We start from the raw sequence: 53,488 nt of genomic DNA, 5'->3' as shown, positions 1-53,488 counted from the left end.
GGCGTCGCACGCCAGGGTGGTAGCCGCCCCAGCCCCTTGACGGCGACGATCCGCCCCGTCGGGCCAGCAGGGCCCGTGCCGTCGCCAGGGCGTCGGCGTCGCGGGCCGGGCGGACATCGCTGCCGGGGGCGGGGCACCAGGCGCAGCCGCGGACCGCATGCGGGGCAGGCCACGGGCTGGGCGTGGAAGCGACGGTCGGCGGGGTCGCCGTACTCCCGGGCACAGTCGGGGCACATCGGGAAGCCGGCCATGGTGGTGACCGCCCGGTCGTACGGCATGCCCGTGGCGATGGTGAAGCGCGGCCCGCAGTGGGTGCAGGTGACGAAGGGGTGCCGGTGGCGGCGGTCGGCCGGATCGGCCAGCTCCCGCAGGCAGTCGGCGCAGGTCGCCGTGTCGGGTGGGAGGAGGGTGCGGCCGGGGGAGTGGTCGGTGGAGCGGATGGTGAAGTCGCGGTCGGCGCCGGTGACGGGCAGGTCCTCCAGTGCGACCTCGCTCACGGTGGCCAGCGGCGGCGGCCGCGTCTCCAGCCGGTCGCAGAAGGCGGCGACCCCGTCCGGCGGGCCCTCCACCTCGATGAGGACACCGCTCGCCGTGTTGCTCACGAATCCCACGAGCGCGAGATCGGTGGCCAGGCGGTGCACGTGCGGGCGGAACCCCACGCCCTGCACGGTGCCGCGCACGGTGACGCGGCGGCGCACCACCTGCGTGACGGGTGCCGTCACGAGACGAGGCCGGCTTCCGCGCCCTCATGGCTGTGGGTGTGCGGGCGGGGCTCCAGGGGCGGCCGGTGGACGGGGGCTCCGTCCCGTACGGCGAGCACCCGCTCCAGCAGGGTGTCGACGCCTTCGCCGGTGCGGGCGCAGGACGGCACCACCTCCACCCCGGGGTTGACCCGCCGCACATGTGCCTCGAACACGGCCCGGTCGAAACCGGCGGGCCCGGCCAGGTCGGTCTTGGTGAGCACCACCAGATGGGCCGACCCGAAGGCCGTGGGGTACTTGATCGGCTTGTCCTCGCCCTCCGTCACCGCCATGAGCACGATGCGCAGGCTCTCACCGAGGTCGTAGGAGGCCGGGCAGACGAGATTGCCGACGTTCTCCACGAACAGCAGCGAGGTGTCCTCGGGCAGCCAGCCCTCCACGTGGCCGCGCAGCTGCCGCGCCTCCAGATGGCACAGCCCGTCCGTGAGGAGCTGCTTCACCGGAGCTCCCGAGCGGGCCAGCCGGTGGGCGTCGTTCTCGGTCGCCAGGTCGGCGGTGAGCGCGGCCACCGGCAGGCCCTGCTCCACCGCCCGGGTCAGCACCCGCCCGAGCAGCTCGGTCTTGCCGCTGCCCGGACTGGACAGCAGGTTGACCACGCTCACCCCGCGCCGGGTGAGGTCGTCGCGCAGGTCCGCGGCCAGACTGTCGTTCTTCGCCAGGACGGCCTGAGTGACCTCTTCCATCGACTCGCACATGGGCGCAGCTCCTCGCGGTCGGTAGGGAAATCGTTCCGCTACCGATCCTCCGCGCCGCCGCTCACCGTCCCCGGCAGCCCGGCCGACGACAGGGCGTCGGATTCGTCCGGGCGGCTCAACGGGGGCGTCGCCGCCGGGTCGGCGAGCAGCACCGGGACGATGGTGTGCAGCGCCTCGACGGCCCGCCCGACCGCCTCGCGCACCGTCGCGCTGACGCCCGGGGCGATGTCCTCGTCGGCGGGTGCCCGCAGCTCCGGCTCACAGGCGAGGACGAGGACGCGGGGGAGCGGCTCCTCGCCCAGGTGGGCGGCCAGGGCCAGCACCTTCGCCGGGTCCATGCCGTGCGCCTCGGGCGGTGCGCCTCCCGAGGCGCGGTCGGGGAGCTCGGGCTCGATCAGCGACAGGGTGCCCGGCTCGTGTCCCCGTACGGCCGCGTCGACCAGCACGACGGCGTCGTGGCCGTCGAGCAGGGCGTACGCGAGGTCCATCCCGCGGATGCCGAAGTCCCGTACCCGCACCTCGGGTGGCAGCGGGCGCCGCTCCAGGGCACGGACCACCTCCGGGCCGAAGGCGTCGTCCGCGAGGAAGATGTTGCCGACGCCCGCGACGAGCAGCCGCGCGCTCATCGCGCGTCTCCGGCGGCCAGGGGCCTCGCGGAGCCGCTCGGGAGTTTGCGGACGAAGGCGGACCGCAGCGCGTGGTAGGGGGCATGCGGGTCGAAGAAGATGGCGCGCATGCGGGCGAGTTCGGTCCGCCGGTACTCGGCGAGGGGCCGCTGGAGCTCGTCCGCGTGACGTGCCGTGGCCTTGGCGGTGATCCGTTGTGTGAGGAGTTCCGGGTCGTCGGCGAGCCCGGCGGCCAGGCGCTCGACCTCGCCCGGGAACTCCTGGGCCGGGACCGGCAGCAGACGGTCCACCAGTCCGATCCGCTCGGCGGCCGCGGCACTCACCGGCAACGCCTCGGTCGTCAGCCGCTCGGCCGTCTCGGCGCCCACCCGGCGGGGCAGCGAGTACGTCCAGTACTCCGACCCGTACAGGCCCATGTTCCGGTAGTGCGGGTTGAGGACGCTGCCCGTGCGGCACCAGACCTCGTCGGCGGCGAGGGCCAGCATGACGCCGCCGGCCGCCGCGTTGCCGCCGAGGGCCGCGACCACCAGCCGGTCGGTGGTGCGCAGCACCGCCTCGACCAGGTCGTTCATGGCGTTGAGGTTGGACCAGGACTCGCCGGCCGGGTCGCTCGACGCCTCGATGACGTTGAGATGGATGCCGTTGGAGAAGAAGTCGCGGGCCCCACCGAGCACCAGCACCGACGTGGGGCGGCTGAGCGCGTACCGGTAGGCGGCGAGCAGCCTGCGGCAGTGGGTGGTGCTCATCGCCCCGCCGGGGAACGAGAAGGTCAGGAACCCGATGTCACCCCGTTGCCGGTAGCGGATGTCGGTCCAGGTGGTGCGGTCCGGGGGCAGTTCGAGCGGGGCGGCGATCTCGGGCAGCCAGTACGGACGGTCGCTGGAGCCCGGCATGCCGTGGAATCCGGGCGGGGCCGGGAAGCCGGCGAGCACCGAGGCCGCCGGGCGGCGGAACGGCGCCGGGTCGCCCGAGCTCTTGCGCGGGCGCAGCTCGGGGATCCACACCGCTCCGTCCCGGGTGGCCCGGCAGACCGCGCCGGACCGGGTCGCGAGCAGCTCCCCGGGCTCTCCCCGCAGCCGGTCCTCGGGATGCCCGCCGTGCAGGAACACCTCCCGGCCGCAGAGCTCGTCGCGCACCCCGGGCTGCGAGTCGGCCCCGCGGAGCTTGCACAGCACCGTCTCCGTGCCGTCCTTCTCCCAGTCGATCCGCCGCCGCTCCTGGCGGAAGAAGTCGCGCCACACCACCCGGATCCCCGGATCGCTCTGCGGACGCGGCTTGTACGACCCGTCGGCGTACCGTCGCACGGCCTGGAGGACGGCGGCCGTCGCGGCGTCCGCCACCTCGTTGCGGTACACGTCGCTCTTGCCCACCGGCGGCATGGGGAAGGACCCGTCCGCCCAGACGTCGCCCGCGTCCATCGCGGCCTCGGCCTGGAGCACCGTCACACCCCACCGGGGCGCCCCCTCGGCGATCGCCCAGTCCAGCGACGACGGGCCCCGGTCGCCGGGCGGTCCCGGGTGCACGATCAGGCAGGTGTGCTCCTGCCACACGTCCTCCGGCACGGCCGACTTCAGCATCGGGGCGACGACCAGGTCCGGACGCGTCTCCCGTACGGCGGCCCGGACGGCCTCGGGCCCGTGCGAGGCGAGCACGACGTCCACTCGGTGACCCTGATCCGACAGTTCGGCGTACACACGCTGGGACAGGCTGTTGAACGCGCTGGCGACGAGCAAGATGTCCATGACATCGCATGGTCGCCGTTCGGGAGAGGGCCGAGAAGAACCATCGCGGCGTTTCGCGGCCCTCTTCCGCTTCCGGGCTACTCGCCCGAGGGCGCCGTCAGCGGTACGTCCAGGCCCACCGGGGTGCCGGGGTTCGGGGTGCAGGGCGCCCCAGCCGTACTCGATCAGCTTGTTGTCGTCGCAGGTACTTCAGGTCGTCGATGTGCATCGGCTGGGTGGGCGCGATGGCGTTGTTGCAGCCGAGGGCGCGCGCGGGTCGGGCTGCCGGGGCCGGGCGCGCGGCCGACACGGTGACGGTGACGTCCGCCCCCGGGAGCCGCCGCCCTCGCCGCCCCTGCGCGCGCCCCCAGGCCGTCGGTCCTGGAGCCTCCCGGCCGGTCGGCCTCCGCGTCGGCTCCGGGCACCGTCACGCGGGTGATCGAGGGGAGAGTTCCCGTTCGATGAACCGGTTGAGGTGGTGCCGGGCCTCCCGCGTGGTCAGGGGAGGTGCCTGGCGCAGGCGTTGCAGGGCGAGGCCGTCGGCGAGGGCGGCGAAGCGGGCCGTGAAGCCGTCGAGGTCGTCGCAGCTGAACTCGCCGTCACCGACACCTCGTTCGGGCGAGGGTTCGGATCTGCCCGGTGCCAGGCCGCGTACCGGTCCGCCTGTCCCCGGGCGAAGGCCTCGTCCGTGCCCTGCTCGCCCGCGTGCCAGTACTCGAACCACATCCGCCAGTGCCGGTCGGTGTCCTCGGTGAACAGGGCGTCGACGAGCAGCCTGAGAGCCTCGGCCGCGCTGGTGGCGTGCTCGGCGGCCTCGCTGAGCGCCGTGTAGTACCGCTCGATGTGCAGCACCATGGCCTCGGAGAGGACTTCCTGCACACTGTCGAAGTGGTAGGTGACCGTGCCGACGGACACCCCGGCCGCGGCGGCCACGTCGCGCACGCCGACCGACGCGTAACCGCGTTCCGCGATCAGCGGGACGGCCGCGTCGACGATGAGGCGCCGCCGCACCTCGGTGGGCTGCCGGGTCCGTTCGGCCGCGGCGACGGCACGGCGCGGGCTCCTTGCGCCCTGCGGCGGCTGATCGGCGGCCGTCATCCCGACGTCCTCGGGGTGGTGCGGTGCCACGCGCGCTCGGCCACTGTCTCTCCGTTCCCCCGTGCTTCGACACGGCTGTCCATGATGAACTCCGCGGCCGTGGCGCGCAGCTCCGTCCGCGTCATGATCTCAGCGTCCCAGTCGTCCCCGCGCCGCAGCCGGATGTGCCACTCGGAGACGGCCCGCGCCGACAGCGGGTCGTCCGAGCGGATGGTGTACGTCTCGCGGGCGCTCTCCTCGTAGCGCAGCCCGTCCGGATAGGTCCGGGACCCTCCGTAACCGGGGTCGACCTCCAGGGTCCACTCGCCGGTGGCCACGTCGTGCGTGACCAGGCGCTCGGGGCGGGGATGCGCGGGTGTGTCGTAGGTGACCGGCATCGGTTCCGCCTGCTCCGGTTCCTCGAACCCCACGGGCACCTCGTCGGCGGCCTCGCGCACGGGCAGCAGGACCGCGCTGTCGGCCGGGACGACGTGCAGCGCGCCCCGTTCGCCGTGCGGCCACACCCAGGGCCAGTACGCGTCGGAGAGGGCGACACGGACGCGATGGCCGGGCGGGAAGGCGTAGCCGGTGCCGTTGAGCTCGAACTCGACGTCCTCGTACGTCCCCGGAGTCCATTCGACGGCGTGTTCGCGGCCCTTTCTGCTGAGCAGGTTGAGCACGCCCCGGGTGACGAGCGTGGACGAGCCGTCGGGAGCGACGTCGCACACGCGGGCGATGACATGGGCCCGGGGGGTGGCGCTGTCGAGGCGGAGCCGGACGCGCGGGCGGCCGAGGATCTCCACGCGCCGGTCGAGGGGCGCGGAGTCGAAGCAGACGGACCGCCCGTCCTCCTCGCGCTGGTCGGGCGGCAGGTCGGCGGCGTTGCCGAACGGGAAGAAACGGCCGGCGTCGAGACCGGTGTGCTGCGGCGAGCGCACGAGGACCGGGTCACGGCTCTCGCCGAGCGGGCGGGTGTCCCACGTGACGTCCGGGCTGGGCCACTCGGCGTCGCTCACCCAGCGACCGGGCAGCTCCTCGTGCGACGGGGCGGGCGGTACGGGGTCGCTCAGCCAGGCGCGCAGCAGCGGCTCCGCCATGATCCCGGTGTCGACGTCCTTGAGGTGCTGGTCCCACCAGCGCAGGGTCTCCTGGAGGAACCCGATGGCCGGGCCGGGCGGCAGCCCGCGGTCGGGGTACTGGTGCGACCAGGGCCCGATGATGCCCCGCACCCGCTCGCCGGGGAGGTGCTCCACGAGCCGCAGCACGGTGTCCCGGTACGGGTCGTTCCAGCCGCCGACCGCGAGGACGGCCGCGTCGATCGCCGGGTAGTCCTCGCAGACGCTGCCGTGCCGCCAGTAGTCGTCCCGCTGCTGGTGCTCCAGCCAGGTGTGCAGGAAGGGTTCGAGTGCGTCGAGGCGCTCGCGCCACATCGGCAGCCAGCGGTCCGTGCCGACGTTCGCGGGGTCCGGCGGGCGTGCGGTGAAGGCGAGCATGGTGCCGGCCCAGGCGAGCATGTCGATGCCGAGGACGGCACCGCCGGTGTAGTGGACGTCGTTGTCGTAGCGGTCGTCGGTGGAACAGACCGTGACGACCGCCTTGAGCGGTTCGGGGGCGAGGGCGGCGATCTGGAGGGAGTTGAAGCCGCCCCAGGAGATGCCGAACATGCCGACCTTGCCGGTGCACCAGGGTTGTGCGGCAAGCCAGTTGACGACGTCCACGCCGTCCGCGAGTTCCTGGGCGTCGTACTCGTCGCCCGGTGTGCCCTCGCTGTCGCCGTGGCCGCGGATGTCGACCCGGACGGAGGCGTAGCCGTGACCGGCGTACCAGGGGTGGCGCTGTGCGTCGCGCGGGGCGGTCCAGTCGCTCTTGCGGTACGGCAGGTACTCGAGCAGCGCGGGCACGGGGTCCGTCTCGGCGTCGGCCGGGCGCCAGACGCGGGCGTGCAGGCGGGTCCTGCCGTCCCGGGTGGGGATCCACACGTCCTCGCGGACGACCTGGCGCGCGAACCGGTCGCGGTACTTCACGAAACTCCTTCGGCGATCGAAGTGGGCGGGGTGTCCGGGGCATCCGGGGTGGCGGACGTGTCGGCGGGCCGCCAGCGGCGCGCCCGGTGCCCGTCGCCGTGGTCGGTCCACACGTCGCCCTCCTGGGCCGCGTCGGCCCAGTCGGGCGTCACCTCCACCGGCGGCCGTGCGTCGGGGTCGGGTTCGAGCGCGGCCGCCATCAGCCGCCGCGTGTAGGGGTGCCGGGGGGCCGCGAAGACGGCCTCCGTCGGGCCCTCCTCGACCACCACACCGCCACGCAGGACGACGACGCGGTCCGCGATGCCCCGGACGACGGCCAGGTCATGGCTGATGAACAGGCAGGCCAGATCACGTTCCCGGCGCAGGTCGTCGACCAGGCGCAGCACCTCGGCCTGGACGGAGACGTCCAGCGCCGTGGTGATCTCGTCGGCGACGAGGACGTCCGGCTCACCCGCCAGCGCCCGCGCGATGCCGATGCGCTGCCGCTGGCCGCCGGAGAGCTGGGCCGGCAGCCGGTCGGCGAGAGCCGGGTCCAGGCGTACGTCGGCGATGAGCCGCCGGGCGCGCTCGGCCGATTCGGCCCGGCCGCCGGCGGTGCGGAAGAACCGCAGCGGCCGGCGGACGGCGTCCCCGACCGAGCGCCGGGGGTTGAGCGAGGTGTCCGCGTTCTGGAAGACGAGCTGCACCCGTCGCCGCAGGGACATCGGCCGCCGCTGCGCGGGCCGGGCCAGGTCACCCGACTCGTGGGTCATGGTGCCGCCCGACGGTGTGCGCAGCCCCGCCAGGGCCCAGGCCAGCGTGGACTTGCCGCTGCCCGACTCGCCCACGAGGGCCAGCACCTCACCGCGCCGGACCTCGAAGGAGACACCGTGTACGACACGGGAGCGGCCGTAGTCGACGGTGACGTCCCGGGCCGAGACGGCGACCGGCGCGTCCCCGGGCACGACGGCCCGGGGGCGGATGTCGCGCTCGCCCGACTCCCGTACGAGGGCGAGACCGGCGTCGTCCAGCCGCGGCACACTCGCCAGCAGCCGCTTCGTGTACGGCTCCGCGGGCCGCGCGAACAACTGCCGGGTCGGCGCCGACTCCACCACGCGGCCCGACTTCAGCACGCACACCTCGTCGGCCAGGTGCGCGACGACACCCAGGTCGTGACTCACCAGCACGGCCGCCAGACCCAGTTCGTCGCGCAGGGCGGCGATCAGGTCCAGCACGCCCCGCTGGGTGACGACGTCGAGGCCGGTGGTCGGCTCGTCGAGGACCAGCACCTTGGGGCGGGCGGCGATGGCCATGGCGAGGGCGACGCGCTGCTGCTGGCCGCCGGACAGCTCGTGCGGATAGCGGCGGGCCAGCTCGGCGGGGCGCGGCAGCCGCACCTGGTCGAGCAGGTCGATGACGGGGATGTCGCCGCCCGCCTCCGCGATCTGCCGTCCGACGCGCATGGAGGGAGTCAGCGCCTGGCCCGCGTTCTGGGCGACCATGGCGACGGTCCGGCCGCGCAGCCGCCGCAGCTCGGGTGCGGGCAGGGCGAAGACGTCCCGGCCGTCCACCTCCACCGAGCCGCCGGTGACCCGGGAGCCGTGCCGCAGATGCCCGAGCAGGGCCGCCGCGAGGGTCGACTTGCCGCTGCCGGACTCGCCGACCAGCGCGAGGGTCCGCCCCGCGGCGGCTTCGAGCGACACCTCGCGCACCACGGGTACGTCGCGGCCGCCGGAACGGTAGGCCACGGACAGGGAGTTCACGGAGACGAGCGGGGTCATCAGGAGCCCTCCCTGATCCGGTCGACGCCCCAGGCCTTGGACAGGCCGTCGGCCGCGAGGTTGAGTCCGATCACGAGCGTCGCCAGGGCGATGATCGGCGCGACGCTCGCCATCGGCACGACGGTGATGGCGGTGCGGTTCTCGGCCACCATCAGGCCCCAGTCGGGAGTCGGCGGGTCGGCGCCGAACCCGAGGAAGGACAGCGAGGAGATCAGCAGCACGACCCAGGAGGCGCGCATCGCGAACTCGACGCACACCACGTCGACGATGTTCGGCAGGACCTCCCGCCGCAGGATCGACCAGGTGCCCTCCCCACGGGCCCGTGCGGCGGTCACGTAGTCGGCGGGCACGACCGCCAGGGCGGCCCCGCGCACCACCCGCACCACCTGGGGGACGAACACGACGGCGACGGCGAGCACGATGACGGCCGGTCCGGTGCCGAGCGCGGTCACGACCACGAGCAGCGCCAGGACCGCCGGCACGGCCAGCACCGCGTCCAGCACCCGCCCCAGCAGGTCGTCGAACCAGCCGCCGCGCAGGGCGGCCGCGCAGCCGGCGACCGTGCCGAGCGCGACGCTCACGACGGTGGCGGCGACGGAGACACCGAGCGCGTACCGGCCGCCGTACAGGACCCGCGCGAGGACGTCCCGGCCGTACTGGTCGGTGCCCGCCCAGTGCGCCCCGCCCGGGCCGAGCAGGGCCTGCGAGGCATCGCCCGCGATCGGATCGTAGGAGGCGAGCAGTGGGGCCAGCAGCGCGATCACGACGTGGACGGCGACGATCGCGAGGCCGATGACGGCCGTGCGCGAGGAGCACAGGGTGCGCCACGCGCGGGCGGTGCGTGCGGCCGGGGCGACGGCGGGGGCGGTGTCGACCGTGGTCATCAGGTCCTCCCTCGGGTGCGGAGCCTGGGGTTGAGGGCCATGGCGCCGAGGTCGGCGGCGAGGTTGCACGCGACGTAGACGACGGCGCTGATCAGGGCGATGGCCTGGATGACGGGCAGGTCCCGGTTCTGCACCGAGGAGAGCATCAGCTTGCCGACGCCCGGGTAGTTGAACACGTTCTCGACGACGGCGACCCCGCCCAGCAGCCAGGCCACGTTGAGCGCGATCACGTGCAGGACGGGCAGCAGGGCGCTGGGCAGCGCGTGCCGGGTGACGACCCGCCAGGTGGACAGGCCCTTGAGGCGGGCGGTGGTGACGTACTCGCTCGCCATCACGTCGATCACCGAAGTGCGGGCCATGCGGACGATGTAGGCGGCCATCACCACCGCGAGGGCGAGGGCCGGGAGCCAGACGGCGGGCAGGAGCTGGCCTACGGTGGCGTCGGGGCCGTAGAGGACGACCGCGGGGAACCACGGCAGCGCGACCGAGAAGCACAGGACGAGCACGGTGGCCACGACGAACTCGGGGACGCTCATGCCGACGAGGCTGACCGTCGAGATGAGGTGGTCGGGCCAGCGGTCGCGGTAGAGCCCGGCGACGATGCCCAGCAGCAGCGAACCGGTCACCGCGAACAGGATGGTGATGACGGCGACGAGCGCGGAGTTGCCGAGGTACTGGGCGACGTCACCGCCGACCGCCTTCCCGGAGACGAGGGACGTGCCGAAGTCGCCGTGCAGGGCGCCCCGCATCCAGTCGGCGTACCGCTCCCAGGCGGGCCGGTCGAGTCCGAGACTGCCGCGCAGCTGGGCCACCGCCTGCGGGGTCGCGTCCTTGCCGAGGACCTGGGTGGCGACGTCGCCGGGCAGGGCCTGGACGGCGAGGAAGACCAGCAGGGAGGAGAGCAGGAGCGTGCCGAGCGCGGCCGCGGTACGGCGGGCGACGAAGGAGAGCATGGTCAGGCCCCCTTCAGGCCGATGCCGAGGTAGTCGAACTCGAAGCCGTGCTCGGAGTATCCGCGCACCTTGCGGGAGAGGCCCACGAGCCGGTCGGCGAACATCGGGGTCATCGCGCCGCCCTTGTCGATCACCCACCTCTGCGCCTCGCCGTAGAGGTCACGGCGCCTCGCGTCGTCGGTCTCGGCACGCGCCCGGTCGAGCAGCGCGTCGAAGCCCTTGTCGGACCAGGCGGTCTCGTTGTACGAGGAGCCGCTGCGGAAGACCTGGTTGAAGAGCTGGTCGACGGGCCGGCCGGTGTACCAGTAGGTGGCCATCAGCGGCTGCTTCATCCAGATCTGTGTGTAGTAGGAGTCCGCCGACGCCGTCTTGAGGCGGATCCGGATGCCGGCCCGCTTCGCCGACTCCTGGTAGGCGAGCGCCATGGGCGTGAAGAGAGGGTCGTACGCCGAGGTGTACAGGTCGACGGCCAGGTTCTCGTGGCCCGCCTTCTTCAGCAGGAACCGTGCCTGCTCGGGGTCGTGCCGGGGGTGCGTCAGGACGTGCACCGGGTCGTCCGGGGGCACCGGGTTGTCCCAGCCGGCCCTGCCCGCACCCTGGAGGGCCGCCTTCACGACGTGCTCGGGGTCGTAGGCGAGCTTCATGGCCCGGCGGACGTCGACGTCGGTGAAGGGCTTGTCGGTGGTGAGCATCGGCAGCACGTACCACTGGCCGTTCTTCACGCGGGCGATGGTGGCGTGATCGGAGGCGGCCACGACACGTGCGGTGGCGAAGTCCAGGTTGGTCTGGGACAGCAGGTCGACCTGCCCGGCGAGCAGGGCGCCCGAGCGCGCGGACATGTCCGCGACCGAGTAGAAGGCGATCGCGTCGAGCACGGGGCGGCCCGCCCAGTGGTCCTTGTACGCGGTGACCCGGCCGGGGCCGGCCGGTGCGAAGGACTCCAGCTTAAAGGGGCCGGTGCCGATGCCGGTGCGCCCGATGGACTTCCCGCTGCCCTCGGGGACGACGTAGCAGTTGTAGTGCGTCAGCAGGCTCGGGAACTCGGCGTTCGGGGTCTTCAGCGGCACGACGAGGGTGTGGGCGTCGGGCGTGCGCAGCCGCCCGGGGTCGACGAGCGGGGTGAGGACGCCGGCCTGCGGGGACGCCGTCGCCTTGTCGAGGATGTGGCGCAGCGTGTAGGCGGCGTCGGCGGAGGTGAAGGCCCGGCCGTCGTGGAAGGTGACGCCTTTGCGGAGCCGGAAGGTCCAGGTGCGTGCCGTGCTGTCCGGCTCCCAGGACTCGGCGAGGTCGGGCGCCACGTCGCCGTCCGCGCCGATGCGGACCAGCCGGTTGTAGAGGGCGCCCAGGTATTCGTAGGCGGACAGGGAGCTCGCCGGGTCGAGGGTCTCGGCGTCGGAGGCGGGCGGGCGGGCGATCCGCAGGGTGCCGCCGCGGTCGGGCGTGCCGGGCCGGGCGGCGGCAGGCAGGACGGGTGCGGCGGTGGCGCCCGAACAGCCGGACAGCAGCCAGGACGCGCCGAGCGAGGCCGCACCGGCGGCGCTCGCGGCGAGCACCGAACGGCGCCCCGGGTGGTGGATGTCGGACATGAACCGACCTTCCCTGTCGCTATTCGTTCAGCCGAACGATTGAGTGAAGTCCGTGAACGATAGCGAGCAGGCGGTTTCAAGCCAACCCTTCGGACTGTGAAGAAGTCGTACAGGGAGCGTGTGACGCCGACGCCGACACCGCGTCCGGCCGCCTTGCCTCCGCGGAACGGCTGACGCAGGCTGGTCCTATGGGCGAGCAGGACGGCCCCACGCTCATCGCCTCCGTACAGCGGGCCATGCGGCTGCTGGAGGCCGTGAGCGCGCACCAGAACGGCGCGCCGGCGAAACAGCTGGCGCGTGAGACGGGCCTGCCCCTGGCCACCGCGTACCACCTGCTGAGGACACTCGTCCACGACGGGTACGTGCGGAAGCTGGACGACGGCGGGTTCGTCCTCGGTGACAAGCTGCAGGCGCTGCGGACCACCGGGCGCGCCCAGGCGCTGCTGAGCCGCGTCCGGCCCACGCTCGCCACACTCCGGGACGAGCTCGCGTCCGCCGCCTACCTCACCTTCTACGAGGACGGCGAGATCACGGTCGCGGAGATCGTCGACGGCCCGGGCACGCCCCGCGTCGACCTGTGGGTGGGCTTCGAGGACGCGGGACACGCGACCGCGCTCGGCAAGTCCGTACTGCGCGAAATGGACGTCGAGTCGCGCAAGGACTACCTCGCCCGCCACCACCTCGCCGACCTCACGCCCCGGACGATCACCAGCCGGCCGGAACTGCTCCAGCGCCTGGAGGCCCCACCCCTGGCCCCGGCCGTCACCGACCTGGAGGAGTACGCCCTCGGCACGGTCTGTGTCGCCGTCCCGGTCTACAGCGGGGAAACCATCGGTTCCCTCGGCGTCTCGCTCCCGGCGAACCGGCTCTCCCGGCTGCCAGAGATCCGTGCGAGGCTGCTCCCGACCGCGAGCCGGGTGACCCGGAGCCTCTCGCTCACTATCTGAAATTCCACTCCTTGTCGGTGTCCCAGCTCATCCCTTTATCTGGATAAGTCAGACATTTCAGGGGTGCGCTCCCAGCCTCGCGCCCCGCGCACAGGTCAAGGACACGGATAAGAACATGAGCCATGCGCGCGACCCTGGTGCCGACCACCGGCGAGTACGGCCGTCCAGCAGTCGAGTGGCCGGTGCCCGGGGTTCTGCCCGTAGACGCGCCCTCGCGCAGCTGGCCGCCGGTACGCCCGTCCTGCCCGTACTGGTCGTCGCCGCCGTCCTGCTCGCCGATCTCGCCGACGGCGCCGGGATGATCTGGCTGCCTCTGCTCGCCGCCGGGCCCGCCCTGGCGGCCACGACCAACGGGCCGCGGGGCGTCGTCTGCGTCGGTCTCCTCGCCGCGGCGCTCGGCACGCTGCTCGGGATCCGGGACGGCGTGCCGGGCCGTGAACTGGCCGCCGTGCTGTCGGCCCTGGTGGCCGTCACCCTGGCGAGCGGCCTGGCCGGCGTCCTGCGTGTACGCCGCGAACGGGTGCTCGCCGCCGTCCGCTCGGTCGCGGAGACCGCCCAGCACGCGCTGCTCAGGCCCGTACCGGCGAACGTCGGTCCCTTCCAGGTGGCAGTCCGCTACAGCGCCGCGGCCGCCGAGGCCCGTATCGGCGGCGACCTCTACGCCCTGATACCCACCCCGCACGGGGTGCGGCTGATCGTCGGCGACGTGCGCGGCAAGGGGCTCCCCGCGGTGGGGACCGCCGCACTGGTCCTGGGAGTGTTCCGCGAGGCCGCCCACGACGAGCCCGACCTGCTCGCCGTGGTCGACAGGATCGAGCGCAGCCTGGCGCGCAACCTCGGCCACGACGACTTCGTCACCGCCGTGGTCGCCGGGTATCCGGAGGGTGGGCACCTCGAGGTGGTGAACTGCGGGCACACGCCTCCGCTGCTGGTGCGCGCCTGCGGGAGTGTCGTGCCGGTCGAACCCGACCTGCCGTCCCCGCCCCTCGGGCTGCGCTCCCTCGCCGGTCACGCGCCCGGCCTGCAGGCGCTCCGGTTCGCCGAGGGCGACCAGCTGCTGCTCTACACCGACGGCGTCACCGAGGCCCGCGACCACGGCCGCTCCTTCTATCCGCTCGCCCAGGGCCTGGAGCGTCACGCGTCCCACGAGCCGTCCCGCACCCTCGGTGCCCTGCACGACGAGCTGCTGGCCCACGTGGGCGGGCGGCTGCACGACGACGCGGCGCTCCTGCTGATCCGGAAGCCGACCGCGTCGGAAGGGGGCGTGGTGCCCGAGGTGACCGCTCCCGCCCCGGTCTCCGAGGCGCGGTGCTGCTCGTGACCGCCGTTCCTACTCCTTGCGCAGGTCCTTGACCCGCTTGAGCTTGCCGACGGACCGTTCCAGGGTCTCCGGTTCGACGATCGTCACGTCCACCGTGACACCGACGCCGTCCTTGACGTCCTTGGCGATCTCTCGGGCCGCGGATGCGCGCCGGTCGGCGGGCGTGCCGGGGCGGCTTTCGACGAGGACCGTCAGGTGGTCCAGGCGGCCGCGCCGGGTCAGCTGGATCTGGAAGTGCGGGGCGACGCCGGGGGTGCGCAGCACGATCTCCTCGATCTGGCTGGGGAAGACGTTCACCCCGCGCAGAATGATCATGTCGTCGCAACGGCCGGTGATCTTCTGGATGCGGCGGAAGGCCGGCCGGGCCGTGCCGGGCAGCAGCCGGGTCAGGTCACGGGTGCGGTAGCGGACGATCGGCAGGGCCTCCTTGGTCAGGGAGGTGAAGACCAGCTCGCCCTCCTCGCCCTCGGGCAGGACCTCGCCCGTGATCGGGTCGACCACCTCGGGATAGAAGTGGTCCTCCCACACGTGCAGCCCGTCCTTGCTCTCCACGCACTCCTGGGCGACACCCGGGCCGATCACCTCGGACAGGCCGTATATGTCCACGGCGTGGATGTCCAGCCGCTCCTCGATCTCACGGCGCATCTCCTCCGTCCACGGCTCGGCGCCGAAAATGCCCACCCGCAGGGAGGTGGAGCGCGGATCGACGCCTTGCCGCTCGAACTCGTCGAGCAGGGTGAGCATGTAGGACGGGGTGACCATGATGATCTCGGGCCGGAAGTCCTGGATGATCTGTACCTGGCGTGCGGTCATGCCGCCCGAGGCCGGGATCACCACGCAGCCGGCCCGCTCCGCGCCGTAGTGCGCGCCGAGGCCGCCGGTGAACAGGCCGTAGCCGTAGGAGATGTGCACCTTGTCGCCGGGGCGTCCGCCGGCGGCGCGGATCGAGCGGGCCACGAGGTCCGCCCACATCGACAGGTCGTTCTCCGTATAACCGACGACCGTGGGGCGCCCGGTGGTGCCGCTCGAGGCATGCACGCGACGGATCTGGTCCATGGGGACCGCCAGCATGCCGAACGGGTAGGTGTCGCGCAGGTCCGCCTTCGTGGTGAAGGGGAACCGGGACAGATCCTCCAGTGAGCGGCAGTCGTCGGGCGTGATCCCGGCCTCGTCGAACTTCTTCCGGTACTGCTCGACGTGGTCGTAGGCGTGCCGCAGGCTCCGCCGCAGCCGGCCGAGCTGGAGTTCGCGCAGTTCCTCGCGCGTCAGACGCTCACCGTCGTCCAGCAGACCGTGGGGGAGGGGCTCGCCCCGCCGTTGCCCGGTCATCGCGACTCCTTCGGCGTCGTGCTCGCGCTCCTGAGGCTGCGGCTGCGGCCCCGGAACTCCGCGATCACCTCGTCACCCCGCAGAACGGTCACGTCGTAGAGGCCGCTGCGGCCGAACCGGGCGCGTTCCTCGGCCCGCGCCAGGAGCACGTCGCCTTCGTACGCCGGTGCCACGAAGGTGATGTCGGCCCCGGCCGCGACGGTCACCGGGCCGTGGCTGTTGCAGGCGCAGGCGAAGGCGCTGTCAGCGAGCAGGAAGACATAGCCCCCGTGGGCCGTCCCGTGCCCGTTCACCATCCCCGGGGTCACGGTCATCCTGAGCACGGCGGTCCCTTCGCCCTGCTCGACCAGCTCGGCACCGAGCCCCCTGGAGGCCTCGTCCGCGGCGAACATCGCCGCCGCGGCCGGTGTCGCGTCAGCGGTATGGGTCACTTCTCGCACCACCTTGTCTACCGACCGAACATTCGGTTAGCTTCGGCGTCGCCAAGTAATCCAGCCGCCTCGGTGCCTGTCAAGGGTCGGGGTCTTACCAAGGCGCGCCGGCTGTCATACCATGTACCGAACGAATGGTCGGTTGGGAAGTGGGACGGATGGACACGACACACTCCAGCCCCCCGGGGGCGGACGGCGCCGAGCCGGTTCTCCAGCAGCAATTCGACGCGACGATCGCGCGGGACCAGCGGATCGAGCCGCGTGACTGGATGCCGGAGGGCTACCGCAGGACGCTGATCCGGCAGATCGCGCAGCACGCGCACTCGGAGATCATCGGCATGCAGCCGGAAGGCGAGTGGATCACCCGCGCGCCGTCGCTGCGCCGCAAGGCCATTCTCTTCGCGAAGGTGCAGGACGAGGCTGGGCACGGGCTGTACCTGTACTCGGCGGCGGAGACGCTGGGCGCCGACCGCGCCGACCTGACCGAGCGGCTGATCGAGGGACGTCAGAAGTACTCGTCGATCTTCAACTACCCGACGATGAGCTTCGCCGACGTCGGAGTGATCGGCTGGTTCGTGGACGGGGCGGCGATCTGCAACCAGGTGCCGCTGTGCCGCAGCTCCTACGGGCCGTACGCGCGCGCCATGGTGCGCATCTGCAAGGAGGAGTCGTTCCACCAGCGGCAGGGCTACGAACTGCTGATGACGATGATGCGCGGCACCGCGGAGCAGCGGGAGATGGTGCAGGACGCCGTCAACCGCTGGTGGTGGCCGTCGCTGATGATGTTCGGCCCGCCCGACGACGCCTCGCCCAACTCCGCGCAGTCCATGGCGTGGAAGATCAAGCGGCACAGCAACGACGAACTGCGCCGGCGCTTCGTCGACATGACCGTTCCACAGGCCGAGAAGCTCGGCGTGACACTGCCCGACCCGGAGCTGCGCTGGAACGAGGATCGCGGGCACCACGACTTCGGCACCCCCGACTGGGACGAGCTCATGCGGGTCATCAAGGGCGACGGGCCGTGCAACGCCGAGCGGATGGAGCGGCGCCGCACGGCCCACGAGGACGGCGCCTGGGTGCGCGAGGCGGCCACCGCCCACGCCGCCAAGCAGGCCGCCCGAGCGGAGAAGGGAGCGGTGGCATGACCGCCGAGAAGCAGAACTGGCCCCTGTACGAGGTGTTCGTGCGCGGAAAGCGCGGGCTGAACCACGTCCACGTCGGTTCACTGCACGCCGCCGACGACCGCATGGCGCTCACCCACGCCCGTGACCTGTACACCCGGCGCAACGAGGGCGTCAGCATCTGGGTCGTGCGCTCCGAGCACATCGCCGCCTCCACCCGCGACGAGAAGGACCCGTTCTTCGCCCCGAGCGCCGACAAGGTCTACCGCCACCCGACCTTCTACGACATCCCCGACGACGTCCCGCACATCTGAAGGAGAGGGCATGAGCGACGACCACGTGTACATGACCCTCGCCGAGGGACACGAGGACGACACCCGCTGGGCCTACGGCACCGGCTTCGAGGACCCCCTGCACGGCGTGGACACGGCCGTGCCCGACGGCGTCGACGCCGGTGAACTGGCCGCGCTCTGCGTCACCCTGGCCGACGACGCCCTCGTCTCGGCCCAGCGGCTCGCCGAGTGGACCACCCGGGCCCCCGAGCTGGAGGAGGAGGTGGCCCTGGCCAACATCGGACTCGACCTGCTCGGCCAGGCCCGACTGCTCTACTCCCGGGCGGGCCAGACCGACGGCACCGGGCGCGACGAGGACGCCTACGCCTACTTCCGCGACGCCGGGGACTTCCGCAACGTACGCCTGGCCGAACTCCCGGGCGGCGACTTCGCGTTCTCGATCGTGCGGCTGCTGGTGTTCTCCAGCTGGCGCCTCGCGCACTTCGAGCGGCTCACCGCCCACCGCGACCCGGTGCTCGCGGCGATCGCCGCCAAGGGAGTGAAGGAACTGGCCTACCACCGGCAGTACGCGGCCGAGTGGGCGGTGCGCCTGGGCGACGGCACCGAGGAGTCGCACCGCCGGATGCGCCGGGCGCAGGAGCAGGTGGCGCCCTACCTGGGCGAGCTGTTCACGGCGTACGACGTACGGGACGAGGTCGTCGCCGTCCTGCGCCAGGTCTCCGAGGCGGCCGGACTGCCCATGCCGGTCTACCGTCCGCTGCCCGGCTCGGGCCGCGCCGGGGAGCACACCGAGCATCTCGCCCCGCTGCTGGCCGAGTTGCAGGGCATCGCCCGTGCCCACCCGGAGGCGACATGGTGACGACGGCCCTGGACACGCGACGGGCCCGGCGCATCGCCGAGCAGGTGCCCGACCCCGAACTGCCCATGCTCACCCTGGCCGACCTCGGCGTGCTGCGCGAGGTGTCCCTGGCCTCCGACGGGACGGTGGTGGCGAGCCTCACCCCGACCTACTCGGGCTGCCCGGCCATGGCGGAGATGCGGGCCGGCGTGGCCGCCCGGCTGCGCGAGGCGGGGTACGCGCGCGTGGAGATCCGCACCGTCCTCGACCCGCCGTGGAGCAGCGACTGGATCACTGCGGACGGCCGCCGCAAGCTCGCCGAGCACGGCATCGCCCCGCCCGGTACCGCGCCCGCGCGCGCCACCGGCCCGGTCCCGCTCGTGCTGTCGCCGCCCCGCCGCTCGGTGCCCTGCCCCCGCTGCGGTCACCCCGACACCGAGGAGACCTCCCGCTTCGGCGCCACGTCCTGCAAGTCTCTGTGGCGCTGTCTCGGCTGCCGCGAGCCGTTCGAGTACGTCAAGGAGATCTGATGGACGACCTGATGGAGCCGGCCCCCGCCCCGGCGGCACACGCCCGTGCCCGCCGACGTCCGGTCTTCCACCCCCTGCGGGTCGCCGCCGTGCGGCCGCTGTGCGACGACGCGGCAGCCGTCAGCTTCGACATCCCGGCCGAGCTGGCCGAGGAGTTCGCCTTCGCGCCCGGCCAGTCGCTCACCCTGCGGCGCGAGATCGACGGCCGGGACGAGCGCCGCTCCTACTCCATCTGCTCACCCGCCGGCACCGCACCGCGCATCGGCGTCCGGGTCGTACCCGGCGGCCTGTTCTCCGCCTGGCTGGTGCGGGACGTGCGCCCCGGCGACATCGTCGAGGTCATGGCACCCACCGGCGTCTTCACCCCCGACCTCACCACCCCCGGCCACCACGTTCTGATCGCGGCGGGCTCCGGCATCACGCCCATGGTCTCCATCGCCGAGTCCGTCCTGGCCGCCGACTCCCGCTCGACGGTCACCCTCCTCTACGGCAACCGCCGCACCGGCACCGTGATGTTCGCCGACGACCTGGCCGACCTGAAGGACCTCTACCCGACGCGGTTCCAGCTCGCCCACGTCCTCTCCCGGGAGCCCCGCGAGGCCGAGGTGCTCTCCGGCCGCCTCGACGCCGAACGGCTCTCCGCCCTCGTCGACGCGCTGGTCGACGTGGAGTCCGCCGACCACTGGTGGCTGTGCGGCCCGCACGGCATGGTCCGCGCCGCCCAGCAGGTCCTGGCCGGCCTCGACGTGCCCGGCGACCGCGTCCACCAGGAGCTGTTCTACGCCGACGACGAGCCCGTACGCGAGGTCCGGCACGCCGAGACCGGCCCCACCGGACCCGTCAGTCAGGTCACCGTCACCCTCGACGGCCGCTCCACCACCTCCGCCCTGCCCCGGGAGCGGAGCATCCTCGAAGGCGCCCAGCAGACCCGCCCGGACCTCCCCTTCGCCTGCAAGGGCGGCGTCTGCGGCACCTGCCGTGCCCTGGTCACCGACGGCAAGGCCGACATGCGGCGCAACTTCGCCCTGGAACCGGCCGAGGTCGACGCGGGCTATGTCCTCACCTGCCAGTCGTTCCCGGTGTCCGACGCGCTGACGGTGGACTTCGACACCTGACGCCGAGCCACCACCGTCTGTGTGGGGGACGGCCCCGGCCTGTCTCACCGGGAGCGCAGGACACGCAGCGCCGTGAGCGCCACATGGAGTTCGGTGCGTCCTTCACCGGACTCCAGGTCGGTGCCGAGGACGCGTTCGACGGTGCGCAGCCGCTGGTACATGGTCTCCCTCGACAGGCCGCCACGGCGGGCCGCGGTGGTCTTGTTGCCGGCGGCGTCGAGGTAGTGGCCGAGGGTCGTCAGCAGGTCGGTGCCGTGCCGGGTGTCGTGGTCGATGAGCCGGCCGAGCCGGCGCTCGGTGTAGTCCTGGACGCGGGTGTCCTCCCGCAGGGCGTAGAGCAGGCGGCGCAGGTCGACGTCCACAAGCTCGTGGAAGGAGCGGTCCGGGGGGAGCGGCTGACCGGGCGGGGTGGCCTCCAGGACCCGCGCCGCCTCCCGGAAGGAGCGCGCGGTGTCGGCGAGGTCCGTCACCTCCGAGCCCGCACTCACGATCGCTCCCGGGGCCAGACCCAGCGCGGTGCGGCCGAGGCGTTCGGCCACGGGACGCCAGGGCTGGGCGGGCCGCAGGGCCGGCAGGATGCCGAGGCGGCCGGGGGAGAGCTCGCCGACCAGCGCAGGGATCCCCGACGATCTGAGGTCCTGGTGCAGCCGGGCCTCCAACTCGCTGCCCTCGGCACCGGGGCCCAGGTCGACCAGGATCGCCAGGAAGCGGCTGTCCTCGGTGGGCAGGCCCAGGGCGGCGCAGCGGGCCCGGGCGTCCTCGGGGGAGTGGTGGCGCTGCTCCGCCAGCTCCCGCAGGGCGCTGCGGTGCGCCGTCTGCTCCCAGGGCGTGGAATGGATGAGGCGGGCGACGGTCAGGGCCATCGCCGTCCGCTCCAGGACCGTGATGTGTTCCGGCCCGAAGCCCCCTCCCTCCCCGGGGGGCCGGAGCATGGCCAGACGGCCCCAGCGTTCGCCCTGGTAGGAGACCGGCGCGGTGAGCCAGCCCTCCGGGCCGCCCACCTCGGTGTGGTCGCCGGGCTCGGCCGCCCGGGAGCGCTGTTCCCAGCCGGTGAGCGCCTCCTCCACCGTGCTCCCCGACGGCTCGCACAGCAGCGCCTGGTGCGCCAGGTTCTCCAGGACCACCGTCCGGCCGCTCATCTCCGCCGCCGCGCGCACCACGTCCTGCGGTCCCGCGCCACGCAGCGTCAGGGCGGTGAACGCCTCGTGGATCCGCTGGCTCCGGCGCATCGCGTCGGCCTGGCTGCCGAGGATGAGGGCGTGGACGACCTGGGTGACCTCCAGGAAGTTGACGTCCCGGGCGAGGGTGACCAGGGGCAGCCCGCGGGCCCGGCAGGCCTGCACGAGGGCGTCGGGTGGGCGGTGGTAGCGCCGCACCAGCTCGATGACCAGGGCGGCGGCTCCCACTTCGGTGAGTTCGTCGACGTACCGGCGGACACCCGCGGCGTCCTCGGGCAGGGGCATGCCGGTGGTCAGGACCAGCTCGCCGCCCTTGAGGAAGGAGGCGGGGTCGGTCAGCTCGGTGATGTGCACCCAGCGCACCGGCCGGTCCAGCTGGGCCAGCCCGGCGACCACCTGGGGCTGCCCGGCGGCCAGGACCGGCAGGGCCAGGACGTCGGCGACGGTCGGCGGGCGGCCGGACGGAGCGGAGTCACGGTCGTCCGGGGCGGGCGGAGGAGCCTTCGGCGGGTTGTCGTTCACGGGTGCCTCCCGGGGGTGCCCGGTCACTCTGACAAGCGGCGCTGACCTGCGCAAGAGCTACCCACGCCGAGGCGATCGGGCACCTGACCGGCCCGCGGGTTGACACAACGTCCGAACAACGCGTTCCCGCCGGACACATCACGCGTTGTCGCCGTCCGCAGCGGCATGGATGCTCGCAGTGTCGGACCAGCACGGCAGATCACCGCAAGCAGACCTCGACGCAGGCCGGGAGACGAACATGACCGCACTGTCGCCGCAGCTTCGCCAGGCCACGCCCGTGGTGGCGGCCAGGGGCGAGGGCGTCCACCTCTACGGTGAGGACGGCCGCCGCTACCTCGACTTCACCGCCGGCATCGGCGTCACCAGCACCGGGCACTGCCACCCCAAGGTCGTGGCGGCGGCGCAGGAGCAGGTGGGCACGCTGATCCACGGCCAGTACACGACCGTCATGCACCAGCCGCTGCGCCGTCTCGTCGACAAGCTCGGCGAGGTTCTGCCCTCCGGCCTGGACAGCCTGTTCTTCACCAACTCCGGCAGCGAGGCCGTCGAGGCGGCGCTGCGCCTGGCCCGCCAGGCCACCGGCCGGCCCAACGTCCTGGTCTGCCACGGCGGTTTCCACGGCCGTACGGTCGCCGCCGCCGCCATGACCACCTCCGGCGTCCGCTTCCGGTCGGGCTTCTCCCCGCTGATGAGCGGCGTGGTCGTCACCCCGTTCCCGACGGCCTTCCGCTACGGCTGGGACGAGGAGACCGCCACCCGCTTCGCGCTGAAGGAACTCGACTACACCCTCCAGACGATCTCCTCGCCCGCCGACACGGCCGCGATCATCGTCGAACCGGTGCTCGGCGAGGGCGGGTACGTGCCCGCGAACCGCGCCTTCCTGGAAGGGCTGCGGGAGCGGGCGGACCGGCACGGCTTCCTGCTGATCCTCGACGAGGTGCAGACCGGCGTCGGCCGCACCGGGCGCTTCTGGGGCCACGACCACTTCGGCGTCACCCCCGACATCCTCGTCACCGCCAAGGGCCTGGCCAGCGGCTTCCCGCTGTCCGGCATCGCCGCCTCCGAGGAGCTGATGACGAAGGCGTGGCCCGGCTCGCAGGGCGGCACGTACGGCGCCAACGCCGTCGCCTGTGCAGCGGCCTGCGCGACCCTCGACGTCGTCCGTGACGAGAAACTCGTCGAGAACGCGGAAGCGATGGGCAAGCGGCTGCGCCAGGGACTGGAGGCGGTGGCCGAGCGGACGCCGGGCATCGGCGACGTCCGCGGCCTCGGTCTCATGCTGGCCACCGAGTTCGTCACCGAGGACGGCGACCCCGACCCCGCAACCGCCGCACGCGTGCAGCGCGCCGCCGTCGACGAGGGCCTGCTCCTGCTGCTGTGCGGCGCGTGGAACCAGGTGGTCCGGATGATCCCGGCACTCGTGATCGACGAGACGGGCGTGGACGAGGGCCTCCAGGCCTGGGCGAAGGCGGTCGAGGCCGGCACGTCGGGAGCCACGGACCGATGACCACCACCACCCGCGGCCCGGCCGGTCTGACGGCCCGTCTCGCCGAGATCGCGCCCGGCCTGCGGGTGGAGAGCGGACCGGGGGCGACGGGCCCCTACGCCTACGACGCCTCCAACTACCGCGTCCCGCCCCGGGCCGTGGCCTTCCCGCGCACCGCCGACGACGTGGCCGCGGTGCTGCGGGCCTGCCGCGAGGCGGGCGTCCCGGTCACGGCCCGGGGCGGTGGCACCAGCATGGCGGGCAACGCCGTCGGAGCCGGTGTCGTCCTGGACTTCTCCCGGTACATGAACCGGATCCTGGACATCGACGTCGAGGCGCGTACCGCCCGAGTCGAGTCCGGTGTCGTCCTGGACGTGCTGCGCGGCGCGACCGCCCCGCACGGGCTGGACTTCGGGCCGGACCCCTCGTCGCACAGCCGCTGCACCCTCGGCGGCATGATCGGCAACGACGCGTGCGGCAACCGGTCGGTGCGCGACGGGCGGACCAGCGGCCACGTCGAGGCGCTGGAGATCGTGACGGCGGACGGCGTACGGGCGGTGGCCGACCACCGCGGGCTGCATCCGGCGGACCCCGGCGACGCCGGTCTCGTCGCCCGGCTCGAAGCGGACCTGCGACGCCTGGTCGAGGAGAACCTGGAGCCGATCCGTACCGAGCTGGGCCGTATCCCGCGCCAGGTCTCCGGCTACCAGCTGCATCACCTGCTCCCGGAGAACGGCTTCGACCTGGCCCGTGCCCTGGTGGGCACCGAGGGCACCTGCGCGGTCGTCACCGCCGCGACGGTCCGCCTGGTGGCGACCGCACAGGCCTCGACGCTGCTCACCCTCGGCTACGACGACGTGGTCGAGGCGGCCGAGGACGTGCCGGAGATCCTGCGCTGGTCGCCCAGCGCGGTGGAGGGCATGGACGAGGCGATCGTGGCCACCATGCGCGCCCGCCGTGGCCCGGACTCCGTCACGGGGCTGCCGGAGGGACGTGCCTGGCTCTACGTCGAACTCGAAGGCGACGACCAGGCCTCGGTGACCGCCCGCGCCGCCGAACTGCTCGACGCGCTCAAGGCCGCGGGCCGCATGACCGGCGGCCGGGTCGTCGAGAGCGCGGCGGAGCGGCGTTCGCTGTGGCGGGTGCGGGAGGACGGGGCCGGGCTCGCCGCCAGGCTGGTGGACGATGGGGGTACCGCCCGCTCGAGCGGAGCCGAGAGTGGGGGAGAGTCCTGGCCCGGCTGGGAGGACGCGGCCGTCGCGCCCGGGAACCTCGCCGCCTACCTGCGCGGCTTCCGCGAGCTGCTGGCCTCGCACGGGCTGACGGGCGTGCTGTACGGGCATTTCGGCGCGGGCTGCGTCCACGTGCGGATCGACTTCGACCCGGCGAGCGAGGCCGGCCAGGCGGCCATGCGGCGCTTCCTCACCGAGGCGGCGGCCCTGGTCGTCGAGCACGGCGGCACGCTGTCGGGCGAGCACGGCGACGGGCGGGCCCGCAGCGAGCTGCTCCAGGTCATGTACAGCCACCGCATGATCGCCGTGTTCGCCGCGTTCAAGCAGGTCTTCGACCCGGACGGGCTGCTGAACCCCGGCGTCGTCGTCGACCCCGCCCCGCTCGACGCCGACCTCGCTTTGCGTGAACTGCCCCTCGTCGACACGTCGTTCACCTTCCCGCACGATGAGGACGGTCTCGCGGGCGCGGTACGCCGCTGTGTCGGCATCGGACGCTGCCGCAGCGACGCGGGCGGGGTGATGTGCCCGAGCTACCGCGCCACGGGCGAGGAGAACCACTCGACCCGCGGCCGGGCCCGCCTGCTCCAGGAGATGGTGCGCGGCGAGACCGTCCAGGACGGCTGGCGCTCCACCGAGGTGCGCGACGCCCTCGACCTGTGCCTGTCCTGCAAGGCCTGCTCCAGCGACTGCCCGGTCGGCGTCGACATGGCCACCTACAAGGCGGAGTTCCTCCACCAGCACTACAAGGGCCGCCTGCGGCCCCGCTCCCACTACTCACTCGGCTGGCTGCCGCTCACCTCGGCGCTCGCCGGACACGCGGCCCGCCCGGTCAACGCGCTGCTGCGCGGCCCCCTCGGCCGGCTGCTCGCCCGTCTCGGCGGCGTCACCACCAGGCGCCGGATCCCGGCCTTCGCCTCCCGGCACACGCTGCGCCGGGCCCTGCGCACGGCGCGAACCGGTGAACCGGCCAGGGCCCTGCTCTTCGTCGACAGCTTCACCCGTGCCTTCCGTCCCGGGGTCGCGGGCGCCGCGGGCCGCGTCCTCGCCGGAGCCGGGATCCCCTGTGCGCCACGGGACGGCCTGTGCTGCGGTCTGACCTGGGTCAGCACCGGCCAGCTGGGCACGGCCCGCCGGGTCATGTCCCGTACCGTCGCCGCCCTCGACGACGGCGACGACCGGCCGATCGTCGTGGCCGAGCCGAGCTGCGCGGCCGCGCTCAAACGCGATGTGCCAGAACTACTCGGCACCGAGGCAGCGCGGCGTGTCGCCGACCGCGTCCACACCCTCACCGGAGCGCTGACCGAGCTGGCCGACCAGGGGTGGACACCGCCACCGCTGCCCGAGACGCTGGTGCTCCAGACCCACTGCCACGAGTACGCCACCTTCAAGGGCCGGCGCCCCGCAGACCTGCTGCGCCGCCTCGGCGTACGCGACGTCGACGAGGCCGAGGGCTGCTGCGGACTCGCCGGGAACTTCGGCTTCGAGGCGGAGCACTACGACACCTCCGTGGCCGTCGCGGACCTCGCCCTCACGCCCCGCCTCGACGCCCTCGAAGGACGGACCGTCGTCGCCGACGGCTTCAGCTGCGCCACCCAGATCGACCATCTCGCCGGTGACCGGGGCGTCCGCGCCCTGCACCTCGCGGAACTCCTCGACCCCGCCGCCGACCTTCCAGGAGAGACACCATGACCGACGTTGCGAACCAGTTGTTCATCGGCGGGGCCTGGGTGGACGCCGCGGACGGCGCCACCCTGCCCGTCGACGACCCCGCGACCGGCGAGATCCTCTGCCACGTCGCCGACGCGGGCCCGAAGGACGCCCGGCTCGCGGAGGAGACGGCCGTCCAGGCGCAGCGGGACTGGGCCCGCACGGCGCCCCGGGCCCGCAGCGAGATCCTGCGCCGCGCCCACGAGCTGATCCTGGAGCGCACCGACGAGCTCGCCCGTCTGATGACGTCCGAGATGGGCAAACCGCTCGCCGAGGCCAGGGGAGAGGTGGCCTACGCCGCCGAGTTCTTCCGCTGGTTCTCCGAGGAGGCCGTCCGTATCGACGGCGGGTACGGCATCCTGCCCGACGGCCGCAACCGCATGCTGCTCTCCCGCCGCCCGGTCGGTCCCTGCCTGCTGATCACGCCGTGGAACTTCCCGCTGGCCATGGGCACCCGCAAGATCGGCCCGGCGATCGCGGCGGGCTGCACGATGATTCTCAAGCCGGCCCCGCAGACCCCGCTGTCCAGCCTCGCCCTGGCAGGCATCCTCAAGGAGGCCGGGCTGCCGGACGGCGTGCTGAACGTCGTCACCACCTCCCGCGCCGGCGAGGTGTGCGAGCCACTGCTGCGCGGCGGCCGGATCCGCAAGCTGTCCTTCACCGGCTCCACAGCCGTCGGCCGGCTGCTGCTCGCCCAGTGCGCGGACACCGTCGTACGCACCTCGATGGAGCTGGGCGGCAACGCCCCCTTCATCGTCTTCGACGACGCCGACCTGGACGTGGCGGTGGACGGCGCGATGGTCGCCAAGATGCGCAACATGGGTGAGGCCTGCACCGCCGCGAACCGCTTCTTCGTGCACCGCTCCGTGGCCGACGAGTTCGGGCGGCGCCTCGCCGAGCGGATGGGCGCGCTCGTGGTGGGCCCCGGCACCCGGGACGGCGTCGACGTCGGCCCGCTGATCGACGCCGCCGGACGCGGCAAGGTCGAGGAACTGGTCGCCGACGCGGTGCAACGCGGCGCCCAGGTGCTGGTGGGTGGCCGTACACCCGACGGGCCGGGCTGCTTCTACCCGCCGACCGTGCTCGCCGGTGTCTCTCCCGAGAGCCGCCTGATGGACACGGAGATCTTCGGGCCGGTCGCCGCGATCCTCACCTTCGACGACGAGGACGAGGTCGTGCGCCGCGCCAACGACACGCCCTGGGGCCTGGTCGGCTACGTGTTCACCGAGGGCCTGGACCGCGGCCTGCGCGTCAGTGAAAGCCTGGAGGTCGGCATGGTCGGGCTCAACACCGGCCTCGTCTCCAACCCGGCCGCGCCCTTCGGCGGCGTCAAGCAGTCCGGGCTCGGCCGCGAGGGCGGACGGGTCGGGATCGACGAGTTCCTGGAGTACCAGTACCTGGCCGTGCCCGTGCGCTGAGGGTCAGCCCTGGTGGCGGGCGGTGATCTCGGCCGCGGTGCCGGTCACCAGCCCGCCCGGCCCGGCGAGCCGGCCGGGCTCGAAACGGGAGTCGGGCAGGGAGACGGCCACCGTGGCCGGCGGTGCTTTGCGGGGCCCGTGCGCTGACCCCGTCGACCCCCGGCATCCCTGATGGGGAATGAAGACATGAATCAGTCTTCATGTGTTCCTGTATGGTGAGGGCCACGCGCCACGCGCACCCCGCCAGAAGGACCCCTGATGACCTCCACCCTCACGCCCCGGCCGGTCGAACGGGCGAAGCCCGCACCCGACGGGGCGGCGCCCCGGCGGCGGACCCGTGTCCTCGCGCTCCCCGAGGCGCGCTGGGCCGCCGCGGCCACCGTCTTCTTCCTGCTCGCGCTGCCCTTGCAGATGACCGGCGCCCCCGCCTGGACCTGGGGCCCGCTGTACGCACTGGCGTACGTCACGGGCGGCTGGGAGCCGGGGTGGGAGGGCCTCAAGGCGCTGAAGGACCGCACGCTCGACGTCGATCTGCTGATGGTGGTCGCCGCACTGGGCGCGGCGGCGATCGGGCAGGTGATGGACGGCGCGCTGCTCATCGTCATCTTCGCCACCTCCGGCGCGCTGGAGGCGCTGGCCACGGCCCGCACCGCCGACTCGGTCCGGGGCCTGCTCGACCTGGCCCCGGCCACGGCCACCCGGCTGGCCCCGGACGGCGGCGAACAGACCGTGCCCGTGGACGAGCTGGCCGTGGGGGACACCGTCCTGGTACGTCCGGGAGAACGCGTCGGTGCCGACGGCCGCGTGCTGGACGGAGCGAGCGAGGTGGACCAGGCGACCATCACGGGCGAACCGCTCCCCGTGGCGAAGGAACCGGGCGACGAGGTCTTCGCCGGCACCCTCAACGGCACCGGCGCCCTGCGCGTCCGGGTCGACCGCGACGCGTCCGACTCGGTGATCGCCCGGATCGTGCGCATGGTGCAGGAGGCCTCCGAGACCAAGGCGCCCACGCAGCTGTTCATCGAGAAGGTCGAACAGCGCTACTCGCTGGGCATGGTGGCCGCGACCCTGGCCGTCTTCCTGGTGCCGCTCGCCTTCGGCGCACACCTCACCGACGCGCTGCTGCGCGCCATGACGTTCATGATCGTGGCCTCGCCGTGCGCGGTCGTGCTGGCCACCATGCCGCCCCTGCTGTCGGCCATCGCCAACGCGGGACGGCACGGTGTGCTGGTGAAGTTCGGCCGTGGTGATGGAGCGGATCGGGCAAGACGGACGCGGTCGCGCTGGACAAGACCGGCACGCTGACCGAGGGCAGCCCGCGCGTCACCGACGTCCGGCCGCTGCCGGAACCCGGCCTGGACGAGGACGGGTTGCTGCGGCTCGCGGCGGCGGCGGAACGGCCCAGTGAGCATCCGCTGGCCCGGGCCGTCGTGGACGCGGCCCGCGAACGCGGACTGGTGCTGCCGGGCGCGCGGGACTTCACCTCCGCGCCCGGCGTGGGAGTGACCGCCGTCGTGACGGGCCGTACGGTCCAGGTGGGCGCGCCGTCCCGCCTGCTGGACGGCCCACACCGCGCGGTCGCCGACCTGGCCGGGGACCTCGAGGAATCCGGCCGTACCGCCGTCCTCGTCGTCGTCGACGGCGCCCCCGCCGGACTGCTCGGCATCGCCGACCGGCTCCGCCCGGACGCCGCCGCCACCGTCACCGCGCTCGCCACGCTCACCGGCGCCGCCCCCGTGCTCCTCACCGGCGACAACCCCCGTGCCGCCGCGCACCTCGCCGCCGAGGCGGGCATCGACGACGTGCGGGCCGGGCTGCTGCCGCAGGACAAGCTGGCCGCCGTGCGGGAGATGACGAGCGCGGGCCGCAAGGTGCTGGTCGTCGGGGACGGCGTCAACGACGCACCCGCCCTGGCCGCCGCGCACACCGGCGTCGCCATGGGCCGGGCGGGCTCCGACCTCGCCCTGGAGACCGCGGACGCGGTGATCGTGCGCGACGAACTCGCCGCGGTCCCCACCACCGTCGCCCTGTCCCGCCGCGCCCGCGGGCTGGTCGTCCAGAACCTCGTCATCGCCGGGGTGTTCATCGCCGGCCTCGTCGTCTGGGACCTGGCCGGGACCCTGCCGCTGCCGCTCGGCGTCGCGGGCCACGAGGGCTCCACGGTCCTGGTCGGCCTGAACGGCCTGCGCCTGCTGCGGGAGAGCGCCTGGCGGCGTGCGGCCGCCCGGGAAAACGGCTGATGGAACGGCCTCAGCGCGGCGGCGGGCCGCTGCTGGCCCGCACCACCAGGTCGACGGGCACCAGGGTCTCCACCCGGGGCCGCTCCCCGGGACCGTCGATACGGTCCAGCAGGAGACGCAGGGAACGGGTGCCGATCTCGGTGAAGTCGGTGCGGACGGTGGTCAGCGGCGGCAGGAGATGCGCGGCCTCGGGGATGTCGTCGTAGCCGACGACGCTGACGTCGCCGGGGACGGACCGCCCCGACTCGTGCAGGGCGTGCAGCAGCCCCAGGGCCATCTGGTCATTGGAGGCGAACACCGCCGTCACCTCCGGGCGCCGGGCCAGCCGGCGGCCCAGCTCGTAACCGGAGTCGGCGCTCCAGTCCCCGGCGAGCGGGGCCGGGACGTCGGCACCGGCCGCCTGGAGCGTGGCCTGCCAGCTGCCCAGCCGGTGTTCGGCGGAGGTCCAGCCGGCCGGGCCCGCGATGTGCCACACGGTGGTGTGCCCGAGACCGAGGAGGTGCTCGGTGGCCTTGCGGGCGCCGGTACGGGAGTCGCCGGTGACCGGGGGCGTGCCGCTGTCGAGGGCGCTCTCCAGCACCACCAGGGGCGTGCCGAGGTCGGTCTCGGCCAGGGCCCGGCCCACCCACTGCTGAGGGGCGATCGCGATGACGCCGTCCGCGCCCTCGGCCGACAGGCGGTTCACCGCCTCGACGACGGTGTCGTGATCGGCCGTGTCCAGGGCGATGGAGCTCACGAGGTATCCGGCGTCCTGGGCAGCGGTGTTGATCGCCGTCAGGATGGAGGCCGGCCCGTACCGGGCGGCGTCGAAGGAGATGACCCCGAGCATCCGGGTCCGGCCGCTGGCCAGGGACCGTGCGCTGCGGCTCGGCCGGTAGCCGAGCGTGCGCATGGCGTCCAGGACCGCCTCGCGCGTCCCGGGGCGTACGGCCGGGTGGTCGTTGAGCACCCGGGACACGGTCTGCTTGGAGACGCCGGCCAGCCGGGCCACGTCGGCCATCACCGGCCGCGTCCCCGCGAAGTTGCGCCGGCTGCGGCCCCTGGGGACGGGGCTGTCGGTGGCGCTCGGTGTCATGGCGGGTGATTCCTCGACGTCGGATACGGCGGTCCTGGGCCGCCCGGCAGGAGCACAGCATAGGCCGGGCGGCGTGGGCAGGGGCTTCAACCGGCCCTGGCCGCCCAGGAGCGCGTGACCACCCACTCGGCCTGCCGCACCGCGGCCTCCCGCCAGGCGTCGCCCACCTGCCCGGGCACATGCACCCGGGCCCCCGCGGCCAGCGGCAGCACCCGCAACCGCAGTCCCCGCCCGCGCACCTCCTCGACGGGCAGCCGGTCCAGGCCGATGTCCCACACACGCCCCGAGTAGAACTGGTCGGCGACCAGGACGTCCCCCACGTAGGCGCGGGCCAGGTCGCCCGTCCAGCTCAGCCTCAGCAGCACACCGGCGGGGTCCCGCAGCAGGTCCTCCGGTACGTCGACGTGGTACTCGGCGGACACCGTCTCCACGTGCTTGTCCGCCGGCGCGCTCGCCCGGCCCCGCACGCCGTACTCCGGCTCGGGCGCCGGACCGGCGGGCCTGACCAGGGTGACGAGGACGGCGGTGTCCGCCGCGGGCCCGGCCTCGATCGTGTAGCGGGTGAACGCGCCGTCCGCCGCCTCCCGCACCCGCGCCCCTTCCACCACCGGAGCGGACTCCGGCGCGGGCAGCACCGCGAACGACGGCTCGGCGGCCCGGCTGCGCAGCCGCACCTCGTCCCCGTCGAAGACGACACCGTCCCCGCACAGCACCAACCGCTCGGCTCCCCACGCGGTACCCCGGTAGACGGTGCGGGCTGTCGCCGCGTCCAGGATCAGCAGACCGACACGTGAACCGTCGGCCGCTTCCACCTCGACCAGGGCGTCGGTGCCGGGCCGCGCTCCGCTGACCAGGATCCGGCCGGCGACCGGTGTCACGTCCCCGGACGGCGTCGAGACAGACTCCACCGTGGCCGCGTCCAGGGCGAGTTCGGGTGCGATGCCGTCGGTCGCGGCCAGCACCAGGACCGTACGGCCGGCCGCCTCGACGGTGCACACCGGTTGCGCGGTCGCCCACTCCAGTCGCAGCCCGGCCACCTCCAGCCGCAGCGGCCAGCAGAAGTACGCGCCCGAGGGCACCGTGACGGGAGTGCTCGGCAGCGTCAGCGCCGGCGCGTCCGGGAAGCCGATCGTGAAGGCCGTGTCCGGATGGTCCGGCAGCGGCTCGTGCGGCTGATGATTGGTCACGAAGAGGAAGCCCGAGGTGCCGTCGGTGCGGACGGCCCAGCGCAGGGTGTCCCGGTCGTGCCGTCCGGTGGGCCGCCGCTCCGGAAGCACGGACTCCATCGGCGCGATCCGCTGCCCGAAACAGGCGAGCAGCAGGTGCTGGAGCCGCAGTTCGTGATAGGTGGGACGCACTTGGCCGTACTCGCCGAGCGGGGCCTGGAAGTCGTAGCTCAGCACCGGCAGGTCGTTGGGATAGCCGGTGGCGTGCGACTCCTGAAGGGTCGTCAGCTCGCCGGGCGGGTTGGTGCCGCCGTGGAACATGTAGTAGCCCTGCCACACCGAGCCGCAGCCGATCTTGGTGAGCCCCAGCGCGCCGACGTCGGCGGCCTCGACCCTGGGCCGCCGGTGGTAGGCCACCGCCATGCCGCCGCCCAACTCGCAGGTCGCCCAGGGGAATCGGTCCGCCGGAACCGGACCGGCTTCGCGCACCGACGTGGGTCGCAGGTCGGCGCCGATGCCTTCGTCGTCGCGCTCGTGGGTGAAGAAGAAGTGCGTGCGGCAGGTGTCGGGCCAGCCGCCGTCCGCCTCCGTCCAGAACGCCTCCGGATAGCCGCCGTACAGCGGCAGCAGCTCCTCTCCCGGGAGCTGCACCCCGCCCCAGGCGGTCGACGTCCACAGCGGCGCCCTCAGTCCGGCCTCCTGGGCCAGGCGCTTCAGCGTCCGCAGGTGGCCCGGCTGGTCGGAGAGCTCGTTCTCGACCTGGATCGCGACGATCGGGCCGCCGTGCTCCCGGTCCAGGCCGCGCAGCTCGTCCGCGACGGCCGCGAACCAGGTGCGCACGGCCGCCAGATAGGCCGGGTCGTCGGTGCGCGGGGTGAGGGCGCGGGCGAGCAGCCAGTCGGGCAGTCCGCCACCCCGGACCTCCGCGTGACACCAGGGCCCGATGCGGGGGACGAAGTCCAGACCGTGCCGGGCACACAGCGCGGCGAAGCGCCTGAGATCGCGGTCGCCGTCGAAGCGGATCCGGCCCTCGACCTCCTCGTGATGGATCCACAGGACGTAGGAGGCGACGGCGGTCACCCCGCCCGCCTTCATCTTCAGCAGCTCCTCCTCCCACTGTCCGGCCGGGTAGCGGGAGTAGTGGAACTCGCCCGAGACCGGGAACCAGGGGCGGCCGCCCCGGGTGAGCCAGCGGCCGGTGACCTCGACGGGGTCGGGCACGCCCGGGGCGTCGGCGAAGGGGAGGTGGCCGGTTCGCGGGGGAGCGGAGGGCGCGGGTACGCGCAGCCGGTGCGGGGTCACCAGGTGTTCTCCGGGCCGAGGTCGGGCGCGTCGGTGAGCCGGGCGCGGGTGGCGGTGGTGCCGTGCAGCTCCAGCAGGACCAGCTCGTTCGCACCCGGACGCAGCACCGGCCCGGGCACGTAGAGCGTGTGCTGCGGCCCACGGTTCCAGTAGCGGCCCAGGTGGAAGCCGTTGACCCAGGCCTGCCCCTTCGTCCAGCCGGGCAGGGCGAGGAAGGCGTCGGCGGGCACGGCCACCTCGAAGGCGCCGCGGTGGAAGGCCGGTACGGTGACCGCCGCCGTGTCGCCGGCCGGGGAGAACGGCACCGCGCCGGGGTCGTCCAGCGGCAACGGGTGGCAGTCCCAGCCGCGCAGGGCGTCGCCGTTGAAGGAGACCGGCCCGAGCAGGCCCTTGGGCGCTCCGATACGCGGCCCATAGTTGACGCCGCCCATGTTCTCGACGAGGACCTCCAGCGTCGCGCCGGATCGTGGGACGCGCACGGGCAGGGTCTCGTCGTGGCGTTCGCGCTCCAGTACCCCGACCGGCGCGCCGTCGACGAAGACCTGGGCACGATCGCCGACACCACCGCCGAAGTGCAGCAGGCCGTCCCCGGCGGCGGGGAGAGTGGTGCGGTAGAGGGCGTAGCCGGTGCGCTGCCCGAGCTCGCCCATGGTCAGCGGAGCGTCGGCACGGACGGGAGCGGCGAGCGCCTCGGCGAGGGGCAGTAGAAGTGCCCGGCCGTTCAACTCGACGTCGGTCGGCGAGAGTTTGACTCCCGGCTCCGGGGCGGGCTCGTCGGGAACGGACGCGTGGCGGGCGATGACCTCGCGGAAGGCGTGATACTTCGGACCCGGGTCGCCGCACTCGGTGAGCGCGGCGTCGTAGTCGTACGACGTGACGGTCGGCGTGTACGCGTGCTTGTGGTTGGCGCCGTTGGCGAACCCGAAGTTGGTGCCGCCGTGGAACATGTAGATGTTGACGGACGCCCCGGCGGAGAGCAGCCGGTCCAGGTCAGCGGCGGCGTCCGCCGCGTCCCGCACGTGATGCGGACCGCCCCAGTGGTCGAACCAGCCGATCCAGAACTCGGCGCAGAACAGCGGGCCTTCGCTTCGGTGCTCGCGCAGTCGGCCGAATGACTGCTCCACGCGGCTGCCGAAGGTGCTGGCGGTCAGCACGCCTGGCAGGCTGCCCGCGGCCAGGTGCTCGGGATCGGCCTGGTCGCAGGTGAACAGCAGCTCCTCGACGCCCCGGGAGCGGAACGCGTCGGCCAGGTGCTTCAGATACGCGCAGTCGTCGCCGTAGGCCCCGTACTCGTTCTCCACCTGCACCGCGATCACGGGCCCGCCCGCCGCGGCGAGATGAGGCCGGAGCGCCGGGAGCAGCAGGTCGAGGTAGCGGTCCACGGCCCCGGTGAAGCGGGGATCGCTGGTGCGCAGCCGGACGTCCGGGTCGGAGGTCAGCCAGTCGGGCAGGCCACCGCCGTCCCATTCGGCACAGATGAACGGGCCCGGACGCAGCAGCACATGCAGTCCCTCGTCCTGGGCGAGCCGGAGGAACCGGGGCAGGTCGAGGAGGCCGTCGAGCACCAGCGGCCCCTCGGGATCGGGCTGGTGGTGGTTCCACGGCAGGTACGTCTCCACCGTGTTGAGCCCCATCAGCCGTGCCTTGCGCAGCCGGTCGGACCACAGGTCGGGGTGGACGCGGAAGTAGTGCAGCGCGCCGGAGAGGATCCGGAACGGCTCGCCGTGCAGCAGGAATCCGTCGGACGTCGTCGTCAGAGCGGGCATGCGGAGGCTTCCCTTCGGGACAGGGGCGGTCAAGAGGATCGGGTGCTGCGGATCAGCCAGAGCGTGGCGGCCGGACAGAGTGCCGAGACCCCGCACAGCAGGAGCGGCACCGCGCGGACCCCGGACCACTCGATGGCCTTGCCCAGGGCCGGCCCCGCCGCGACACCGCCGATCATGGAGGTGGGCGGGGCGGGGCGGGAGGGAAGGGGGTGGCGCGCTGTGCGGTGTGCTGGTCGGTCACGCGGACTCCGGGAGACGGCCCACGGGTGGGAGTGGGCGGAGGACACCGTCGCGTACGTCGGAAACAGAGGTGATGTTACCGGTAACATAACGTCCGTCAACACCGTTTCAGCGCCGGCGGAGCCGCCGCGGGTCCGGATCGCGGCTGTGCCCCCTCTGCTTGCCGTCCGCCGACTCGGATCCTCCGAAAACGCCTGTTCAGACGGGCGCTGCTGCTGATCTAATGCGCGGCATGGCCGTCATCCACCACACCACGCTCAAGCCCACCAAACTGGAACTCCTCACCTCCTGGCTGCCCTCCCGCCCCTGGTACCGCGGTGGCCCCGCCGAACCGGAACTGGCCAAGGCGGGCGGGTTCCGGCTGGACGACCCGGAGGGCGAGGTCGGGATCGAGTTCATCGTCGTCACCGACACCTCCGGCGACCGCTCGACCACCTACCTGGTGCCGCTCACCTACCGCGGCGCCCCGCTCGACGGCGCGGAGCACGCCCTCGTCGGCACCATGGAGCACGGTGTCCTCGGCCGCCGCTGGGCCTACGACGGTTGCCACGACCCCGTCCTGCTCGCCCAGTTGCCGGCCCTGATCGACGGCCGGGCACAGGCCCAGGACCAGAACCTCACCGACGTCCCCGACCGCGACGTCGTCGCCACCCGCACCGGCGAAGGCCCCCTCCCCGCGGACTTCACCACCACCGACGACCAGGAAGGCACCCGGCTGACTGCGCCACACGGCCCGACCCTCCGCCTCCACCGCGTCCTGGAGCCCACCCCGGACGGCCCGTTCCCCTCCCCGCAGGGATCCACCGGTCACCTCACGGGCACCTGGCAGTCGCCGGACGGGTCTCGGGCCCGAGGCCTGTTCGCCGTCCTGTACCCCGACCTCCCGGCTTAGCACGCGGCGAGCATCCTCTCGATCCCCAGAACCCCTCCCCTGAACCTCCAAGATCGAGAAGGATTGCCCCGGGCCCGTTCGGGTACGCGAGCAGGAACGTGTCCGGGGCGGATCTTGCTCCGGGCAGGCCGCACGACCGCCGCTACCAGGGAATCTGCCATGGAGACACCCGCAAACGACCCCACGCCCACGCCCGCCCAGCGGGCACTGGACGTCCTCGCCGACAACACCGAGGACGCGGCGGCTCTGGACGCGCTCGCCAACAGCGACGTGCTCATCCCCGTGCCCGACGACGCCAACGACGCCGACGCCGCCAACCCCTCGGCGGTGGCTCTGCCGGTGCTGGAACAGCCGGGCGGCGAGCCGGTGGTGCCCGTGTTCACCTCCGAGGTGGAGATGGCCGGGCTGCTGCCGTTCGTCTCCCGCTACCGCATGGTGCCGCTCGGCGCCCTCGCCGCCCAGTGGCCGGCCGACGACCTGTCGCTCACCATCGACGGCAGTTCGGAGCACCGCCTGACGCTGACCTCGGAGGGAGTCCGCACCCTGCTGGCCCGTCCGTAGGAGCCTCTCGCGCCGAGCGCCCACGCGGTCGTGGCAGGTCAGAGCGCCTTCCCGGGGTTCAGGATGCCCCGCGGGTCTAGAGCCTCCTTGATCCGCCGCTGCACCGCGTGGGCCGCCGGCCCGAGCTCCTCGGCGACCCACTGCCGCTTGAGCACACCCACACCGTGCTCCCCGGTCAGTGTCCCGCCGAGCCGCAGCGCCAGCGCGAAGATCTCGCCCGCCGCCTCCCACACCGCGTCCGGCAGCCCGCCGAGGGCCGGGTCGACGACGATGATCGGATGCAGATTGCCGTCCGCGGCGTGCGCGATGGTGAACACCGGTACGCCGTGGCGTGCCGAGATCGCCCGGATCTCCCGGACCGCCTCCGCGAGCCGGGAGCGAGGGACCGCGATGTCCTCGATCAGCGGGCGGCCGAGCCGCTCCAGTGACGGCAGCGCGAGCCGGCGCGCGGCCAGCAGCGCCTCCGCCCGAGCCGGATCTCCCGTCCGCTCCACCGTCGTCGCGAGAGGCTCCAGCAGCCGGGCCACCGCCGCGGCCTCGCTCGCCGCGCCCGCACCGTCGCACTGCACCACCAGCAGTGCGGCTCCGCGCTCCCGCAGCGCCGGGTCCACGGCCTGCAGCACCGGCCCGTCGACCAGTTCCGCCAGGGCGGGCTCCACCCCGGCCCGGGTGATCGCGTACGACGCCTCGGCCGCCGCCTCGAAGGTGTCGAAGTACGCCGCGAGCGTCGCCGTCGCCACCGGCACCGGCCGCAGCCTCAGCGTCGCCGAGGTGATCACGGCGAGGGTGCCCTCCGAACCCGTGAGCAGCGCCGTCAGGTCGTAGCCGGTGACGCCCTTGACGGTACGGCGGCCCGTGCGCACCACCGTGCCGTCCGCGAGGACCGCCTCCAGGCCGAGCACGCTGTCCCGGGTCACCCCGTACTTCGCGCAACGCAGCCCGCCCGCGTTGGTCGCGATGTTCCCGCCGATGGTCGACCACGCCGCGCTCGCCGGGTCCGGCGCGTAGCGCAGACCGTGCTCACCGGCCGCCCGGTCCAGTTCGGCGGTGATCACCCCGGGCTCCACGACGGCCAGCTGGTCGTCCGCCGAGAGTTCGAGGATCCGGTCCATGCCGGACAGGTCCAGGACCAGCGAGCCCTCTCCCGCCGCCGCCCCGCCCGACAGGCCGGTCCCGGAACCCCGTGGCACCACCGGGACGCCCAGCTCGTGCGCGTGCCGGAGGGTGACGATGACGTCCTCGGTGCGCCGGGCCCGTACGACGGCCAGCGGCTCCCCGTCCGGCCGGGTGCCGGAGCGGTCGGTGGTGTGCGCGGTGATCGTTCCCGGATCGGTGAGCAGCCGGTCGGGCGGCAGGTCACGGGCGAGCAGGCCGAGCAGACGCGCGGAGGCGGTTGTTTCCGGTGCCGCTGTCATGGGTTCAGTGCTTTCGTGCCGAGGGCGAGCAGGGCGATGTCCTCCTGTGGCGCGTGGACCGGCGCGCACTGGATGTCGCGGAAGTGCCGCTCCAGCGGATTGCCGCGGGCCAGCCCCGGGTTGCCGAGCAGCCGCACGGCCAGCTCCACGGCCCGCACCCCGTGCCGGTCGGCCAGGACCCGCGCCCCGAGGGCCCGTTCCGGGGTGTAGGAGGGATGGGCGGTGTCCACCCGCGCGGCGCCGTCGAACACGAGCTGCTCGGCGGCGGCGAGCAGTACCTCGATCTCCCCGGCGGTCCGCCGGAAGCGCTCCGTGCGGGCCACCGGATGACCGAGGTTGGCGGGCACGCGCGCGTGGGCGAAGGTGTGGAAGAAGGACTGGGCGGCGCGGGCCACTCCCAGGTAGAGGGCGGCGAGCGGGAGATGGAGACTCGCGCCCGCACGGTTGTCCTGCTCGGCGTCCGGCCCGTACGGTCCGAGCCCGATGACGTGTTCGTAGGGGACCTCGACGTCCCGGAACGTCACGTCGTGACTCCCACTGGCCCGCAGGCCCAGCTGGTCCCAGCGGCCGGTGATCTCGACGCCGGGCGAGCCGCCGGGCACCAGGAACGTGCCCACGCGCGGCTCCGGCTCGTCGGTCGTCGCCCACACCAGGAACCAGTCGAGCCCCTCGGCGCCCGTGACGAACCGCTTGGTGCCGCTGACCGCCCAGCCGCCGGCGGTGCGCCGGGCCGGGCCCGGGTGGCGGGCAGCCCGCCCCGCGCGGGGGAGCCCAGATCGGGCTCCACGCGCGCGTGGTTGAGGAGGACCGGCCGTTCGAACGACTCCTTCACCACACGCGCGTACAGCTCCTCGGGCCAGTGCGGCCGCACCGCCTGCCGGGCGTGGTTGGTGAGAGTCATCGCGGCGATCAGAGCGACGGACGGGTCCGCCCGCCCCAGCCGGTGCAGGATCCGCGCGGTCTCCTCGACTCCCGCGCCCTGACCCCCGTAGGGCCGGCCGATCGTCGCGGTGAGCAGCCCGGCGTCGTGGGCGATCCGGAGGGACTCGGCGGGGAAGGCGGCCGACCGGTCGTGCTCGGCGGCCAGTTCGGCGATGCGCTCGGTCACAGGGCCTTCTTCAGGTCGGCGTCGAGGGCGTTGGTCCAGAAGGACTTCACGTCCAGGTGCTCCTTCAGTGCTCCCAGTTCGGTGAAGGTGTCGGCGACCCTCTGCTGGGAGGCGATGGTGTCGTCGCCGACCGGCCGGGCACGCGTCGGGCGTTGCCTCTGGGCGTCGACGAGGTCCTTCCTCGCCTGGGCCAGGGGCTGGTGGGTGGCGGCGGCCGTGATCTTCGCGAAGCCCTCCTCGCGGCCGTCGCGGACGTAGGCGTACGCCTTGGTGATCCGGGCGATCAGATCGGCCGCCGCGGCCCGCCGCGCCGGGCTCTGAAGCACGTTGTCGCGCGCCGACCACAGGAAGTTGCCCGACAGGATGTCCTTGCCCGAGCCGATCGTGCGGGCGCCCTGCTGGTGGGCGGTGATGATCGACGTGCCGTAGGAGGCGAGGGCGTCGATGCTGCCGCCGTTCAGGGCCGCGAGCCCGTCGTTCGGCAGCAGCGGCTTGGCGTCGATGTCCGACCACTTCAGGCCCGCCTGCTTCAGCAGCGCGTAGAGGAAGTAGTGGGCCGTGGTGTTCTGGACGTAGCCGACCCTCTTGCCCTTCAGTTCCGCGATGCCGGTGACCTTCGAGCCCTTGCGGGTGACGACCTCCTGGTTGAGCGTCGCCCCGCGCTGCACGGCGACGACCTTGAAGTTCGGGGCGCCGTCCGCGGCGGCGAAGACGGGCGGGATCTCACTGGACGAGGCGAGGTCGAGGGCTCCGGCCCGGACGGCCTGGAGCTGCTGCTCACCGCCCTGGAACTGGCTCCACCTCACCTTGTAGGGGGTGTCGTCGAGGTGGGCGTACTTCAGGACCGCCTCCTCGGTCTTCCAGCCGGTGGCGCCGACGGAGAGCGTGACGGACGACAGGTCGGACGGGGATTCGGCCTGCGCCGGGCCGCCGCACCCCGCGGCGAAGGGCAGGAGCAGGGCCAGGGCGGCGGCGGACGTACGCAGGGTGTGGCGGAACAACACGGGCTCTCCATCAGGCGGCTTGGGTGCTGGCGCGGTGGGCGAGTTCCTGGCGGACCAGAGGCAGGACGTGGCGGGCGTAGTCGATCGCGTCGTTCAGCGGGTCGTAGCCACGGATCGACAGCAGGTCACAGCCGATGTCGACGTAGTCCAGCAGCGCCTTCGCGACCGTCTCCGGCGAGCCGACCAGGGCCGTCGACGCGCCGGCCGCGTTCGTCGCGGCCGCCGGGGCCGTCCACAGGCAGCGGTCGTGCACCTCGCCGCGCTCGGCGATGTCCAGCAGCCGCTGCGAGCCGACGTTGGCCGGGCGGCCGGTCGTGCGGTAGTGCCGCAGCAGTTCGGTGTTGCGTGCCTGGTCCTTCAGCACGCCGAGCGTGCGGTGCGCCTTCTCCCAGGCCAGTTCGTCGGTGGGCGCGATGATCGGGCGGAACGACACCCAGATACGGGGGTCGGGGCGCCCGGCGGCCGCAGCCACCTTGTTGACGGCCGCGATCTGCTCGGCCGTCTCCTTCAGCGGCTCGCCCCACAGCCCGAAGATGTCGCCCTGCTGCCCGCCGACCCGGTACGCGTCCTGCGACGAGCCGCCCACCGAGATCGGCACCAGCCCGTTCACCGGCTTCACATCCGAGTGGTAGCCCTCGAACGTGAAGTACGTGCCCTGGTGCGAGACGGGGCCGTCCGCCTGCCACACCTTCCGCAGGATCCGGATGTACTCGTCGGACCGCTCGTACCGCTCCGCCTTCCCCAGGTAGTCGCCCTCCCGACGCTGCTCCTCGTCGCTGCCGCCGGAGATGATGTGCACGGTCAGCCGGCCGTCGCTGATCCGGTCCAGGGTGGCCAGGGCCCGGGCGGCGTGCGTCGGGAAGATCACGCCCGGCCGGTGGGCCAGGATCGGGCGGATCCGCTCGGTGTGGGTGGCGACGAACTGGGCGATCTGGAAGGCGTCCGGCGAGGCCGAGTGGTAGGCGACCAGGGTGTGGTCGAAACCTCCGTCGTCCAGGGCGCGGGCGTACGTGCGCAGATGGTCGACGTCGAGCCCGGTGCGGCTCGCGGCGGCCGGTCCCGAGGCCCCGGCGTCCGTGTGGACGGCGCTGATGAATTCGACAGGCATGTACGGCTCCTGGTCAGTCGAGAAGGGAGGGGTCGGCGGACTTCGCCACGTCGACGTTCGGGTCGAGGACGCCGATGCCGTGCATGAGGTCGGCCACCCCTTGGACGGTGGAGTTCACGTCGCCGGTGACCGGCAGGACCTCGCTGTAGCCGGCGGAGGCCAGCGTCTTCGCCACGGCCGGGTCGGCGCCGTTACGCGTCTGGATGGCCTTGGCGTAGGCCTCCCGGTGCGTGCTCGTCCACTTCAGGGCCGTGCCGAGGCGCTTGAGGAAGTCGGCGAGCGCGGCCTTCTTGGACGAGTCGGCGAGGGCCTTCTCGCTGGCGTTGACGAAGCCGATGCCGCTGACCCGGCCGTCCCCGCCGTCGACGAGGAGGCGCCCGCCCTGCTTCAGCCCGACGGCCTGGTAGACACCGAAGGTCGCCCAGACCTTGACCTTCCCGGAGGCGAACGCGGCCTGCGCGTCGGTCGGCAGCAGGTACTGGACCTTGACGTCCTTGTAGTCGAGCCCGTTCTGCTTCAGCACGTTGGCCAGCAGGTACTCGGAGACGCTGCCCTTGGCGGAGGACACCACGACCCTCTGGCCCTTGAGGTCCTTGACGCTGTTGATGCCGGAGTCCTTGCGCACGACGAGGCCGACATGCCGGCCGTCGTTCTTCAGCGCGGCCACGTTCTTCACCTTCACCCCGCCGCTGATCGCCTGGAGCGCCGGCAGGTCCGCGGAGTACCCGGTGTCGGCGGCGCCCGCCTGCACGGCCTGGTAGAGCGGGGCCGCGCCCTCGAACTCGGCCCACTTCACCTTGTACTTCGCGCCCTTCAGGGCATCGGCCGCGGCGACCATCGTCTGGAGGGTCTTGGCCTGGTCGCCGATGGTGAGGGTGACCTGCTGCGACGAGGAGGCGTCCGCGGAGGAGTTCCCGCCGCAGGCGGTCAGCGCCAGCAGGGTGGTCATGCTCAGCGCGGCGGCTGCGGTACGGCGGTTCACGATGGGGTTCCTTCCAGGGTGCGGTTCACGCCCAGCCAGTTCAGGAGGCGGGCGCGCAGGGAGACGAACTCCGGGGCGGTGAGGTCCCGGGGCCGGGGCAGGTCGACGCTCAGCTCATGGGCGATCCGGCCCTCGTCCATCACCAGGACCCGGTCGGCGAGCAGCAGGGCCTCCTCCACGTCATGGGTGACCAGGAGGATCGCGCAGCCGTGCCGCCGCCACAGCTCGGCCACCAGCTGCTGCACCTTGCCCCGGGTGAGGGCGTCCAGGGCGCCGAACGGCTCGTCCAGGAGCAGTAGTTCGGGCTCGCGGACGAGAGCCCGGGCCAGCGAGACGCGCTGGGCCTGGCCGCCGGAGAGGGTCTTGGGCCAGAGGGTCGCGCGGTCCGCGATGCCCACCTCGTCGAGCGCCTTGAGCGCCAGCGCCCTGTCGGGGCGGCCGGGCAGCCCCAGGACGACGTTGCGCCAGACCTTCAGCCAGGGCAGCAGCCGAGGCGACTGGAAGGCGGCGCTGCGCCGGGCGGGCACGGTGACCTCGCCGCCGATCTCCTCGTCGAGCCCGGCCAGGATCCTCAGCAGCGTCGACTTGCCGCAGCCGCTGTGCCCGAGCAGGGCCACGAACTCGCCCTCCCGGATGTCGAGATCGAGATCGTGCAGGACGGTGTTGCCGTCGAAGGACCGCGAAAGTCCCCTGGTCTCCACACTGTTGGTCATGTCCTACGCCTCGCCCTCGAAGTTGGCGCGCCAGGTCAGCAGCCGGCGCGAAAGGATCCGTACGGCGAAGTCGCAGGCGAGCCCCAGCAGCGCGTACACGACGAGGCAGAGCACGATGACGTCCGTGCGGAAGTACTGCTGGGCGTTGCTCATCAGATAGCCGAGGCCCGCGTCGGCGTTGACCTGCTCGGCGAAGACCAGTGCCAGCCAGGCCGTCGACAGCGCGTACCGCAGTCCCACGAGGGCCCCGGGCAGCGCGCTCGGCAGGATCACGTACCTGATCAGCCCGAGCCTGCCGAGCCCCATCATGCGGGCCGCCTCGACGAGCTGGGAGTCGGTGGAGCGGATGCCGCCGTAGATGTTGAAGTAGAGCGGGTAGGTCACACCGAGCGCGACGAGCGCGATCTTCGGGGTCTCCTCGATGCCGAACCAGACGATGAACAGGGGGATCAGGCCCACCCACGGGATCGCCCGGAACATGCCCATCGAGGAGTCGATGACGTCCTCGCCGAGCCGGAACAGTCCGGCCAGCAGGGACAGGCTCAGCGCGACGGACGCGCCGATCAGGAAGCCGACGGCGGCCCGGCGGCCCGACGCGGCGATGGCGGAGGGCAGTTCACCGTTGCGGGTGAGTTCCAGGGCCTGGTTCACGACGTCGACGGGGGACGCCAGTACGGACTCGGGCAGGACACCGGTGGCCGAGGTCAGGAACCACAGCAGGACCAGGCCGACCGGGCCCGCGGAACGGCGTACGGAACGGGGCAGGGTGAGGCGGCGGCCGGACTTCGCGGTGCCGCGCAGGGTGACACGGGTGGTGGCGGCGGGCGGGCCGGGGTCGGCGCTCTGCTCGGGCAGCACCGCCGTGGCCGGTGATCGGGTCGTCATGGCGGGGTTCCTTCGTCAGGACGGGAGTGGGCCGGTCACGGCCGGGCGGGCGGGGTCGGCGGACCAGGCGGACCAGGAGCCGGGGAAGAGCACCGCTTCGAATCCGGCGATCTCCAGGGCGGCGATCTGATGCGCCGCGGTGACTCCGGAGCCGCAGTACACGCCGATACGTGTGGCCCCGGCCGCCCCCTTCTCCTCGAACCGCTCGCGCAGTACCTCCGGTGGCAGGAAGGTGCCGTCGGCCGCGAGGTTCTCCCCGGTGGGCGCGGAGACGGCCCCAGGGATGTGGCCGGGGCGCGGATCCACAGGTTCCACCTCGCCGCGGTAGCGCTCGGCCGCCCGGGCGTCCAGCAGCAGGCCCGTCGAGGCGAGTTCGGCAGCACCGTCCGCGCCGGTGGCGGGCAGACGACCTTCGGCCAGGACGACGTCACCGGGTTCCGGTGCGGTGGGCACACCCGTCTCCAGGGGCAGTCCGGCCGCCCGCCAGGCGCCCAGCGCCCCGTCGAGGAGTGTCACGCGCGTCAGTCCCGCGTACCGCAGCAGCCACCAGGCGCGTGCCGCCGCCGTGTTGCCGAGGTCGTCGTACACCACCACGGGCCGGTCCCGGCCGACGCCCCAGCGGCGGGCCGCCGCCTCCAGCCGCGCGAGGTCCGGCAGCGGGTGACGCCCGCCCTCCGGGCTCGGCGGCGCGGCGAGCTCGGTCTCCAGGTCGACGTACACCGCCCCCGGGATGTGGCCCTCGGCGTAGTGCTCACGCCCGTGCGGGTCACCCAGCGCCCAGCGGACGTCGAGCACCACGGGCGGCTGTCCGGAGGCCAGTCGCTCGCGCAGTTCGGCAACGCTCGTCGTCGCGGTCATGCGAGACCCTCCGCTATCAGGGGCAGTTCGGAGGACAGGCGCAGCCGCTCCAGGAAGAGCACGACGGTGGCGGCGGCGGTGCGGTGCAGGGCGTCGTTGAGGACGTCGTGCCGCCCTCCGTGGAAGGTCACCAGCTCGACGGGGTGGCCGGCGTACGCCTTCCGGGCCCCGTCGAGCGGGCTCACCACGTCGTCCGTGCCGTGCAGCGCCAGCACCGGGACCCCCACCCGGTCCAGGCCCGGCTCGGACAGCTCGGGAGTGACGTCCAGCGCCCCGCGCCGGAACTCCGGGTCGCCGGCGAGGCGCCCCTGGTGCGTGGGGCAGGCGGTGCGGGCCTCGGCCTCCTCCTCCCAACTCCCCGCCGTCCAGGCACCGGTGGGCAGGCCCGCCAGGATCAGGGCGTCGACCCCCGGGGTCCGGTCGGCGGCCAGTCGCACGGCGTGGTGGGCCCCGGTGTCCGAGCCCACCAGCACCTTCGGGCCGGGCAGGGACTCGTCGGCGAGCAGCTTGGCGGCCGTGTCGAGCACGCCCGGGTCGGCGGCCGGGTCGCCGAGGGCGCGGACACGATAGGCGTCGAAGGCGAGCCGGCGGCCGAACCGCTCGTACACGCCCGCGTGTTCACCACGCCCGGCCAGCACGATCAGCGTGCCGCGCGGGGCGAGGCCTTCGGGTTCGTCCCAGGAACGGAGCGAAGAGGACATGAGGGGGCAACTCCCGTGTCGGGGCAGGGGGTGTCCAGGACAGGACGAGGCAGGGCAGGGCGTACCGGCTGTCACGTGTCAGTGCGGAAGGACGTGATCAGCTCAGGTGCCGGAGCGGGGATGTGCTGCGAAGGGTCAGCGACAGCGCGCGCTGCACGCCACGCCGAAGTCGATGACTCGGCGCTGCGTCAGAAGGGCAGCGGAAGCGGTGGCGTGCAGCATGCGTTCATCATGACCGGTCGTGACAACCGCCGTCCAACGACGATTCCTCATCGAAACCGATCAGAAATCGCGATCGATCGCTCAAGCGGCTACGGTCGCCGCATGCACCGACCTGTCCTCGACCTCGTCGCCCTGCGCAGTCTGACCGCCGTGGCCGACTGCGGCGGCTTCCACCGAGCCGCCCGGGCGCTGGCCCTGAGCCAGTCGGCGGTGAGCCAGCACGTGCGCAAGCTGGAGAAGATCCTGGGGCGGCCGGTCGTCGAGCGCGAGGGGCGCGGCATGCGCTTCACCACCGACGGCCACCGGCTGCTGGAACAGGCCCGGCGCATCCTCGCGGTGCACGACGAGGCCGTGCGCACCCTGCTCGACGTCGACGCCGGCACGGTCACCATCGGTGCCACCGAGCACGCCGCCGACCAGTTCCTGCCCCGCCTGACCGCCGCCGTCCAGGACGTGCGCCCCGGCTGCCGGGTCCGCTACCGCATCGACCGCTCCGCTCGCCTCGTCGAGGCCGTGGAGCGCGGCGGCGTCGACGTCGCCGTCTATGTCACCGAGGCCGCCGCCACGGAGGGCACACCCGTCGGCGGTCTGCCGCTGACCTGGTACGCGGTGCCCGGCTGGCAGCCGCCGCCCGAGCCCGCCCCCGTGCCACTGGTCGCCGTCGAGGACCCCTGCGCGATCCGCCGCAGGGCCATCGCGACGCTCGCCGCGCACGGCGTGCCCGCCCAGGTGGTCGGGGACGCCGGCTATCTCGCGGGCGTCCTCGACATCGCCCGCACCGGGCAGGGTGTCGCCCTGCTCGCGGCAGTCGGCTCCGCCCCCGACGGGCTCACCGCCTGCGCGGCGCTGCCCCCGGTCACACCCATACCGATGAGCGCGCTCGCCCGCTCCGGGGCGGACCCGGCGACCGTCGCGGCCGCGTTCGAGGCCGTACGGGATTTGCTGCGGGAGGAGACCCCGGCAGGGGCGTGACGCCCCGGGGCCTACTCGCCCAGCGTCCGGGCCAGCGCCGCCCGCTGGAGGGGCAGCACCTCGGCGTGCAGGTCACGACCCCTGGCGGTCAGGGCGACCCACACGCCGCGCCGGTCCTCCACGCACACCGAACGCGTCACCAGCCCGTCCTTCTCCAGCCGGGCGATGAGCCGGGACAGCGCGCTCTGGCTGAGGTGGACCCGCCCGACCAGGTTCTGCACCCGGCACTGCTCGCCCTCCTCGGGCGCCGCGGTCGCGAGCATGTCCAGGACCTCGAAGTCGGACGCGCCCAGGCCGTGCGGATGCAGTGCTCGGTCGATCTCGCACATCGTGCGCGCGTGCGCCGACAGGATGTCCCGCCACCGCTCCTCGAGCCGCGCACCAGCCGTTTTCGCCGCCATATCCGAACCGTACACCGGCCCGGGGTTCGATGACTGTGCATGCAGTGGCGTCTTTCCGGCGGAGCGGGCGGCCTACGTCGACTCCCGCTTCACCAGCTCCGTCGGCAGGATCACCGCCGCCGGGTCCTCGCCCCCGATCTGCGCGAGCAGCACGCGCACCATCTCGGTGCTGATGCGGTCCCAGGGCTGCCGGATGGTCGTCAGCCCGGGGCTGGCGGCCAGGGCGGCCGGTGAGTCGTCGAAGCCGCCGACCGCGACGTCCTGCGGCACCCGCCTCCCGGCCCGCTGGAGGGCCGCGAGTACTCCCTGCGCCATGAGGTCGGAGGCCACGAACACCGCGTCGATGTCCGGGGCCCGCGCCAGCAGCATCTCGGCCCCCGCCTCACCGCTGGCCCGGCTGTAGTCGCCGGAGACGACGAGCCGCTCGTCGAAGGCCGCCCCCGCGTCCGCCAGCACCTCCTTGTACCCGGCGAGACGCTCGACACCGCCGGGTGTGTCCAGCGGACCGGTCACCATGCCCACCCGCTGCCGCCCGAGCGACAGCAGGTGCCGCACCATGTCGCGGGCGCCGTCGCGGTCGTCGGCCGCCACGTAACTCACCTTCGATCCCAGCCCGATCGGCTTGCCGCACGCGACGAGCGGCACCCCCGCCCCGCGCAGCTGCTCGGCGACGGGATCGCCGGAGTGGCTGGAGACCAGCAGCACCCCGTCGACGTGCCCGGCGGTGATGTACCGGGTGATCCGCCGCCGTTCGTCCTCGGTGCCCGCCAGCATCAGCAGCAGCGGGATGTCGTGCGCGGCGAGCGCCTGGGTGCAGCCGCGCAGCAGGACGTTGAAGTTGGGGTCCTCGAAGAACCGCTCCTGCGGCTCCGTGAGCAGGAAGCCGACCGAGTCGGACCGTCCGGTGATCAGGGAGCGGGCGTGCCGGTTGACGACGTACCCCGTCCTGCGGATGGCCGCGTTGACCGCCTCCTGGGCGGCGGGACTGACGTAGTGGCCGCCGTTCAGCACACGCGAGACGGTGCCGCGCGAGACCCCCGCCTCGCGCGCCACGTCATGGATCGTGGGCGGCCTGCGCCTGCCCCCCGCAGCGTTCATGGTCATGACTTTACGGCTCCGGAGAGCAGATCCAGACTCCAGAACCGCTGGATGACCAGGAAGAGCGCGACCAGCGGGAGCACCGCGAGGAACGCGCCCGTGATCACCAGGGTGTACAGCGCCGGGGTGTTGGCGCCCTGCTCCAGCAACGTGAACAGGCCCAGCGTGATCGGGAACTTCTCGTCGTCGCTGAGCATGATGTACGGCAGCAGGAAGTTGTTCCAGATCGCCACGAACTGGAACAGGAACACCGTGACCATGCCGGGGATCATCATCGGCAGCGCGATCCGCGTGAAGATCCGCCACTCGCTCGCCCCGTCCATCCGCCCGGCCTCCACCACGTCGGCGGGCACGGCCGCGGCGGCGTAGATCCTCGCCAGGTAGACGCCGTACGGCGACAGGATCTGCGGCAGCAGCACGGACAGGTACGAGTCCGTGAGGTCCGCCTTCGCCAGCAGCAGGTACTGCGGGACGGCCAGGATCACCGGCGGCATCAGCACACCCGCCAGCAGCACGTTGAAGATCGCCTCGCGGCCCCGGAACCGGTAGGTCGCCAGCGCGTAGCCGCTGAACGCGGAGACGCACGTCGACAGCAGCGCACCGAGGCCGGCGTACAGGGCGGAGTTGCCCATCCACTCCCAGTAGACGCCGTCGCGGTAGGCGTTCAGGTCCCGGACGTTGCCGGCGAAACCCGTGCCCGGCAGGAACGTGAACGTGGAGAACAGTTCGCGCCCGGACTTGGTGGCCGCGATGACCACCCAGGCCACCGGCAGCAGACAGTAGATCGCGCCCAGCAGCAGCGTGACCGTCGGGATCAGGGCGATCCGGCGACGCAGCGGCGGGCGGCCCCGGTCGGTGCCGGGCGTGCTGCCCGCCAGCGGTTCGGCCCCGGGAACGGTGAGGGAGCTCATCGAGCGGCCTCCTGCTTCTGACGACGGTTCGCGGCTCGCAGGAAGCCGAAGGACAGCAGGAGCGTGGCGACCGCGATGATCACGGCCTGCGCGGCGGCACTGTGGAGGTCGCCTTCGCCGAACGCGTCCCGGTACACCTTCATCAGCGGACTCCACGTCGTGGACACCGAGTTGGTGAGGGGTTTGAGGGTGGTCGGCTCGTTGAACATCTGGAGCGTCGCGATGACGGAGAAGAAGAAGGTCAGCACCAGCGAGGGCGCCACCATCGGGATCTTGATCCGCAGCGCGATCTGCGTCGGCGTGGCACCGTCCAGCTTCGCCGCCTCGTACACCTCCGCCGGGATCGCCCGGAGCGAGGTGTAGATGACGATCATGTTGAATCCGGTGCCGCCCCACACGGCGATGTTCGACAGCGCGAGGTACAGCGGCCCGCCGTCCAGCAGGTCCGGCTGCGGCAGGCCCAGCCTGTCGAGCACGAAGTAGAAGGGACTGACGTCCGGGAGGTACAGGAAGCCCCACAGCAGCGCGGCCACCACCCCGGGGATGGCGTACGGCAGGAAGATCGCGAGCCGGGTGAAGGGCGCGAGCCGCACCTTCTCGGAGTCGAGCATCAGCGCGAACAGCAGGGCGAGGCCGAGCATGACCGGGACGACGATGCAGCCGTACCCCAGGACGCGCAGCGTCCCGTGCAGCAGCTCGCTGTCGGTGAGGGCGTCGGTGTAGTTCTCCAGGCCCGCCCAGACCTCCTTGCGGGCGCCGGAGCCCAGGCCGAGGCCGGAGACCTTCACCTTGCGGAAGCTGAGCCAGAGCGCGTAGCCGATGGGCAGCGCGAAGAAGAGCGCGAACAGGATCGTCGCGGGGATGAGGAAGGCGTACGGGGCCCTCTTGGCCCCGTACGACTGCCGCCGTGCCGTGCTTTTCACCGAGCGACCCCGAAGCCCTGCTTCTTCATGTCGGCGACGGTGTCGTCCTGCATCTTCTTCAGGGCGGCGCCGAAGTCGGACTTGTTCTTCGCGGCGGCGCCGAAGGCGTCCTTGAAGGTGGTGTAGGCGACGTTCACGTTCGGGCCCCAGGCGGAGGGCGCTGTGGTCTCCGCGATGTCGGCGGCCTTGGTGTAGAAGTCGGCCTGGTTCGAGAAGTAGGCCGGCGGCTTGAGGAAGGCGCCGCTGGTCTGCGCGTTCTGGGCGGCCGGGTAGATGCCGCTCTCCTTCGCCAGCGCGTTGAGGGCCTCGCTGTCGGTGTTCAGCCAGGCGGCGAACTTCGCGGCGGCCCCCTGGTGCTTGGAGTCCGTGGTGACGGCGGTGGAGGAGCCGCCCCAGCTGCCGGTGCGGTTCTCGCTCGCGTCCCACTGGGGGAGCGGGGCCATGGCCCACTTGCCCTTGGTCTCGGGGGCGGCGGTGGTCAGCGTGCCCGGTGCCCACACGGCGCTGACCCAGGCGATCTGCCGGCCGGTGTTGAGCGCCTTGTTCCAGGCCGGGGTGTACATCGGCTGGTTGTCGATGGCGCCCTCCTCGACCAGGCCGCCCCAGAACTTGGCGACCTTCTGTGTCGCCGCGTCGTCGATGGAGACCTTCCACTGGTCACCCGAGGTGGTCCACCACTTGGCGCCGGCCTGCTGGGCGAGGCCCGCGAAGAGGCCGGAGTCGTTGGCGGAGAAGGTGGTGAGGTCCTTGTCGGGGGCCGCCTTCTTCAGCTTCCGAGCGGCCTCGGCGAACTGGTCCCAGGTCGTCGGCACCTTCAGGCCGTACTCCTCGAAGAGGTCCTCGCGGTAGTAGAACATCAACGGCCCGATGTCCTGCGGGACCGCGTACACGGCGTCCGTGCCGAGCGTCGTCTGCTGCCAGACGCCGTCGGCGAAGCTGCCCTTCGCGTCACCGACGTTCTCCGATATGTCCGCCAGCGCGTCGTTGCTGACCAGGGTGGGCAGCGCCTGGTACTCCGCCTGCACCAGGTCCGGTGCCTTGCCCGCCTTGTGCGCGGTGAGGATCTTGGTCACCAGCGTGTCGCCGGACGCCTGCTTCTTCACCGTGATGGTGATGCGGTCCTTCTTGCCCGGCCCCTTGTTCCACAGGTCCACGACCTTGTCCATGCCGGGCGTCCAGGTCCAGTACGTGAGCGAGGCCGGGCCCGCCTCGGTCTCGCTGTCCGCGGACTCGCTGCCACAGGCGGCGAGGGCGGTGGTGCCGAGCACCAGGGCGACGGCGGATCTCACGAGGCGGTGGCGCTTCGCGTACGGCATGGATCTCTCCCCTGACCTGGGGTCCTCGCCTGCTGCGAGAACCTGCCATGCTTCTGTGAGCGTTCACAGTAGAGAAACATCCCGGACACTTGTCAATGGTTGTTGCTGTGCGGTTATGTTGGGCTCCGCACTGCGCCGCTGTGTGTGCACGTTCCCATTTGATCGACCGACCGGGAGACCATCCATGCCGGAGACCACCCCCAGGGGCCTCACCGGGCTCGCCTTCGGCGGGGACTACAACCCCGAGCAGTGGCCGGAGAGCGTCTGGCAGGAGGACGTCCGGCTGATGCGGGAGGCCGGCGTCACCATGGTCAGCGTCGGGATCTTCTCCTGGGCGCTGCTGGAGCCCTCGCCCGGGGCGTACGACTTCGGCTGGCTCGACCGGCTCCTGGACCTGCTGCACGAGAACGGCATCCGCGTCGACCTCGGCACCCCGACCGTGTGCCCGCCGGTGTGGTTCTACCGCGCCCACCCCGAGGCCCTGCCCGTGACGGCCGAAGGCGTGCGCCACGAGTTCGGCTCCCGCGCGGCGATCTGCCACAGCAACACCGACTACCGCACGGCCGCCGCCGGCATCACCACCGCGCTCGCCGAGCGCTACGTCGACCACCCGGCCCTGGCCATGTGGCACGTGCACAACGAGTACGGCGTCCCCGTCTCGGCCTGCTACTGCGACTCCTGCGCCGCCCACTTCCGCCGCTGGCTCGCGACGACGTACGGCACGGTCGACGCCGTCAACGAGGCCTGGGGCACGGCCTTCTGGGGGCAGCGCTACACGGACTTCGAGCAGATCAACCCGCCGCGCCTGAGCCCCACCGTCGGCAACCCGGGCCAGGCCCTGGACTACAAGCGCTTCGCCGACGCCACCATGCGCGAGAACTTCCGGATGGAACGGGACATCCTGCACCGCCTCTCGCCCGGTGTCCCGGTCACCACCAACTTCATGACGGCCCTCAGCCAGTGCGACTCCGTCGACTACTGGGCCTGGGGCCGCGAGGTCGACGTCGTCACCAACGACCACTACCTGATCACCGACGGCCGCCGTACCCACGTCAACCTCGCGATGGCCGCCGACCTCACCCGCTCCGTCGCGGGCGGAGCCCCCTGGCTGCTGCTGGAGCACTCCACCTCGGGCGTCAACTGGCAGCCCCGCAACCCCGCCAAGGCCCCGGGCCAGATGGCCCGCAACTCCCTCACCCATGTGGCGCGCGGCTCCGAGGGCGCCATGTTCTTCCAGTGGCGCCAGTCCCGGCGCGGCGCCGAGAAGTTCCACTCGGCGATGCTCCCGCACGGCGGCACCGACACCCGCGTGTGGCGCGAGGCCGTCGAGCTCGGCGCGTCCGTCGAGGCGCTGGGCGAGATCCGCGGCACCCGCACCGAGGCCGACGTGGCCGTGCTGTGGGACTGGCAGTCCTGGTGGGCGCAGAACCTCGACTGGCGCCCCAGCGAGGACCACGACGCCCGGGAGCGCGCCGACGCCTTCTACGAGGCCCTCTACGACCGCCACCTCACCGTCGACTTCGCCCACCCGGAAGCCGACTTGTCGAGGTATCCCCTTGTCGTCGTACCGGCCGTGTACCTGATGACAGAGGCCGCCGGAGACAACCTCAAGGCCTATGTCGAGGGCGGTGGCACCCTGGTCGTCTCGTACTTCTCCGGCATCGTCGACGAGCACGACGCCGTCCACGAGGGCGCCTGTCCCGGCCCGCTCCGGGACGTCCTCGGCCTCACGGTGGAGGAGTTCTCACCGCTGCTGTCCGGCGAACGGGTGCGTGTCACCGGCCCCGACGGCTCCGAACTGAACGCCGACGTGTGGACGGAGTTCGTGGTGCCGCGCGGCGCCGAGACGGTCCTGACGTACGCCGACGGGCTGACCGCCGGCCGGCCCGCCGTCACCCGGCACCGTCTCGGCGAGGGCACCGCCTGGTACGTCTCCACCCGGCTCGGCGCCGACGGCCTGGACGCGCTGCTCGGCATGGCGGGCGAGGACGCGCGGCTCGACCCGCGCGCCGACCTGCCCCGGGACGTCGAAGTGGTGCGCCGCACCGGCGCGTCGGGCACGTACCTGTTCGCC

The 53,488-nt window shown here is 72.9% G+C and carries 43 protein-coding genes and 5 pseudogenes; 15 read left to right on the top strand and 33 right to left on the bottom strand.

Annotated elements, in window-relative coordinates:
* From SSQG_RS02795 to SSQG_RS02750, 11 genes and pseudogenes are all read right to left on the bottom strand, one after another.
* Positions 1 to 722, bottom strand: a pseudogene (locus tag SSQG_RS02795) (acylphosphatase); the annotation flags it as partial.
* On the bottom strand, positions 719 to 1,456 hold the full coding sequence (hypB, locus tag SSQG_RS02790; protein WP_003988165.1) for a hydrogenase nickel incorporation protein HypB: 738 nt from the start codon (positions 1,454 to 1,456) through the stop codon (positions 719 to 721). The pseudogene SSQG_RS02795 and the gene hypB, both read right to left, overlap by 4 nt.
* A 38-nt stretch (positions 1,457 to 1,494) precedes the next feature.
* Positions 1,495 to 2,082 carry a hydrogenase maturation protease gene (locus SSQG_RS02785; RefSeq protein WP_003988164.1) on the bottom strand — a complete coding sequence of 196 codons (588 nt, stop codon included), beginning with the start codon at positions 2,080 to 2,082 and terminating at the stop codon, positions 1,495 to 1,497.
* Positions 2,079 to 3,824: a hydrogenase maturation protein gene (locus SSQG_RS02780; protein ID WP_003988163.1), complete on the bottom strand. Its 1,746-nt coding sequence runs from the start codon at positions 3,822 to 3,824 to the stop codon at positions 2,079 to 2,081. The genes SSQG_RS02785 and SSQG_RS02780 overlap by 4 nt, the downstream gene beginning before the upstream one ends.
* A 406-nt stretch (positions 3,825 to 4,230) precedes the next feature.
* Positions 4,231 to 4,527: a TetR family transcriptional regulator C-terminal domain-containing protein gene (locus tag SSQG_RS42410; RefSeq protein ID WP_244299447.1), complete on the bottom strand. Its 297-nt coding sequence runs from the start codon at positions 4,525 to 4,527 to the stop codon at positions 4,231 to 4,233.
* 194 nt (positions 4,528 to 4,721) lie between these two features.
* Positions 4,722 to 4,901 (bottom strand): annotated as a pseudogene (locus tag SSQG_RS42405) (TetR family transcriptional regulator); the annotation flags it as partial.
* Positions 4,898 to 6,904, bottom strand: coding sequence for a CocE/NonD family hydrolase (locus SSQG_RS02770; RefSeq protein WP_003988159.1), 2,007 nt, complete (start codon positions 6,902 to 6,904; stop codon positions 4,898 to 4,900). The gene SSQG_RS02770 and the pseudogene SSQG_RS42405, both read right to left, overlap by 4 nt.
* The gene (locus SSQG_RS02765) at positions 6,901 to 8,664 is read right to left on the bottom strand and encodes an ABC transporter ATP-binding protein (protein ID WP_003988158.1); all 1,764 of its coding nucleotides are present in this window, start codon (positions 8,662 to 8,664) and stop codon (positions 6,901 to 6,903) included. Before SSQG_RS02765 ends, SSQG_RS02770 begins: the two co-directional genes overlap by 4 nt.
* The gene (locus SSQG_RS02760; protein ID WP_003988157.1) at positions 8,664 to 9,548 is read right to left on the bottom strand and encodes an ABC transporter permease; all 885 of its coding nucleotides are present in this window, start codon (positions 9,546 to 9,548) and stop codon (positions 8,664 to 8,666) included. Before SSQG_RS02760 ends, SSQG_RS02765 begins: the two co-directional genes overlap by 1 nt.
* Positions 9,548 to 10,501 (bottom strand): ABC transporter permease, encoded by a 954-nt coding sequence (locus SSQG_RS02755; protein ID WP_003988156.1) that lies wholly within the window; start codon positions 10,499 to 10,501, stop codon positions 9,548 to 9,550. The genes SSQG_RS02760 and SSQG_RS02755 overlap by 1 nt, the downstream gene beginning before the upstream one ends.
* Before the next feature lie 2 nt (positions 10,502 to 10,503).
* Positions 10,504 to 12,087, bottom strand: a complete 1,584-nt coding sequence (locus tag SSQG_RS02750) for an ABC transporter substrate-binding protein (protein ID WP_003988155.1) — start codon at positions 12,085 to 12,087, stop codon at positions 10,504 to 10,506.
* A gap of 188 nt (positions 12,088 to 12,275) precedes the next feature.
* On the opposite strand from SSQG_RS02750, the gene SSQG_RS02745 reads away from it, so the two are divergent.
* Both SSQG_RS02745 and SSQG_RS02740 read left to right on the top strand, forming a co-directional pair.
* On the top strand, positions 12,276 to 13,034 hold the full coding sequence (locus tag SSQG_RS02745) for an IclR family transcriptional regulator (RefSeq protein ID WP_039931820.1): 759 nt from the start codon (positions 12,276 to 12,278) through the stop codon (positions 13,032 to 13,034).
* A gap of 115 nt (positions 13,035 to 13,149) precedes the next feature.
* Entirely contained in the window at positions 13,150 to 14,355 is a 1,206-nt protein-coding gene (locus tag SSQG_RS02740) for a PP2C family protein-serine/threonine phosphatase (protein ID WP_052310220.1), read from the top strand.
* Positions 14,356 to 14,364: 9 nt separating this feature from the next.
* Here the strand turns inward: SSQG_RS02740 and paaK are convergent, their stop codons facing one another.
* Complete coding sequence (paaK, locus tag SSQG_RS02735; RefSeq protein ID WP_003988152.1) at positions 14,365 to 15,684, bottom strand: phenylacetate--CoA ligase PaaK; 1,320 nt, start codon at positions 15,682 to 15,684, stop codon at positions 14,365 to 14,367.
* The gene (gene paaI / locus SSQG_RS02730; protein WP_052310429.1) at positions 15,681 to 16,076 is read right to left on the bottom strand and encodes a hydroxyphenylacetyl-CoA thioesterase PaaI; all 396 of its coding nucleotides are present in this window, start codon (positions 16,074 to 16,076) and stop codon (positions 15,681 to 15,683) included. The genes paaK and paaI overlap by 4 nt, the downstream gene beginning before the upstream one ends.
* A gap of 197 nt (positions 16,077 to 16,273) precedes the next feature.
* On the opposite strand from paaI, the gene paaA reads away from it, so the two are divergent.
* Genes paaA through paaE form a run of 5 tightly spaced genes read left to right on the top strand, consistent with a single transcriptional unit; the run spans position 16,274 to position 20,012 of the window.
* On the top strand, positions 16,274 to 17,260 hold the full coding sequence (gene paaA / locus SSQG_RS02725) for a 1,2-phenylacetyl-CoA epoxidase subunit PaaA (RefSeq protein WP_003988150.1): 987 nt from the start codon (positions 16,274 to 16,276) through the stop codon (positions 17,258 to 17,260).
* The gene (paaB, locus tag SSQG_RS02720) at positions 17,257 to 17,550 is read left to right on the top strand and encodes a 1,2-phenylacetyl-CoA epoxidase subunit PaaB (RefSeq protein WP_003988149.1); all 294 of its coding nucleotides are present in this window, start codon (positions 17,257 to 17,259) and stop codon (positions 17,548 to 17,550) included. The genes paaA and paaB overlap by 4 nt, the downstream gene beginning before the upstream one ends.
* A gap of 10 nt (positions 17,551 to 17,560) precedes the next feature.
* Complete coding sequence (paaC, locus tag SSQG_RS02715) at positions 17,561 to 18,388, top strand: 1,2-phenylacetyl-CoA epoxidase subunit PaaC (RefSeq protein ID WP_003988148.1); 828 nt, start codon at positions 17,561 to 17,563, stop codon at positions 18,386 to 18,388.
* The gene (paaD, locus tag SSQG_RS02710; protein ID WP_039931819.1) at positions 18,382 to 18,897 is read left to right on the top strand and encodes a 1,2-phenylacetyl-CoA epoxidase subunit PaaD; all 516 of its coding nucleotides are present in this window, start codon (positions 18,382 to 18,384) and stop codon (positions 18,895 to 18,897) included. The genes paaC and paaD overlap by 7 nt, the downstream gene beginning before the upstream one ends.
* Complete coding sequence (gene paaE, locus SSQG_RS02705) at positions 18,897 to 20,012, top strand: 1,2-phenylacetyl-CoA epoxidase subunit PaaE (RefSeq protein ID WP_003988146.1); 1,116 nt, start codon at positions 18,897 to 18,899, stop codon at positions 20,010 to 20,012. The genes paaD and paaE overlap by 1 nt, the downstream gene beginning before the upstream one ends.
* A gap of 44 nt (positions 20,013 to 20,056) precedes the next feature.
* On the opposite strand, the gene SSQG_RS02700 is transcribed toward paaE, so the two are convergent.
* The gene (locus SSQG_RS02700) at positions 20,057 to 21,712 is read right to left on the bottom strand and encodes a PucR family transcriptional regulator (RefSeq protein WP_003988145.1); all 1,656 of its coding nucleotides are present in this window, start codon (positions 21,710 to 21,712) and stop codon (positions 20,057 to 20,059) included.
* Positions 21,713 to 21,950: 238 nt separating this feature from the next.
* Between SSQG_RS02700 and SSQG_RS02690 the strand changes: the two genes are divergently transcribed.
* From SSQG_RS02690 to SSQG_RS02675, 4 genes and pseudogenes are all read left to right on the top strand, one after another.
* Positions 21,951 to 23,219 (top strand): aspartate aminotransferase family protein, encoded by a 1,269-nt coding sequence (locus tag SSQG_RS02690; protein ID WP_039931817.1) that lies wholly within the window; start codon positions 21,951 to 21,953, stop codon positions 23,217 to 23,219.
* On the top strand, positions 23,216 to 26,119 hold the full coding sequence (locus SSQG_RS02685; RefSeq protein WP_003988143.1) for an FAD-binding and (Fe-S)-binding domain-containing protein: 2,904 nt from the start codon (positions 23,216 to 23,218) through the stop codon (positions 26,117 to 26,119). The genes SSQG_RS02690 and SSQG_RS02685 overlap by 4 nt, the downstream gene beginning before the upstream one ends.
* Positions 26,116 to 27,555, top strand: a complete 1,440-nt coding sequence (locus tag SSQG_RS02680; protein ID WP_003988142.1) for an NAD-dependent succinate-semialdehyde dehydrogenase — start codon at positions 26,116 to 26,118, stop codon at positions 27,553 to 27,555. The genes SSQG_RS02685 and SSQG_RS02680 overlap by 4 nt, the downstream gene beginning before the upstream one ends.
* A 258-nt stretch (positions 27,556 to 27,813) precedes the next feature.
* Positions 27,814 to 29,795 (top strand): annotated as a pseudogene (locus SSQG_RS02675) (heavy metal translocating P-type ATPase).
* Between the two features lie 10 nt (positions 29,796 to 29,805).
* Here SSQG_RS02675 and SSQG_RS02670 read toward each other — a convergent pair.
* The 4 genes and pseudogenes from SSQG_RS02670 to SSQG_RS42400 all read right to left on the bottom strand — a co-directional run.
* The gene (locus tag SSQG_RS02670; protein WP_003988140.1) at positions 29,806 to 30,870 is read right to left on the bottom strand and encodes a LacI family DNA-binding transcriptional regulator; all 1,065 of its coding nucleotides are present in this window, start codon (positions 30,868 to 30,870) and stop codon (positions 29,806 to 29,808) included.
* Between the two features lie 86 nt (positions 30,871 to 30,956).
* A complete protein-coding gene (locus tag SSQG_RS02665; RefSeq protein WP_086025142.1) occupies positions 30,957 to 33,341 on the bottom strand; it encodes a beta-galactosidase in 2,385 nt (794 codons plus the stop codon).
* Positions 33,335 to 35,104 (bottom strand): glycoside hydrolase family 35 protein, encoded by a 1,770-nt coding sequence (locus SSQG_RS02660; RefSeq protein ID WP_003988138.1) that lies wholly within the window; start codon positions 35,102 to 35,104, stop codon positions 33,335 to 33,337. The genes SSQG_RS02665 and SSQG_RS02660 overlap by 7 nt, the downstream gene beginning before the upstream one ends.
* 29 nt (positions 35,105 to 35,133) lie before the next feature.
* A pseudogene (locus tag SSQG_RS42400) lies at positions 35,134 to 35,283 on the bottom strand (MFS transporter); the annotation flags it as partial.
* A gap of 293 nt (positions 35,284 to 35,576) precedes the next feature.
* On the opposite strand from SSQG_RS42400, the gene SSQG_RS02655 reads away from it, so the two are divergent.
* Together SSQG_RS02655 and SSQG_RS02650 are read left to right on the top strand one after the other, a co-directional pair.
* Positions 35,577 to 36,236, top strand: coding sequence for a maltokinase N-terminal cap-like domain-containing protein (locus tag SSQG_RS02655; RefSeq protein WP_003988136.1), 660 nt, complete (start codon positions 35,577 to 35,579; stop codon positions 36,234 to 36,236).
* A gap of 159 nt (positions 36,237 to 36,395) precedes the next feature.
* Positions 36,396 to 36,797, top strand: a complete 402-nt coding sequence (locus SSQG_RS02650; protein WP_003988135.1) for an SseB family protein — start codon at positions 36,396 to 36,398, stop codon at positions 36,795 to 36,797.
* 38 nt (positions 36,798 to 36,835) lie between these two features.
* On the opposite strand, the gene SSQG_RS02645 is transcribed toward SSQG_RS02650, so the two are convergent.
* From SSQG_RS02645 to SSQG_RS02605, 10 genes and pseudogenes are all read right to left on the bottom strand, one after another.
* The gene (locus SSQG_RS02645; RefSeq protein WP_039931816.1) at positions 36,836 to 38,212 is read right to left on the bottom strand and encodes an FAD-binding oxidoreductase; all 1,377 of its coding nucleotides are present in this window, start codon (positions 38,210 to 38,212) and stop codon (positions 36,836 to 36,838) included.
* Positions 38,209 to 39,072: an acyl-CoA dehydrogenase family protein gene (locus tag SSQG_RS02640; RefSeq protein WP_244299445.1), complete on the bottom strand. Its 864-nt coding sequence runs from the start codon at positions 39,070 to 39,072 to the stop codon at positions 38,209 to 38,211. Before SSQG_RS02640 ends, SSQG_RS02645 begins: the two co-directional genes overlap by 4 nt.
* Before the next feature lie 98 nt (positions 39,073 to 39,170).
* Positions 39,171 to 39,320 (bottom strand): annotated as a pseudogene (locus SSQG_RS42395) (acyl-CoA dehydrogenase family protein); the annotation flags it as partial.
* On the bottom strand, positions 39,317 to 40,324 hold the full coding sequence (locus SSQG_RS02635) for an ABC transporter substrate-binding protein (protein ID WP_003988132.1): 1,008 nt from the start codon (positions 40,322 to 40,324) through the stop codon (positions 39,317 to 39,319). The pseudogene SSQG_RS42395 and the gene SSQG_RS02635, both read right to left, overlap by 4 nt.
* A gap of 10 nt (positions 40,325 to 40,334) precedes the next feature.
* Positions 40,335 to 41,432: an LLM class flavin-dependent oxidoreductase gene (locus SSQG_RS02630; protein ID WP_003988131.1), complete on the bottom strand. Its 1,098-nt coding sequence runs from the start codon at positions 41,430 to 41,432 to the stop codon at positions 40,335 to 40,337.
* A 13-nt stretch (positions 41,433 to 41,445) separates the two neighbouring features.
* Complete coding sequence (locus SSQG_RS02625; protein WP_003988130.1) at positions 41,446 to 42,414, bottom strand: ABC transporter substrate-binding protein; 969 nt, start codon at positions 42,412 to 42,414, stop codon at positions 41,446 to 41,448.
* Complete coding sequence (locus SSQG_RS02620; protein WP_003988129.1) at positions 42,411 to 43,127, bottom strand: ABC transporter ATP-binding protein; 717 nt, start codon at positions 43,125 to 43,127, stop codon at positions 42,411 to 42,413. Before SSQG_RS02620 ends, SSQG_RS02625 begins: the two co-directional genes overlap by 4 nt.
* A gap of 3 nt (positions 43,128 to 43,130) precedes the next feature.
* Positions 43,131 to 44,012 carry an ABC transporter permease gene (locus tag SSQG_RS02615; RefSeq protein WP_003988128.1) on the bottom strand — a complete coding sequence of 294 codons (882 nt, stop codon included), beginning with the start codon at positions 44,010 to 44,012 and terminating at the stop codon, positions 43,131 to 43,133.
* A 15-nt stretch (positions 44,013 to 44,027) separates the two neighbouring features.
* Positions 44,028 to 44,870, bottom strand: a complete 843-nt coding sequence (locus SSQG_RS02610; RefSeq protein WP_003988127.1) for a sulfurtransferase — start codon at positions 44,868 to 44,870, stop codon at positions 44,028 to 44,030.
* Complete coding sequence (locus tag SSQG_RS02605) at positions 44,867 to 45,571, bottom strand: alpha/beta hydrolase (RefSeq protein WP_039931815.1); 705 nt, start codon at positions 45,569 to 45,571, stop codon at positions 44,867 to 44,869. The genes SSQG_RS02610 and SSQG_RS02605 overlap by 4 nt, the downstream gene beginning before the upstream one ends.
* 324 nt (positions 45,572 to 45,895) lie before the next feature.
* On the opposite strand from SSQG_RS02605, the gene SSQG_RS02600 reads away from it, so the two are divergent.
* Positions 45,896 to 46,765 (top strand): LysR family transcriptional regulator, encoded by an 870-nt coding sequence (locus SSQG_RS02600; RefSeq protein ID WP_003988125.1) that lies wholly within the window; start codon positions 45,896 to 45,898, stop codon positions 46,763 to 46,765.
* 11 nt (positions 46,766 to 46,776) lie between these two features.
* Here SSQG_RS02600 and SSQG_RS02595 read toward each other — a convergent pair whose 3' ends face one another.
* The 5 genes from SSQG_RS02595 to SSQG_RS02575 form a co-directional block, all read right to left on the bottom strand.
* Positions 46,777 to 47,166, bottom strand: coding sequence for a MarR family winged helix-turn-helix transcriptional regulator (locus SSQG_RS02595; RefSeq protein WP_003988124.1), 390 nt, complete (start codon positions 47,164 to 47,166; stop codon positions 46,777 to 46,779).
* Between the two features lie 72 nt (positions 47,167 to 47,238).
* Positions 47,239 to 48,270 carry a LacI family DNA-binding transcriptional regulator gene (locus tag SSQG_RS02590; RefSeq protein ID WP_003988123.1) on the bottom strand — a complete coding sequence of 344 codons (1,032 nt, stop codon included), beginning with the start codon at positions 48,268 to 48,270 and terminating at the stop codon, positions 47,239 to 47,241.
* Complete coding sequence (locus SSQG_RS02585) at positions 48,267 to 49,175, bottom strand: carbohydrate ABC transporter permease (RefSeq protein ID WP_003988122.1); 909 nt, start codon at positions 49,173 to 49,175, stop codon at positions 48,267 to 48,269. The genes SSQG_RS02590 and SSQG_RS02585 overlap by 4 nt, the downstream gene beginning before the upstream one ends.
* Entirely contained in the window at positions 49,172 to 50,098 is a 927-nt protein-coding gene (locus SSQG_RS02580; RefSeq protein WP_003988121.1) for a carbohydrate ABC transporter permease, read from the bottom strand. Before SSQG_RS02580 ends, SSQG_RS02585 begins: the two co-directional genes overlap by 4 nt.
* On the bottom strand, positions 50,095 to 51,414 hold the full coding sequence (locus tag SSQG_RS02575) for an ABC transporter substrate-binding protein (RefSeq protein WP_003988120.1): 1,320 nt from the start codon (positions 51,412 to 51,414) through the stop codon (positions 50,095 to 50,097). Before SSQG_RS02575 ends, SSQG_RS02580 begins: the two co-directional genes overlap by 4 nt.
* Before the next feature lie 184 nt (positions 51,415 to 51,598).
* Here SSQG_RS02575 and SSQG_RS02570 point away from each other — a divergent pair.
* Positions 51,599 to 53,488 (top strand): beta-galactosidase (locus tag SSQG_RS02570; protein WP_003988119.1); only part of this gene is annotated, 1,890 nt, incomplete at its 3' end.

Source organism: Streptomyces viridochromogenes DSM 40736 (assembly GCF_000158955.1).
Lineage (GTDB): Bacteria > Actinomycetota > Actinomycetes > Streptomycetales > Streptomycetaceae > Streptomyces > Streptomyces venetus.
This window is presented reverse-complemented; position numbering and strand designations above follow the sequence as displayed.

What these genes read in the sequence shown, in the direction of transcription:
- hypB (WP_003988165.1), bottom strand. Translation starts at nt 1,456, where the DNA reads ATGTGCGAGTCGATGGAAGAGGTCACTCAGGCCGTCCTGGCGAAGAAC.
- SSQG_RS02785 (WP_003988164.1), bottom strand. Translation starts at nt 2,082, where the DNA reads ATGAGCGCGCGGCTGCTCGTCGCGGGCGTCGGCAACATCTTCCTCGCG.
- SSQG_RS02780 (WP_003988163.1), bottom strand. Translation starts at nt 3,824, where the DNA reads ATGGACATCTTGCTCGTCGCCAGCGCGTTCAACAGCCTGTCCCAGCGT.
- SSQG_RS02765 (WP_003988158.1), bottom strand. Translation starts at nt 8,664, where the DNA reads ATGACCCCGCTCGTCTCCGTGAACTCCCTGTCCGTGGCCTACCGTTCC.
- SSQG_RS02760 (WP_003988157.1), bottom strand. Translation starts at nt 9,548, where the DNA reads ATGACCACGGTCGACACCGCCCCCGCCGTCGCCCCGGCCGCACGCACC.
- SSQG_RS02755 (WP_003988156.1), bottom strand. Translation starts at nt 10,501, where the DNA reads ATGCTCTCCTTCGTCGCCCGCCGTACCGCGGCCGCGCTCGGCACGCTC.
- SSQG_RS02750 (WP_003988155.1), bottom strand. Translation starts at nt 12,087, where the DNA reads ATGTCCGACATCCACCACCCGGGGCGCCGTTCGGTGCTCGCCGCGAGC.
- SSQG_RS02745 (WP_039931820.1), top strand. Translation starts at nt 12,276, where the DNA reads ATGGGCGAGCAGGACGGCCCCACGCTCATCGCCTCCGTACAGCGGGCC.
- SSQG_RS02740 (WP_052310220.1), top strand. Translation starts at nt 13,150, where the DNA reads ATGAGCCATGCGCGCGACCCTGGTGCCGACCACCGGCGAGTACGGCCG.
- paaK (WP_003988152.1), bottom strand. Translation starts at nt 15,684, where the DNA reads ATGACCGGGCAACGGCGGGGCGAGCCCCTCCCCCACGGTCTGCTGGAC.
- paaI (WP_052310429.1), bottom strand. Translation starts at nt 16,076, where the DNA reads ATGTTCGCCGCGGACGAGGCCTCCAGGGGGCTCGGTGCCGAGCTGGTC.
- paaA (WP_003988150.1), top strand. Translation starts at nt 16,274, where the DNA reads ATGGACACGACACACTCCAGCCCCCCGGGGGCGGACGGCGCCGAGCCG.
- paaB (WP_003988149.1), top strand. Translation starts at nt 17,257, where the DNA reads ATGACCGCCGAGAAGCAGAACTGGCCCCTGTACGAGGTGTTCGTGCGC.
- paaC (WP_003988148.1), top strand. Translation starts at nt 17,561, where the DNA reads ATGAGCGACGACCACGTGTACATGACCCTCGCCGAGGGACACGAGGAC.
- paaD (WP_039931819.1), top strand. Translation starts at nt 18,382, where the DNA reads ATGGTGACGACGGCCCTGGACACGCGACGGGCCCGGCGCATCGCCGAG.
- paaE (WP_003988146.1), top strand. Translation starts at nt 18,897, where the DNA reads ATGGACGACCTGATGGAGCCGGCCCCCGCCCCGGCGGCACACGCCCGT.
- SSQG_RS02690 (WP_039931817.1), top strand. Translation starts at nt 21,951, where the DNA reads ATGACCGCACTGTCGCCGCAGCTTCGCCAGGCCACGCCCGTGGTGGCG.
- SSQG_RS02685 (WP_003988143.1), top strand. Translation starts at nt 23,216, where the DNA reads ATGACCACCACCACCCGCGGCCCGGCCGGTCTGACGGCCCGTCTCGCC.
- SSQG_RS02680 (WP_003988142.1), top strand. Translation starts at nt 26,116, where the DNA reads ATGACCGACGTTGCGAACCAGTTGTTCATCGGCGGGGCCTGGGTGGAC.
- SSQG_RS02670 (WP_003988140.1), bottom strand. Translation starts at nt 30,870, where the DNA reads ATGACACCGAGCGCCACCGACAGCCCCGTCCCCAGGGGCCGCAGCCGG.
- SSQG_RS02660 (WP_003988138.1), bottom strand. Translation starts at nt 35,104, where the DNA reads ATGCCCGCTCTGACGACGACGTCCGACGGATTCCTGCTGCACGGCGAG.
- SSQG_RS02655 (WP_003988136.1), top strand. Translation starts at nt 35,577, where the DNA reads ATGGCCGTCATCCACCACACCACGCTCAAGCCCACCAAACTGGAACTC.
- SSQG_RS02650 (WP_003988135.1), top strand. Translation starts at nt 36,396, where the DNA reads ATGGAGACACCCGCAAACGACCCCACGCCCACGCCCGCCCAGCGGGCA.
- SSQG_RS02645 (WP_039931816.1), bottom strand. Translation starts at nt 38,212, where the DNA reads ATGACAGCGGCACCGGAAACAACCGCCTCCGCGCGTCTGCTCGGCCTG.
- SSQG_RS02630 (WP_003988131.1), bottom strand. Translation starts at nt 41,432, where the DNA reads ATGCCTGTCGAATTCATCAGCGCCGTCCACACGGACGCCGGGGCCTCG.
- SSQG_RS02620 (WP_003988129.1), bottom strand. Translation starts at nt 43,127, where the DNA reads ATGACCAACAGTGTGGAGACCAGGGGACTTTCGCGGTCCTTCGACGGC.
- SSQG_RS02615 (WP_003988128.1), bottom strand. Translation starts at nt 44,012, where the DNA reads ATGACGACCCGATCACCGGCCACGGCGGTGCTGCCCGAGCAGAGCGCC.
- SSQG_RS02610 (WP_003988127.1), bottom strand. Translation starts at nt 44,870, where the DNA reads ATGACCGCGACGACGAGCGTTGCCGAACTGCGCGAGCGACTGGCCTCC.
- SSQG_RS02605 (WP_039931815.1), bottom strand. Translation starts at nt 45,571, where the DNA reads ATGTCCTCTTCGCTCCGTTCCTGGGACGAACCCGAAGGCCTCGCCCCG.
- SSQG_RS02600 (WP_003988125.1), top strand. Translation starts at nt 45,896, where the DNA reads ATGCACCGACCTGTCCTCGACCTCGTCGCCCTGCGCAGTCTGACCGCC.
- SSQG_RS02595 (WP_003988124.1), bottom strand. Translation starts at nt 47,166, where the DNA reads ATGGCGGCGAAAACGGCTGGTGCGCGGCTCGAGGAGCGGTGGCGGGAC.
- SSQG_RS02590 (WP_003988123.1), bottom strand. Translation starts at nt 48,270, where the DNA reads ATGACCATGAACGCTGCGGGGGGCAGGCGCAGGCCGCCCACGATCCAT.
- SSQG_RS02585 (WP_003988122.1), bottom strand. Translation starts at nt 49,175, where the DNA reads ATGAGCTCCCTCACCGTTCCCGGGGCCGAACCGCTGGCGGGCAGCACG.
- SSQG_RS02575 (WP_003988120.1), bottom strand. Translation starts at nt 51,414, where the DNA reads ATGCCGTACGCGAAGCGCCACCGCCTCGTGAGATCCGCCGTCGCCCTG.